The organism is Pseudomonas sp. JQ36, from assembly GCF_053851495.1.
Window position 1 is genome coordinate 3,540,680 of the sequence record NZ_CM132642.1, and the last position, 57,671, is coordinate 3,598,350.

Consider the following 57,671-nt stretch of genomic DNA (forward strand, 5'->3'; position numbering starts at 1 on the left):
GTGGTCGATCATTCCGTACTTCATCTATCTGGCGACGCTGTACGTGATGGTTGACCGCATGCGTCTGGAGGCTTCACTGGCGGTGGCGGTGGTCGCGTGGCTGATCGCGGCGACCGTGCTGGTCACGGTCTGGGTGCGCCTGCACGCCTGATCACAGCCCGCTCCCTCAAGCGAACCGCATTGCAAATGTGGGAGCGGGCTTGCTCGCGAAGAGGCCCGAATCAACACCGCCAAAACCTCAGCTATAACAGCTTGCCGCCTGCCACCGGCTCGATCTGCGCCCAGTGCGACGTGTCTTCACGATGCGCCTGCAAATACGGCAACACCGCCGCCAGCAAGGGCGCCTTGAACGCTTCCTGAAAACGATGGGCCAGCCCCGGAATCAGTTTCAACTGACTGCCGCGAATGTGCGCCGCCAGATGCACGCCGTGCATCACCGGCAACAGCGGATCGGCCGTGCCGTGCACCACCAGCGTCGGCACGCGCAATTGATTGAGCAAGGCCACCCGGCTCGGCTCGGCGAGAATCGCCATGATTTGCCGTTTCACACCTTCAGGATTGAACGCCCGGTCGTAGGCCTCCGCCGCCTGATGCAACAACGCCTGCCGGTCATCGGTCACCGCGGGGCTGCCGAGCGCGGCCAGCAGATCGGCCTGCTGCTCCAGCGCCACCTCGCGATTCGGCGCGCCACGCCGGGCCAACAATTGCACCAGTGCAGCACTGGGCGCCGGCAAACCTTCGGCGCCGGAACTGGTCATGATCAGCGTCAGGCTCTCCACCCGTTGTGGCGCCATTGCCGCCATATGCTGGGCGATCATCCCGCCCATGCTCGCGCCCAATACGTGAAACTGCTCGACGTGCAAAGCGTCCATCAAGCCCAGCGCATCGTCGGCCATGTCCGTCAGCGAATAGGGCGCCGACACCGGCAAGCCGAGTTTGTAGCGCAGCACTTCAAAGGTCAGGTTGGCCTCGGCCGGTGCCTGCCGCCAGGTCGACAGGCCGACATCGCGGTTGTCATAACGGATCACCCGAAAGCCCTGCTGACACAGCGCAACCACCACTTCGTCCGGCCAGTGGATCAACTGACCGCCCAGGCCCATGACCAGCAACAGCGCCGGATCCGAAGCACGGCCGATGCTCTGGTAGGCAATGCTCACTTGTTGCAGATCGACATGCTCGGTCGGAACATTCACGTCGCAACGCGCCGCCGCGAACGCTGACGTACCGAATAAAAACGCGGCCAAAACGGCCGCGAGCGAAAAAAATCCCTTGATCATGAAAAACACCGAAACGCAGAACCCCAGTAGAGCGCGAGTCTGATGAAGTTTGTTCAAGCGCGCTGCCACAGTTACGTGACAGTTTGATGAAGATTGCCGAGCGGTCATTTGTGCAGGCCGTTCAGCAGGCGGACACACTCTGCAAACAGACCACTGCAAAGCGATACCCGAGTACCGCACCCGCCTCCGACGGCTGACCTCTAATGGCTTGAAATCCGGCTCAGCCCGGCCTTTCAAGTCATTGGAATCCTTTCGTCATGTTCGACCTCCCCACCCCCGCCACGGTCGATTTCGGCCTGCCCCATTCGTTGCCGAAGAACCTCGATCAGAACCTCTTCCAACAGGCCAGCGCGCGTCTGCGCGATTGTCATCGGCAGTGGCTGGAATTGATGGCGCAAGCCACACGCGACGACTGGGATCAGCGCGCAACCGGCACGCCGTTTTCGTGTCGGGATCAGGCGCTGCTTATCTATCGCCAGCACTTCGAGGCGAGCTGCCTGTATGCCCATGCACAAGGAACTCTGCAGGCTGCGCCCCTGCAGAGGCTGCTGACCAGCGTTGACCCGCAGACCACACGCAGCGACGTTGCCATCCGCCAGCCACGGCTCGCACGTAGTGATGAGAGCCAGCTCACCTTGCCCGGGGCGCTGCTGATTCGTCTCGACCCGACGCAACATTTACTGTATCTGCCCTCGCACGACCCGGCACTGCAGCTGTTCAGCCAACACGCCGATCTGCAGGACTGGCTGATCAGCCATTGCCGGCAGAGCGGGCAATACTCACAGCTGGAGGCGGTGACGCTGGTCGAATCGGTGCTCGGTCAGGATCCGCTGCGCCTCAACCTGCAAATGCTGTTCACGGCTTCAGCGTCGACGAGCGATGTCCACAAGCTGATCGGCGCACCGTCCGAACATTCGATCGAGGCATTGCCTGCCTCCGACGACGTCGCGCTGTTCGGTCTGCTGAGTCCGGACATTCCTTTCAACCAGCGCAGTCGGGCGCTTGACGTTGAGCAGCGGGCCCTCGAACGCTTGCTCGGCAAAACCGCTGCGGCAGAGCTGAACAACCCGCAACGGCAACAACTGGCGCAGCATTTCGACGCGCTGAGTGAAGCCCGGCAAGCCAGCCACGCTGCGGCATCAGCACTGCTCGAAAGCCGCAATCCGCTGAAAATGCTCGAGCTGCGCCATGCCACGAACGTCCATCACCACGCCCTGCTTCAGGCCCGTGTCGCCGGGCTGCGCGCCGAGGTCGAGCTGCAAAGGGCGCTGGATCAACTGACCGTCGAGGAGCATCGGCGAATCATCGCGATGCTGGACGCACCGGGGCGCCACTTGCCGACGGCGTACGGGGTTATCGCCCGCCTATCGCTGGCGGCGGCAGACCAGAACAATACCGCCGTCGAGGAGCTGCATGGCGTACTGATCATAGCGACGACCGCCGCACTGGAGCCTGAGTCGAGCAACAGCCTGCTGGTTTACTGGCCGGGCGAGTTCGGCGGGCTGCAACGTTTTACTTCACGTACAGCGCTGGCACAGGACCTGTTCAAACATTCGCCGAACGACGGCGGGCTGACCCTCCATCTGACGCCGCTCACGGGGGAGCCTCTGGCCTGGTCTCTTGATCGACAGCTCTATCAATGCGAACAACAGGCCGCGCAGGTCCTGCGGGACAACCCGCTGCCCGGCCGTGCCGACCAACGCCGGGCCGAGATGGAAAAGCTGCGCGAACAACACCTGCCACGCCTGACCGTAGCGGTCGCACAGGCCCGTGAACGGGCATTTACCGAACGTCAGGCGCAAGACCGCAGCGCGGCGCTGGCCGGCAACCTGCCGGCATGGTTTGAAAAGCTGGACGACGCACCACGTGCACGGATCAAAACGCTGATCAGCCAGTACCTCGGCGCCATGCAACGCGCTCATGCGTTGCTCGAACGGGAATTACCGCCGCGTCAGGCCTTCGCCGAACAGCGCATCGACGCCCGCTTGCGCGCAGACTTCGCGCTCAAACAAAGCGTGAGCGTGAGCCTCGACCTGCCCGACTCGACCTTCTGGCAAAAGACCGTGATGGAAGGCGCCGCGCCTGGCACACCGCAACGCAATATCCTGACCGCGAGCGACCAGCGCGGCGAGCTCACCCTTGAACAACTGGCACAGGAAAACATCGATCAGGACATGGAGTGGCGCCTGTCCTTCATGCGGGCCAGGATCAGCGCCGAGAACGCCACTGATCGAGAGCGCCTCGAAGCCGGGATCACCCCGGTCTATTTGCGCAAACTGGTGACCGAGCTGGATCTGCCCGGACGTTACGAAGAACTGATTCGCCAGGCATTTCTCGGCGCGCCGGGAGAACCGGCGTTTCAGCAGGCCTGGCGCCGCGAGTGCCTGAGCGAACCGTGGCGGCTGATGCTTCGGTTGCAAGGTGAATTCGCCCTGCTGCAACGGCACATCGACAGTGCCGGCCATGCCGTGCTGAAGGTCGCCATCAATGCGACTACACCTCAGGCGTATGCCGTTAATGGACAACACATCGCGCTGCTGCCGGTGCACCTGACGGTCGGTGGAGAGGACACCGCGCATCAGGGTCCGAGCACGCTCGCGGGTGTCACGTTCATTGTCGAGCAAACCAGTGGCCTGACCTTGCTCTACTTGCCCGACAGCACCGACGCCATCTTCCTGCGTCAGTACGAAACACTGGAACAGGCGCGGGTGGATCTGTTCAAGCGTTGTGTGGACAGCAAAATGGTCAGCTACCTGGCCGGACGCGCGGTAAGCGGCGAGTTTGCCAGCCATGTCAGCCGGATCAACCAGGCACAACTGCGCAATTTCGATGCGCTGATCGGCGTCGGGATGGCCTGGCCGACGACCACATCGCTGGCCACTCATTTACTGAACGTGCACATGGGCCGGTTGCTGGAGGCCCATCGCAGCAGTTCACGTTCCAACGATGCGTTGTATCTCGAACGCTGTGCACTGAAGTCCGGGGCGTTGTTCAACTATCTGAAAATGGCCATCGGCATGTTGCCGTTCGTGGGCACGGCGGTGGCCCTGTATGACGCCTGGAACAGCGCCAATCTGGCCGTCGCGGCGTTCTTGCGCGGCGAACTCGGGCATGGGCTGGCGGAGGTGGAGGCGGTGCTGCTGTCGCTGATCGACGCGGCAATGGATGTGCTTCCCGGAACCGTCTCGGCCCCCGCAGCCGCACGTCTGGCCAGCCGCCAGCGGCAACGCGCGGCATTGGGCAGATCCGCCGCGATGTCGACGTCCTGGCAATGGGCACGGCAGTCGCTCGAGCGTTTCAAGGGTTACGAGTACGAATTCGACATCTCCCTCGCCGGCCTGCACCCGGCCACCCACGGTGTCTATCGCAACGTCTACCGCCACGCCGATGGTGACTTCATCGTTCGTCAGGGCCGCATCTATCGGGTTCAGCTCAGCGATGCGCCACGTGGCTGGAGGCTTTACGGCACATGGATGCGCAGCTACAAACAACCGATCGCCCTCGACGAAAACGGCCAGTGGAACACCCATTACGCGGTGTACGGCACCGTTATGGACGGCGGCGGTGCTGGCGGCGGCGCCGTGCTCGGACATCTTGCCGACGGCATGGACCCGCTCTGGCCCGCGCCAATTCGCCAGTGGTTACCGCGCTGGTGGACCGATCGGCAACTGCGCAGGCAATTGACCCTGACCAACACCGCCGACGCCTATACCCGGCGCCTTGAAACCCAGACACGTGCTACCAACCAGTTGCTGGAGAACTATCAGAAACTCGACGTTGCCCAGCGCAAGCCACTACACACAGCAGTCGACGCAGCATGCCTGAATGACATCGACCTCGCGATCGCCCAATACGACAACCTTGCCGAACTGTTGCCCCTGAGCCATGGCCGCAAGCGTCTGCAGATCGAAGACATCCGCAGCCGCTGTGCCTGGATCGTGGTCGACCGCGCCGTGCAGCGCGTCACCGTCGCCCGCGACCGCTTGCTGGAACACCTGAACCGGATCGACGCGCTGGTCGCCGAGTCCGATGCCACCCCCTTCGACAATACAGCGACCCATATAAAACTCATGGCCCGGCGCAAGCAGGTACGCAAGGATTTCCTCAAGGAGTTCGATCAACTGCACGCGATCACCGAGCAGGCCAACCTGTGGAACAACCGCATCAGCAAACAAGCGCAGAAAGTCCGGATGGCGAAAGACATGACCGCGCTCAACCGCAACCTTGGCGACAACACGCACCACTACCTGAGGACTGCGCATCTGCTGGAAATCATTACCCGCTACGACGCGGTCAGCGACCTGTCATGGGTGTATTTTCATACCCAACTCAAAGACGCCCGGGTCAAGGTCGGGCGCGCGCTCCTGACCCAGCATCACCTGCCAGAAGTCAGCGCCAGCCTGGTCGAGCGCAAACAGGTGATTGAGGATTGCCTGCAGATCTATGCCGGTTTTCGTCGTCAGCTCAACGCCTGGACGCTGGGTTATGCGCAGCATCTGGATCTGGAACAGGTCGGGCCATTCCTCGATGGCCTGACCAAGGTCGAAGCACACGCGCGGCACTCGATCAAACAGCGCCCGCCGATCAGACCGAGAGAGCCGGGCGGCAAGCAACTGTTCGAAACCGAGGACAACCAATTGCTGATCGGTACCGAAAGCATTGACCCCGGCACCCGGGAAAAACGCTTTACCGTCGAAGGCATCGACGGTTTCCGCGAAACCTGGCTGCCGCGCTCCAGCGGCAAATATCATCTGCAAGCCCGCCCCGCACCCGCCCCAACAGCGCTGCCAACCGATGTTCAACCATTGCTTGCCGAAGCGCGCAAACGTCTGGAGGCGGTTGCGGCCTACAGCGCCAAGGTGCAGGGCTACACTCGTCAGGACATGTTGCCGGTGGATCTGGAACACATGTTCAGCAGCGAAGCGACCGAGCTGAGCACCCGCGCCCAGGCCATCGAACGGCTGTCGCCGAGCGAACCGCTGGTGCTGCAATTGCACGCCATGGCCGATGAACTGCGACGTAGCGGTCGTACCCTGCGCATTGATCAGTCACTGCGCAGCAAGACACCCACCGAAGGCTATCTGGATTATTTGCTGCAACAGCAAGTGGTGGAGATTCGCAAGGAAGGATCGCTGCGGGCATTGGGCAAACGCGCTGACGGACGCAAGGATTTCCTTCAGGAATATCAGGTGCGCGACCTCACCCGCACGCCCCCGCGCACGTTGTGGTATGCGCACTTTCACTACACCTCGGACAAGGTGCCGTTCGCCGACTTTGTCAAAGCGCATCTGAAATTGCCGGAGCAACGCAATCTCGGTTTGCAATGGCAGCAGGCCCAGGCTGCCGGTGGCACACAGGTCGAGACGATTTGGCGCGGCGACATCGGCAAACCGCTGGGCATCCAGCACTTCGCTGATCTCTAGAGCAAAACCGGCGGGGCACTGACTGTGCCCCGCTGCTGTTTGAGCGGTCGACAGCGCCTTCAACATGAGACAAACTCACCGTCTTCGAATTTGTCACAAATTTTCCTCATAGGGCCAGCCGTGCTTGAAATCCGTCATCTGAAAACCCTGCACGCCCTGCGCGAGGCCGACAGTCTGGTCGATGCCGCCGACCGCCTGCACCTGACCCAATCGGCGCTGTCGCACCAGTTCAAGGAACTGGAGGAACGCCTGGGTATGCCATTGTTCGTGCGCAAGACCAAACCGGTGCGCTTCACCAGCGCCGGCCTGCGCCTGCTGCAACTGGCTGATGCGACCCTGCCACTGCTGCGCGCCGCCGAACGCGACATCAGTCGTCTGGCCGGTGGCACCGCCGGGCGCCTGCACATGGCGATCGAATGCCACAGCTGTTTCCAGTGGCTGATGCCGACCATCGACCAGTTCCGCGACGCCTGGCCGGAAGTCGAACTCGACCTCGCCTCGGGCTTCGCCTTCGCCCCGCTACCGGCGCTGGCCCGCGGCGATCTGGACCTGGTGGTGACTTCCGATCCGCTGGACATCGCCGGCATCACTTACGTGCCGCTGTTCACTTACGAAGCGATGCTCGCGGTGGCCAACCAGCACCCGCTGGCGAGCAAACCGTACATCGTCCCCGAAGACCTGCTGACGGAAACGCTGATCACCTACCCGGTGGAACGCGATCGGCTGGACATCTTCACCCGCTTCCTCGAACCGGCCGACATCGAACCGGCGCAAGTGCGCACCTCGGAGCTGTCGGTGATGATGATGCAACTGGTCGCCAGCGGCCGTGGCGTCTGCGGCATGCCGCACTGGGCGCTGCACGAATACAGCTCGCGCGGTTACGTGAAGGCCAAGCGGCTGGGAGAGAAAGGTCTGTTTGCCACGCTGTACGCGGCGATCCGCGCCGACATGCTCGATGCACCGTACATGCGCGATTTCCTGCTGACGGCCAAGGACACTTCCTTCTCGACGCTGGATGGGGTCAGCGCGGTTCGCTGAACTGCATTGTGGGAGCGGGCTTGCTCGCGAATGCGGTGTCTCAGTCACAGGGATATCAACTGACCGATTGCCTTCGCGAGCAAGCCCGCTCCCACAAGGGCTCAGTGAGAAATCAGAGTTGTCGCCACATGTGAATCTTGTCGAAGTAGTCTTCGCCGACCCGTACCGCCAGCGGCTCCAGTCCGAACTGGATGAAGCCGCAGCGCTGGTACAGCTTGAACGCGGCGTCGTTGCCAGCGGTGACGGTCAGTTGGATCAGTTTCAGTGCCGGATGGGTGTACGCTTCGGCGATGGCAGCCTGCACCAATTCATGGCCCAGACCGTGCAGGCGAAAATCAGCTGATACGTACATGCCGAACAGGGTCGACTTGTGCCGGGCCTTTTCCCGAGGTTCGAACGCCAGGCCGACGATGCCGGCCAGTGTGCCTTCCTCGAACGCGCCGAACACCACGTCGAGCTTGCTGGTCAGCCGCGCTTCCCACCAGCTCAGCGGCATCACCGCGCGCTCGCGCACGCTGGAGGTGAAGGCCTGCGGATGGCGGTCGTAGGCTTCAAGCATCAGCTCGCGGTAAGCCAGCGCATGACTGGCGTCGAGGCGCTCGATCCACATGCTCAGGCCGACCTGCGTTGTTCAAGCATCAGACGCACGGCAAGGCCGCCCAGCACAAACCCCATGAAGTAACGTTGCAGCGCCAGCCATGTCGGGTTGCGCACGAACCACGACGCGATGCCCGCCGCGAACAGCGCGATCAGCAGATTGACGCTGAAACTGACGCTGATCTGGGTCAGACCAAGAATGATGCTCTGGGTGAACACCGAGCCGTGTTCGGGGGTGATGAATTGCGGAAACACCGAGAGATAGAACACGGCGATTTTCGGGTTCAGTGCGCTGGTAAGAAAGCCCATGGTGATCAGTTTGCGTGACGAGTCCGCCGGCAGTTGCTGCGCTTCGAACGGCGAGCGCGCACCGGGTCTGACCGCTTGCCAGGCCAGCCACAGCAGGTACAGCGCACCGGCCCACTTCAGCACTTCATAAGCCATCGGCACCGCCAGAAACACCGCGGTCAAACCCGCCGCTGCTGCAAACATGTGCACGAAAAATCCCGCGACCACCCCGAGTAACGAGGTGACCCCGGCCTTGCGCCCCTGACAGATCGAACGCGAGATCAGGTAGATCATGTTCGGCCCCGGCGTCAGTACCATCAACAGCGCGGCAGCGGCGAAGATCAGCAGGTCTTGAAGCGGGATCATGGTAGGCGTCCTGTGCGTGGAGGATCAGGCGATCGCGGTCAGTGAGCTGCGATAAAACGGCAGGATCAGGTCGCGTGTCAATGGCGCCAGAATCACAGCAGGATCAGTCGCGGGATCGATCCAGATCACTTCCTCGATTTCGGCAGCGGGCATCACATCGGCGTCGATCGTCAGCTGAAAAATCTCCGCTTGCACGACAAACCCCGGCTCGTTGGCTGCCGGCGCCGAGAACTGGCCAAGGAAGCAGGCCTGCGCCGGGTCGATCCGCAGGCCCAGCTCTTCTTCCAGCTCGCGGGCCAGTGCGTGCACCGGCAACTCATGGGCTTCGATCTTGCCGCCCGGTTGCATGAACGCCGTGGTGCCGCGCTTGCGCACCAGCAGGGTCTGGCCTTCGGCATTGAGCAGCAGCGCAGCGGCAATTCGAATGAGGCCGGAAGGCTGAGTGGGAAAAGTCGACATACAAGAAAAGCCTTTGGCGCAAAAACGGCAAGCATCACATGCTTGCCGTTGCGCAGCAAAGCCACTGCCGAAGATTTTACGTGGCTTGCTGAAAATCCATCTCCGGCGGCTGACGACGAAAGCCACCGGTGAGCACCGCCAGATACACCACGCCAATCGCCAGCCAGCTCAGGCCCAGATACACCGCCAGGTGATCGAGGCTGACCATCAGCCACAAGTCCGCCACCAGCCCGATGAACGGGAAGACCAGAAACAGCACCAGCTCAAGCGGGCCCTTTTTTTCACCACCGATCCAGTAGTGAAAAATCACCGACAGGTTGACCAGACTGAACGCCAGGAACGCGCCGAAGTTGATGAACGAAGTGGACGTGGTCACGTCGAGTTTCAGCGCCAGCAACGCCACCACTGCACACAGCAGGATGCTGTTGACCGGTGTGCCGAAGCGCGCATGCAAGGCGCCGAAAAACGACTTGGGCAACACGCCGTCGCGGCCCATCGCAAACAGCAGGCGCGAACCGCTGGCCTGGGCCGACAACCCCGAGGCGAACTGGCCGACGATCAGGCCGATGAGGAAGATCGAGACGAACAGATCACCGCCAATGTTGCGCGCAATTTCATAGGCTGCCGAGTCGACGCTGTCGAACTGGAATGACGGATGGGCGATCTGCACGAAGTACGACACCCCGACGAAGATCAGTCCGCCGATCAGGGTGATCAGCATGATCGCCCGTGGAATGGTGCGGCGTGGCTCGCGGGTTTCTTCGGTCAGCGTGCTGACCGCATCGAAGCCAAGGAACGAGTAACAGGCGATGGCCGCGCCGCTCATGATCAGCGGCATCTGCATGTCGCCGTTGAAGAACGGTTTGATCGACCACAACGGCGTACGCGCATCGCCGCCAACGTAGTGCACGCACAGCGCGACGAAAGCGATCAGCACCAGAAATTGCACCAGCATCAGCAAGGCATTGATGCCGTTGGCCAGTTTCAGACCGATGATGTTGATCGCGCTGGTGATGCCGATGAACGCCAGTACCCAGATCCACTGCGGGATCGACGGGAATGCCGACGCCAGATACGCCGCGCCGACCAACCAGATCGCCATCGGCAAGAACAGATAATCGAGCAGCACCGCCCAACCGGCGATGAAGCCGAGCTTGGGGCTGATCGCCTTGCGCACGTAGCTGTAGGCGGAACCGGCGACCGGGAACGCGGCGGCCATGCGCCCGTAGCTCATGGCGGTGAAGAACATCGCCACCAGTGCCGCCAGATACGCGGCCGGGACCATGCCGGCGGTGGATTGCGCGAGGATGCCGAAAGTGCCGAGGACAATGATCGGCGTCATGTAGGCGATGCCGAACAGCACCACCGACCCTAATGACAGGGTGCGTTGCAAATGAGCCATGAGCGACTTACTCCGAATGTTATTGGATTTATGGCAGAGCCGAGTTCGGCGAATGTTTCGGGTGTGGCTTTGTTGTTTTTTGGATCAAGCAGGTGTGTTGTCTGGACTGGCCTCTTCGCGAGCAAGCCCGCTCCCACAGTGACCGCGTTCCCCTGTGGGAGCGAGCTTGCTCGCGAAGACGTCAGTGCGCTCGACACGCAATTCGGATCAACACAAAGGAATCAGCAACTCACGCAATCCAGAAGCGTGCTCCACCACCTCCCCCGGCAGTTTCAAACGCTGATCATCCAGATAGCGGTAATCCTTGCGCGCAATCGCCAACCGGTCGAAATCCAGCTCGACGCTGAACTGCCCTTCCTCACGCCCCGCTTCGAACAGCAATTCCCCCAACGGATCGACCAGCGCACTGCCACCGGCAAACATCAAACCGTCGTCCCCCGCCTCAACGCGATTGACCATCAGCGCAAACGCCTGATTCTCCTGGGCGCGGGCCATGATTGCGGTGCGGTGGGTCGGCGCATACGGATCCATGTTGCCGTTGGTCACGATCAGCAATTCGGCGCCCAATTGCGCCAATGCGCGGGCGGATTCCGGGAACTCGATGTCGTAGCAAATCAGCAGGCCGACGCGCACACCGTTCCACTCGCAAGTGGCATAGCGGTCGCCCGCTTCGAACACGCCGCGATCCGAAGCCCAGAGGTGGGTCTTGCGGTATTTGAGCGCGATGCCTTCCGGGGTGATCAGCAGGGTGGTGTTGTAGAAGCGCCCGTTGGCGCTTTCGGCCATGCCGATCACCACGGCGATGTTGCGCTCGCGGGCGGCGGCCTGCACGGCGCGGACGGTCGGGCCATCGACCGGCTCGGCGATCTGCGCCACGGTGTCGGCGGTCGGGAAGCCCATCAGGTGGGTTTCCGGGAACACAATCAATTGTGTGTCGGCGGCGCATGCGGCAATCGCCGCGAGGGCGCGTTCGAGGTTGTACGCCGTGTCTTTGTCACGGCCCGCCAGTTGGGCGAGTTCGACTTTCATCGCGAGTCCTTGTGGTCATGGCCGGGCGCTGAAAGATTGCCCGGTGGCTGTCTGTGGGCCAGTATGCGCAGCAAGCAACCGGCCAGGGAATCACGCGGCCGGGGTAACCCGATAGGGGTAGATCCATGTCCGTTTCTTTTGATGACATCACCTGGCACCGCGCCGTCGGGCAATTGATCGACGCGCTGGACAAGCCGAATTTCTGGGCGCAACTGGTGCGTCTGCTCGACCAGTACGTGGCGTTCGATAGTTGGGTGGTGCTGCTGTTCAGTGCCGATCAGCACCCGCAGGTGTTCGCCGAATGCCCCGGCGAGGACGGCAGTCCCGACCCGCTGTTTCAGGATTATCTGCGCGGGTTGTACCTGCTCGATCCGTTCTACATCGCCTGCCGTGAGCAGTCGCGCACCGGGCTTTTCCGCCTGTCGGAGGTGGCGCCGGAGCATTTCGAGCTGACCGAGTATTACCAGCGATACTTTCGTCTGAATGTGGTCGCCGACGAAATCCAGTTCAATTGCCAGCTCGAAGGCGAACGCACGTTGTGCCTGTCGCTGGGCAGTGAAAAACGTTTCACTGGCGAACAGATTGCCTTGCTGTCATTGATCCAGCCGTGGGTGCTGGGCCTGTTGCGTCAGCGCCTGCCGTACGAGATCAACCAGACCGTGGCTCTCGCTGCCGCACCTGCACCCGCTGACTGGCGGGTGCAACTGGAAGCGTCGGTGCAACAACTCAAGGGTGCACAACTGACCGCCCGGGAGCTGGATGTCGGGCGTTTGATGCTCAGCGGTTGCTCCAGTAAAGAAATCGCCCGTAAGCTGGAAATCTCCGTAGAAACCGTGAAAGTCCATAAGAAACACATGTACAGCAAGCTGGGGATCAAATCCCAGTCGGAGCTGTTTTCGATTTTTCTCCAGGCGCAGAACGCCTGATACAGCGCTGTGAGCTTTTCTGTGGGAGCGAGCTTGCTCGCGAAAGAGCCGTCATAACCGACATATGCGTTGACTGGCCCACCGCTTTCGCGAGCAAGCTCGCTCCCACAAGGATCTGCGGCGCTGAACAATCCAAGTCCGAACCAAGGAAACCGTATGAGCCTGTCACTCCTGAGCCGCTACGCCTTCTTTGCCGTCTGCGTGATTTTCACCCTCGCCAGCCTGCCCTTTCTCGAACACGACTGGCTGTGGCCGATCACCGCCGTCACCGCTGTACTGAGCCTGCTCGGTCTGTTCGACCTGCTGCAAAGCCCGCACGCGGTGCGCCGCAACTACCCGATCCTGGGCAACATCCGTTATCTGGTCGAAGGCATCCGCCCGGAGATCCGCCAGTACCTGCTGGAATCCGACAGCGACGCCCTGCCCTTCTCCCGCGCCCAGCGCTCGCTGGTGTATTCGCGGGCGAAAAATGAAAGCGCCGACAAACCCTTCGGCACGCTGATCGACGTCTATCAATCGGGCTTTGAATTCATCGGCCACTCGATGCGCCCGGCGCCGTTGAGCGACCCAAGCAGTTTCCGCGTCACCGTCGGCGGGCCGCAATGCACGCAGCCGTATTCGGCCTCGGTGTTCAACATCTCGGCGATGAGCTTTGGCTCGCTCAGCGCCAACGCCATCCGCGCGCTGAACCAGGGCGCCAAACTCGGCAACTTCGCCCACGACACCGGCGAAGGCAGCATCAGCCCGTATCACCGCGAACACGGCGGCGACCTGACCTGGGAACTGGGCAGCGGCTACTTCGGCTGCCGCACCAGCGACGGCCGTTTCGACCCGGAACGCTTCGCCACTCAGGCACAGAATCCGCAGGTGCGGATGATCGAAATCAAGATGAGTCAGGGTGCCAAACCCGGCCACGGCGGGATCCTGCCCAAGCACAAGGTCACCCAGGAAATCGCCGACACCCGCGGCATCATGATGGGCGAAGACTGCATCTCGCCGTCGCGCCACAGCGCGTTCTCCACGCCGATTGAAATGATGCATTTCATCCAGCAACTGCGTGAACTGTCCGGCGGCAAACCGGTGGGTTTCAAGTTCTGCCTCGGGCATCCGTGGGAGTTCATGGGCATCGCCAAGGCCATGCTGGAAACCGGCATCTTGCCGGACTTCATCGTGGTCGACGGCAAGGAAGGTGGCACCGGCGCCGCACCCGTGGAGTTCACCGACCACATCGGCGTGCCGATGCGCGAAGGCTTGCTGTTCGTGCATAACACCCTCGTGGGCCTGAACCTGCGCGACAAGATCAAACTCGGCGCCAGCGGCAAGATCGTCAGCGCCTTCGACATCGCCAGCGTGCTGGCCATCGGCGCCGACTGGGCCAACTCGGCACGCGGTTTCATGTTCGCCATCGGCTGCATCCAGTCGCAGAGCTGCCACACCAACAAATGCCCGACCGGCGTCGCCACCCAAGACGCTCTGCGCCAACGCGCCCTCGTTGTCCCGGACAAGGCCCAGCGCGTCTACAACTTCCACCGCAACACGCTCAAGGCGCTGGCGGAAATGCTCGCCGCCGCAGGCCTTGAGCATCCGTCGCAACTGTCGGCCAAGCACCTGGTGCGCCGCATGTCGGCGACCGAGATCAAACTGTTCTCGCAGCTGCATGTGTTTCTGAAACCGGGGGAATTGCTCACAGGTGAGGTGAATGGCGAGTTCTATTCGCGGATGTGGCAGATGGCGCGGGCGGACAGTTTCGAGCCGCAGGAAGTGGCGGCAGCATGATGATCGATGCGCCGGTCCGACCGGCAGGCTGGCGCATCAGCTCCGCTGCTGGCGAAACAACACAAAGCGGAAAAAGCCGTAGCCCAACGTCAGGTTCAGCGCGGTAAACACCGTCACCGTCAGCAAGCCATGCCAGCCACGGGTATCGGCAATCGAGCCGATGCCGAAGCTTGCTCCTCCCATCAGACACATAAACAGCAAATAACCGAATACCGACGTTTTGCTGTCGAAGGTGTAGAGCATATTCACGTAAAACGAGAACGCCGCCGCCACGCAAAACGCGGCGAAGTTACTGGCTGCCTGAGTCAACCCGACGGCGCTGCACAAAACAAAAAACATCTGCCAGTGGATAAATGCATCGGCGATTCCAATCACTGTCAGCGCTGGAAATCCTTTCATGTTCATTCCTTGCCATGGCTTCGTTCGGCTGACTTTTAAAGCTAGGGCAAGGCGCTTGAGCGGTCTACTGTCAGAAATTACAGGTACAGGGTGGATTGCGACAAACGGTCAGGTGCACCACTGCAGCAATCTGTCTTGCTGAGAGGTTGTATCACTCTTTCAGACCCGTGGTTAATGCCCCTGTAGCGTCCATGAAAAAAGCCCCGACCAATGGGCCGAGGCTTCTTTATGACCGCACTTTCAGCTTACGCAGCCGAACGCACCGCACCCTGCGTTTCGCCGGTCGGCTGCAACTTGAACACGTAGAACAACACGGTCAGCAGCACCAGGAACACCGGCCCCACATACAGCGCCACGCGAGTATCCGGGAAGTACGCCATCAGGCCGACCACCAGCACCAGGAACGCCAGCGCGAAGTACGAGCTGACCGGGTACAACCACATCTTGTATTTCAGGCCGGCACGTTCGCTGGCGCTCAGGCCTTTGCGGAATTTCAGTTGCGCCAGCAGGATCATCACCCAGGTCCAGATCGCGCCGAAGGTCGCGATCGAGGTGACCCAGACGAAGACTTTCTCCGGCACCAGGTAGTTGAGCAGCACGCCGATCAGCAGCGCGAAAATCGACAGCAGCAACGCCCGACGTGGCACGCCGTTGGAGGTCTTGGCAAACCCGGCCGGGGCCTGGCCGTTCTGCGCCAGGCTGTAGAGCATGCGCCCGGTGCTGAAGATGCCACCGTTGCACGACGACAGCGCCGCAGTAATCACCACGAAGTTGATGATGCCGGCGGCGGTCTTGATCCCCAGACGCTCGAAGGTCATCACGAACGGGCTGCCCTGAGTGCCGATTTCGTTCCACGGGTAGATCGACAGGATCACGAACAGCGCGCCGACGTAGAACAGCAGAATGCGCCAGAACACCGAGCCGATGGCATCGGGAATGGTCTTCTGCGGGTTCTTCGCTTCACCGGCGGTCAGGCCGATCATCTCGACACCGAGGTAGGCGAACATGACCATTTGCAGGGACATCAGCACACCGGTCACGCCGTTGGGCATGAAGCCGCCGTGGGCCCACAGGTTGGAAATCCCCAGCGCCACGCCGTCGTTGCCGAAACCGAAAGCGATGATGCCGACGCCGCCGATGACCATGGCGATGATGGTGACGATCTTGATCAGGGCGAACCAGAACTCGAATTCACCGAAGGCTTTTACCGCGATCAGGTTGATCGAGCCCATGCTGATCAGCGCCGCGAGGGCCCAGATCCAGCGCGGTACATCGGGGAACCAGATGCCCATGTACACGGCGACGGCGGTGATTTCCGCGACGCAGGTCACCAGCCACAGGAACCAGTAGTTCCAGCCGGTGAGAAAGCCCGCCAACGGGCCGAGGTAGTCCTGGGCGTAGCGGCTGAACGAGCCGGCCACCGGGTTGTGTACGGCCATTTCACCGAGGGCGCGCATGATCACCAGGATCGCCAGACCGCCGAGAATGTAAGACAGCATGATCGCCGGGCCAGCCATTTCAATGGCCTTGGCCGAGCCGAGGAACAGGCCGACGCCGATACAGGCACCGAGTGCCATCAGGCGAATATGCCGTTCGCCGAGTTCGCGTTTAAGCGGGCCGCCGTGAGCGGTCTCGCCATGGGGCAGGTGATTGCCGACTGGCATAGGGATACAACCTCGTCTTGTTATTGGATATGACCACCGTGTGTCGAAGCCTCGACCGATAGGCCTCAGCTTCCCGACACCGCGCCTGCTTCGTGGGCAGACGCGTCATGCAGGACCCTGCCTGCAAGATCAGCGGGGCGTGCAGTATAGAAAGCTTGATACAGGGCTTTTCACTCTATAATCAACAACATTCAGCTAGAAGTCTCGGCAAAAAGCCGCTTTGCGGAGAGATATTACCTGATATGCGTAGGAATATTCACCACAAAAAAGGCCGGGGAGTATTGCACGATGATGGTGCACCGTCATGGCCCTGCTTTGGTGGTATTGCGTGGGAAATGGCTCTAGTCCGGCTATCTACGCCAACCTGCTCAGATCAGATTCAAATTTCCTGTGTCAGAAGGACTCCCTCCCCCCTTGGAAACCGAAAACTCCTACGGCTTTTACAGATCCGGCTCAAGTAATGCGCCACTAGCCTTCAGACCTGATTACTGAACGCAGGGAGCGAACATGCCAGTCAAACCAAATACTTACCGTCTTCGATTAGGCCGACATTCCGAAACAGACCGAGCCTATTTCGTCACTTCAGTTGTGTATGACCGCCAACCCGTATTTTCCGACTGGCGCACAGGCCGTTTATTGGTTACAGAGTTCCGCCACGCCCATGAACAAGGCTTAGTGGAGTCCATCGCCTGGGTGGTCATGCCTGATCACTTTCATTGGTTGATGCAGTTGAAAAGCGACAACCTTGGCACAGTCATTGGCGCGGTAAAGGCGCGCTGCACCCAAGCCGTTAACAGGAAAACCGGTCGTCGCGGTCGATTGTGGCAAACCGGTTTCCACGACCGCGCTATCCGTGATGGTGAAGACTTGAAACCATTCGCCCGGTACATCATCGCCAATCCGCTACGGGCGGGATTGGTAGAGCGGATTGGCGACTACCCGCTTTGGGACGCCTGCTGGCTCTAGATCCATTACCGAAACTCAACATGTAAATTCATCTGTGGTCAGGAGATTTGAATGTGGTGAGGGGATTTATCTGTGGCGAGGGGATTTATCCCCGATGGACTGCGCAGCAGGCCCAGCTATTAAAATGCGTAGCCCCTTGTTCAGGGGCCGCTTCGCGCCCCATCGGGGATAAATCCCCTCACCACAGTTAACCTCCACTCAAAATAGCCAGCGACTTCAGTTTTGTTCAGATGGCTTCCCCGTACTTTTTTTCCCCCATCACCAACCACCGTCTAAGCTTCAGTCAAGTCCGATCAATCTGCGTGAATGGATCAATCGACTATGGGCGCTTTGTGGCAAACCGATTCGAGTAAAGCCGTGGTTCCGACTGAACGTGTGGATGAAGCGCCTGTTCCCCCCCAAAAACGCCGCAGCCGACATGGCTGGAAGGCGTTCTGGTTGTTGCTGCTGATTATCGCCATCGTGGTGGGTCTGGCCGCGAGCAAGGAAATGCGCACCTCGCGTTTCCAGTCCCGTGAACTCAGCCAATACGCCGCCTCGCTCAAATATCAGCTGGAACCCGGCCCCAGCGAAGCGATCCGCTATCCGGGCAATGGGCCGTTCGATTTGCGTCTGGGCTACAGCTCCCTCGACGAATTCCTGCCGCGTCTGCTCAAGCGCAATTACGTGATCACCGAGCAGTCCCGGTTTTCGCCCGCGCTGCTGAGCTACACCGACAAGGGCCTGTTCGTGCCCTATTCGGAAAAAATCCAGGCCGGGCTGTCGATTACCGATTGCCGCGCTGCGCCGTTGTATCAGTACAAGTACCCGCAGCAGCTGTATTCGAGTTTCGCGGCGATTCCGCCGGTGGTGGTCAGCAGTCTGCTGTTCATCGAAAACCGCTTTCTGCTCGACCCCAGACAACCGCTGGCCAACCCGGCGGTGGACTGGCCGCGCTTCGGCATGGCCGCCTGGTCGCAGGTGGCGAAGTTGTTGAGCCTGCCGGGGCAATCGGCGGGGGGCAGCACCCTGGCGACGCAACTGGAGAAGTACCGGCACTCGCCCGATGGCCTGACGGTGTCCGGCGCCGAGAAGATCCGTCAGATGATTTCCGCCAGCGTGCGCGCCTATCAGCCGGGGCCGGAAACCCTCGGCGCGCGGCAGAACATCATCCGCGACTACCTCAACAGCGTGCCCCTCTCCGCCGTGCCGGGGCATGGCGAAGTACACGGCATGGCCGAAGGTTTGCGGGTCTGGTACGGCAGCGATTTCAACCAGGCCAATGCACAGCTGAACAGCCCGGCCACTGATCCGCAAGCCATGGCCGACAAAGGTCTGGCCCTGCGCGAAATGCTCTCGCTGATGATCGCCCAGCGTCGCCCTTCGCATTACCTGAACAAGGGCCGTGAAGAACTCGCCAACCTCACCGACAGCCACTTGCGCCTGCTCAAGCAGAACGGCGTGATCGACGCCGCGCTGGCCGATGCCGCACTGGCGAGCAAGGTCACCTACCGCGACTGGCAGACCCAGCCGACCATCCAGCCGATCGAAACCAACAAGGGCATCAGCGTCGCCCGCAGCCGTCTGGCGAGTATGCTCAACCGTCCGCTGTATGACCTCGATCGCCTCGACCTGTCGGCCACCAGCACCTTGCAGGGCGAATTGCAGACCCAGGCCACCGACTACCTGAAAAAACTCGCCGACCCCACGTTTGCCGGGCAGACCGGTTTGATCGGCGAACGCCTGCTTACCCCCACCAGCACCACCCAGGTGCGCTACAGCTTCACCCTGTTCGAACTGACCCCGGACGGTTCGCGCGTACGCGTGCAGACCGACAGCACCGACCAGCCGTTCGACATCAATGAAGGCAGCAAACTGGAACTCGGTTCGACGGCGAAGATGCGCGTGCTCACCACTTATCTGCAGATCATCTCTGAGCTGCACGACAAGTACGGCGCCATGAGCGTGCCGGAACTGAAGAAAATCGAAGTGCCGGATCAGGATCGCTTGAGCCAATGGGTAATCGATTACCTGATCCAGAACAAGGATCACGATCTGTCGAAAATGCTCGGCGCCGCGCTCGACCGCAAGTACTCGGCCAGCCCCGGCGAGGCGTTTTTCACCGGTGGCGGCCTGCACGTGTTCAACAACTTCCGCAAGGAAGACAACGGCCGCCTGCCGACCCTGCGCGACGCCCTGCGCGAGTCGATCAACCTGCCGTTCATTCGCCTGATGCGCGATGTGGTGCGCTACGTCACCTACTCCGGCCCCAACAGCAGCGCCGAGTTGCTCAAGGACGACCGTGACCCGCGGCGTCAGGAATACCTCGCCAGTTTTGCCGATCGCGAGGGCACTTCGTTCCTGCTCAAGTTCTGGAAGAAGTACAGGAACAAGGACACCCAGGCGCGCCTCGACACCTTCCTCGACAGCATGCGCCCAACGCCGATCCGCATGGCCGCCGTGCACCGTTATCTGCTGCCCGATGCCAGTCAGGAAGATTTCAACAGCTTCGTGCGCGCGCACCTCAAAGGCGCCAAGCTCAACGAGAAACTCACTGACGACCGTCTGATCCGGCTGTACGACGCTTACGGCCCGGGTACTTACGATCTGCCGGATCAGGGCTTCATTGCCAAGGTTCACCCGCTGGACCTGTGGCTGATGGGCTACCTGCTGCACAACCCGGACGCCACCTTCAGTCAGGTGGTCAAGGCTAGCCAGTTCGAGCGTCAGGAGGTCTACAGCTGGCTGTTCAAAAGCAAACACAAGGGCGCCCGTGACAGCCGCATCCGCACCATGCTGGAGATCGAGGCGTTCCTGGAAATCCACCAGCGCTGGCAGAAAGTCGGCTATCCGTTCGACCACCTGGTACCGTCGCTGGCCACCGCCATCGGCAGTTCCGGCGACCGCCCGGCGGCACTGGCGGAGCTGATCGGCACCATCCTCAACGATGGCGTGCGCATGCCCACCCTGCGCATCGACAGCCTGCACTTTGCCGCTGGAACTCCGTATGAAACACGCCTGACCAACGACCCGCACGTGGGCAAACGGGTAATGCCATCGGAGGTCGCCACGGCATTGCGCGAAGCCCTTTCGCAAGTGGTGGACTCGGGCACAGCGAAACGCGTTTCCGGCAGTTTCAAAATCGCCGACGGCACCCCGCTGGTCATGGGCGGCAAGACCGGCACCGGCGACAACCGCATCGAAGCCATCGGCTCCGGCGGGCGCATCCTCAGTTCGAAGTCGATCAACCGTACCGCGACCTTCGTGTTCTACATCGGCAACAACCACTTCGGCACGCTCACCGCGTTCGTCCCTGGGCGCTCGGCGGAGAACTTCAAGTTCACCTCGGCGCTGCCGGTGCAAGTGCTCAAGGGCATGGCGCCGATCCTCTCGCCGTACCTGCAACCGGGTACGCACACGATGTGCCAGGCGCCGGAAGTCACCGCCGCCCGCTAAGCACGAAAGCGCTGTGACGTGGTGGTAACTGTGTATTTTTCACTCCCTGTTTTTCGAAGCCTCCATGCGCAACCCCGACGGTTTCAACCGGGTATTTGCGCTTTTTTCACCCACTGTCCTTGCCTAGGCTGATCGCTCCATTTTTGATCAAGGACGATCCAGCAATGCCCACCCTTTCCCCGCAGGGGCAACCGCCACGCACGGCGCACCTCGTCTCACCGGATGTCAGTGTTCATTATCAGACGATCGAAAAAGCCATCCCGGCCTGGCTGCGCGCAAGCTCGGCAAAGCGGGTCAATGAATTGCAGCTGCACCGACTGAAGCTGCCGGCCTGGTATCAAGAGGTATCGGACGCCGAACATCTGCGTCTGCAACAGCAGATGCAAAATGCCTGGAAAGCACAAAACGATGTGGACAAGGCCTTGAGCAGTCTGCAAGACGTCTACGCCTTCGCCAAACCGTTATTACAGCAGGCACTGCACCAGCGTTTCGGCGTCGAGGACGATGTCGAGAACACCTGGCTGCGCCTGTACGCCCCCGTCAACAGCGCGTGGTGGGCCCATGACTTTGCCGGTGCAACCACCAGCCGCACTGTCTCGCTGCTCGACGCTGCATTGCATAATTTTTCCCGTGGTGAAGCGTTCAGCCCGGCCTCGGAGTTCATTACCCGCCCCGATGCCAACGGCCACTTCACGGTCAGGCCGCTCAAGCACAAACTGAGTATCGAGCAGTTCAAGTCACTGTGCCGCGAGCTGAATATCGGCGCCCGATACGAGCAGCATCTGCACGAGTTTCTGCGCTCGGGCAACCGCGTGGCCCGCCAGGTTTTGCAGTACCGGGTCATCTTCAGTCAGAAAAGTACATTGAGCGTCTGTGCCCAGTTGGCCCTGGCGAAAAAGGACATTGACCGCGATGCCTACGAGGTCATCCAGGGCATGCTCGATGACCGGCGCAACCTGCGCTGGCGCGGGCGTGCGATCAACTACTACAACCTCACCATGATGGATACGGCGCTGACCGGTATCACCCTCATCGCCCCTGACGTGGACTCCGCCAATGCCCCGGTTCCGGTGATTGCCTATGTGCCCCATGACCCGGAGCATCCGCTCAGACAATACGCCTCGGCGCTGGACTTCATGGCTGAACTGACGCGGCAACTGCGCGACCGCGACTCCGCCGGCAGCTATCAGCGGTTTTTCAGCCAGTTCGTGAACCATCAGCAGCGCGGGCATTTTTTTGCAGGCTTGAACGCCCGCCTGAGCACCGTGAAATGGCACGCCGTACCGCCGGGAACCAACCTGCCCAGTTGGCGCGAAACGCCTGTGGATCACCCCGACCTGCGCTTTCGCCTGACGAAAATCCAGGACGACCGCGATACCCGTTACACCGGCAGTCTCTGGGCTTACTTCCATCAGCAGAAGCTCAACAAGATTTTCAATGACGCCCGGGAGATCGCCATTTCGACCGAGTATGCCGACCGCATGGCCCGTTGGGCCTGGTGGGACAACCTGGGGAAAATCCTCTCGGATATCTTCAACGTGGCGCTGCTGGTGGTGACCCCGCTGGTGCCGGGGCTCGGCGAATTGATGCTGGCCTACACCACGTATCAACTGCTCGACGGGGTCTTTGAAGGCATCGTCGACATGGCCGAAGGGCACCTGGCCGAAGCGGGTGAGCAAGCCATCGGCGTGCTGCAAAGCATCGTCCAGCTCGGTGCCTTCGCCGCAGGCGCGAGCCTGGGACGTGTCGCACGGGTCAAGCTGTCGTCGTTTGTCGAAGGCCTGAAACCGGTGCAGTTGGCCGATGGCCAGACCCGCCTGTGGAATCCGGATCTGGCGCCCTATCGTCTGCCGGAACAGACCCTGCCAAGCCCGGCCCGCCCGGATGCGCACGGCGTTCATACGCTGGGGGACAAACAGCTGCTGCGCCTGGATCAACACGTCTTCGAGGTGACCAAGGATCCGGTTTCCGGGAAACACCGCCTGCGCCATCCGCGACGTCCCCGGGCCTACGCGCCGACGCTTGCGCACAACGCCGACGGGGCCTGGGTCTGTGAAACGGAAAACCCGCGTCTGTGGGACGGGCGAAAACTGATGCGGCGCATCGGTCATCGCACCGATGGTTTCAGCGACGCGCAACTGGAGCACATGCGCCTGCTGACCGGCACCGACGAGGACATGCTGCGTCGCATGCATGTCGACAACACCCCGCCGCCACCGTTGCTCAGCGACACGCTGGATCGTCTCGGCCCGGCGCGCGCGGCGCAGCCCGACGCGCCACTGTCGCCGGCGGCCAGCCAGGTGCTGGTGGATTGTCCACAGTTGACGCCGGTTCTCGCCGAGCGGGTGGTTACCCATGCCCGGCCGATGGAGCAGCAGCAAGCCACGACGCAACGCCGTTTGCCCTTGCGTTTGCGCACGAGCGCCCGCGAGGTGCAGTTTGAATTGCAGTCCGTGCGCGCCGCCCAGGGTTTGCAGCAGGAGGCCCTGAGCAACATCGACAGCGAACGGCTGATTCTCGGCGCGCTGCGGCATTACAGCGATACCTTCGGGGCGCTGCGGATCGAAATCCGTGAAGGCACGTTCGACGGCGAGTTGCGTTGCGAGGCCGGAGCACCGGTCGCCGAGCGCGTGCGGGTGCTGGTGCGGGTCGCTGCCGATCGCTATCAAGTGCGCGATGGCGCGGATCTGCCGATCCACCCCGCCAGTGGCTTGTACGAGGCAATTCTGCAGGCGATCAATCACGATGGCCGCAGTGCCCTCGGGTATCGAACCGACGACATCGAACCGTTCAAGCAGTGGATCATTGCCAGAACCCAGGCCCCCAGCGAGCGGCGCACGCTACTCGCCAGCCCGCCGATCCGCCCGATCGCTGAATACAACACCCTGTTTCTGGTACGCGGCCCGGGCCTGAGCCGCAATGCCGCCACACTGGAGCAACGCATCCAGGATCTGCACCCGCATTTCAGCCCGAGCGAGGTCGAAGCGTTTGCCAATGCCCTGACCGAACGCGGCGAGCCGCTCAAGGCCATCGAGGCACATGAAGACGAACTCGATGAACTGCGGGTCATCGTCCATCGCTGGCGCTATCAGCAACCGGAGAGCTGGGGGCCAGGCAGTCAGGGGTTCCGTGACGGTGGCGGGCTGCATATTTACGAAAGTCTGCTGAACTGCTTCGAACGCAAGAACGCGCACCTGGGCAACCGTGCCGATCCGTCGGCCTACGCGCTGGACCTGTCGCGGGAGCTGCTCTCCACGGATCTGGAAACCTGGTGGGCGAAACATCCGCCGCTGAAGAAGTTTCTCGACAAGGTCACGCTGCTCAATCTCGACAACGCGCGGTTTTCCCCCGACGCCAACGGCCTGCTCAAAGACTTTCCGAACGTGGTCGAGCTGAGTGCCAAATACTGCGAGCTGACGCGCTTGCCGGATCGCATCGGAACCACGATGCGCCGCCTCGAACGCCTGCGCCTGAACAACAACCACATTGTGCTGGATCGCGCCGCCGTCGAACGGCTGGGCAACCTGACCTACCTCGAAGTGCTGAGAATGGACGACAACCCGCTGGGGCTGTCGCCTGATCTGTCGCGCATGCCGCGCCTCAAGGTGGTGGCGCTGAAGAACACCGGGCTGACCACCTGGCCGGACGGCATTCTGGCCAAGCCACGGCCACGCGGTTTGCTGCTCGATCTGCGCGGCAACCCGCTGACGGTAATTCCCGACGTGCCGAGTGGTTCCGATGCGCAATGGCTGGTGGCGCGCACGCGTCTGGACGTCGCCGCCCTGTCTGATCTCAACCAGTTGCGTTACCAGGACAGTCGCCGTTCGATGGCACTGCCACCGGAGCCGATCATGCCGGTCGCCATCCCGGGTACCTCGATCATCTCCAACTACGGCGCCGACTACTGGTCCGACGTGCCCGGCTGGGGCGTTGATCGCGAAACACCGTGGACAGAACTGGTGGAAGATCCCATGGCCGAACCGTTCATGGCGACGTTGCTCAGCGTGCGTGAGTTTGCCGATTTCCGCGCTGGCGGAACGGCGCGCGAGCAGTTGATGCAACGCGTCTGGCGCATGCTCGACGCCGTGCACGTCGACAGTCGCTTGCGCGAAAAACTGTTCACCATGGTGGTGGCGCCGGTGGACTGCGCCGATGCCGGTGCGCAGCTGTTCAACCACATGGGGGTAAACGTGCTGGCCTACGAGGCGCATGCCTATTCGGTCGAGCCGAAGGAACTGGAACTGAAACTGGTGACGCTGGCCAAAGGCGCGGCGCGCCTGGAACAGGTCAACGAAATCGCCCGGGCCGATGTCGCCAGCCGTGGCGGCAACCCCGACGACGTGGAGGTTTATCTGGCCTACCAGACCGGCCTGGCCAAACGTCTCGGCTTGCCCTGGCAGTCCGAGGGCATGCTGTACCGGCCGGTGTCCGGCGTCACTGACGCGATGATCGATCAGGCCTGCGACACGGTACTGGCGCTGGGAGAAGGCGATGGCCTGGTCAACCAGATGCTTGAGCTCGACTTCTGGAAAGAGTACCTGAGCGAGCGCTATCCCGTGCGCCTGGAAAGCAACAAGCGTCTGTTCCAGCACCGCTACGAAGCCCTTGAATCGCTGCGCGAAATCCAGCTCCAGTGGGTGCAATCGACTATGGCCGAGGAACGCGCAGCCTTGCGCGAACAGCTCAAGTCGTTGATGAACGATCTGCCGGCGCCGGCAACCGTGGTGTTCAATGAGGAGCCGATCAGCGACACGCTGTTCGAGCGGCTGCTGGTCGATCTGGCGGATGACGAAAAAGAGCTCGCGCGTCGCCTGACCCGTGAAGCCCTGACCCGCGCCGGGCTTTGATAACGGCGCGCCGGTCTGCCCGTTGCACATCGGGCAGGCCGGGCACCTCAGGGCGCCGCTGCATTGAAGATCAGGTGCACGTTGCCATAGTAATTCCCCGGCTTGTAGCCGCCGGCGGGTGTGATCGGCTGGATCTCCAGCGCATAACGTCCGCCGGCCCTGGCCTGCTCCGCAGAAACCACCTGACGTGGCGTCTCGTGAGTCAGCACGGTATCGGCGAAGCTGACGCGCAGATAAATGTTCTGCTCCTCGCGACCATTGGACAGAAACGCTACGTTCTCCAGGCGGGCCTCGATGGCACTGGTGTCGTGCCTGAGGTCGAAGTGTTTGCGCATTCCGCCGAGGCTCTTGGTGCTGATATTCCACGGCAGAATCTGCGCACGATGAATCCAGTCCGTTTCGGCCGGTATCACATAAAAACCCAGCGTCGGAATATCCACCGACACCTCGAACCGGTGCTCTTCGCGTGCCGCAAACGACTCTGCACTGAACAGGGTCAGAACGCCCGCGCACAGAGTCATCAACGATGGCTTGATCATTTCAGGTCACCCCGTGATGAGAGGCCGGCTACGCGCAGGGACTTCTTGCTGTCGCCCTCCACCAGATTGAAGCGGTATTCACGTCCGGCCTGCTTGTCGAACTCAAAACTGTTGCCTGCGCGGATGTGGTGTTTGGTGGTCGGCTGGCAAGCGGTTTCGTCTTTCAGCGCACAATTGCGGAACTCGTCAATCAACACCACGGTGTTGCCGTTATTGCGCACTCGATAGGTTGTCGGGGTGTCTTCGATCACGCTGTCGAAACGGCTGTCTTTCGGGCGCACAAAGAACACCGTACCGAAACCGGTCATGACGTTGACCCCGGCCGACAGCGTGGTTTTGTATTGCTCACGCTCCTCGGCGGACACGGCGAATTCGTCTTCCTTTTCCGGCACCACCGGAATGAACCGCACGCGGAAATAGCGCTCCCGGTCACGCTCGCCCATCATCAACAGACGCGTACCCTGCATGCCGTTGGCCGGCACGATCAGTCGCGCGGGGCTGGCCATCAGGCCGTCTCGACTGCTCATGTCGGCCTGGCTCTTGACCTCGATTTCCCGCGAGGTGCCGTCGGCGTCGTAGAGGATTTCGAGGATGTTGACCTTGACGAATGCGGTGCTGTCGCCGCTGTTGAATACCCGTTTCAGGTACGTGCTCTTGTCGCCGTCGAGGTAGTCGTAGACCGTCCCGACATTGATCTGCGGGCCGGCCTGCAGGGTAAAGGGCAGCCCGCTCAAAACCATTGCTAACACCAGACGCTTCATCACCTTGATTCCTTGGTCGTTGAACACAATGCCGAATCGACTCATCGCTGAATGGCCCATCAGATATCCGAATCCCAGATCACAATGACAACACCGGAATAGCTGTCGCTCACGCCGGGCTGCAGCATCTCTGCCATCGAATGCGGCCGAACTTCGAAATGCAGGGTTCCCGGGGCTCGATCCACATAAAAACCCGGTTTGAAATACAGGGCACTCCCAGCGCCGGGCTTCAACGGCATGCGTCTCACCGGTTGGCCGGCAAGATCGGTTATGCCATCGGGCATGCTGACGCTGACGTACAGCTGGACTCGACGGTAATTATTACTGTCCTGCAATCCGCACTCGGCACCTATTCCAGGGCCGCAATTGATCAGCATCTTGAAACGCGACGACGCCGAGATGTTGAAAGTCTGGTCGCGAAACAGGCTGACCGGCCGACGTCCGGCCTGTAGCCAGCTCTGCCAGCCACCATTGGGAACCAGGCGGACTTTTTCGCCACCGGGCGGAATTTCGACCTTGAGGGTGTGCTGTACATTCAGATTGAAATTCAAGGTCAGAGACGAACTAGACGGCAACATCACATCGCCAAAATCGAAATCCGCATTCGGCCCGACGCTGTAGGTCAGCGAACCGCTGTAGTCCCCCGACGACATGCCCAGCGGGTCGGGGGTGACCAGTTCATAGGCAAAATCAAGGTGCTCAAGACGCAGCCACGGCACATCGAACTTCGCCTGCTTGGTGCAGGCAGTGGCCGCTGGCGTTTTCCAGAAAAACGAGTATGAATCGGGGGAGTACCAACCCACACCGCTGTACTGACAGGGCGCCGGAGCATAGACCCAACTCAAGCCCCACAACAGGTTGTGGGCGCTGCGATCGTCTTCGGCGCCCTCCACCAGTTTCATCACATTCTCGGTCACATAGCGCGAACCGATACCGACGATCCGCACCTTGACGATTTTTGGCTCGTGGGTGGTCTCGTGATAGACCGTCAGCTCACGCCACTGCACGGGTACCTGAAACGTTGCCCCTTGCCGCGGCGAAGGGTGATTCGCCGCAATCGGCGCACGAGCGTTGAACTGAATCGGCACCTGCAAGCTGAATATTTCGTGCTGCTCGCACTGCGCCGGATCGTAGGTGCAGTAACCACTGGAGGGCGTGGTGTTCTGGAACTTGTTGCGGTGCGGATAAGACGAGTCCGGCTTGAACTCGGCGGTGATCGACACTTGTTCGGCGTGAGCCGCAGATACCGTGCCGGCGACCAGCACAACAGCGGCCAGCCCGCGACGCAGGTATGTAGCCAAGGGTGAGACGTTCATGTCTGCAAATCTCCTGAAACAGGCCGTATCAACCCGCGGTCTGGGCTTTATGGGTGACGTCGGCCAACGTGTCCGGCGAGCAGCGCAAATCGCCGATCATCAGCACGTTGTTTTCGCGGCGGTGGTTGTCGATATCGAGCCGGAACTGGCACAGCAGTTGATCGGCGTAGCGCACTTCGAGGGTCGGTGAGCCGGCGTGCATTTCCATCGAGAAAAACCCGTCGACTTCGCTGACCCCGCGACTGGCGTGATTGATCACGTGATGGCCTTTGAGCGGCTGGCCCTGCGGGTCAAGCAGGCGTCCGAGTACGGTGACAGTTTTCATCACCCGCACCTTGCGGTACTCCACACCGCCCTTGTTCAGGTGGTAGCGGGTACGGGACGGTTCGATGCTGGCGGCCGGAACGTGATTGCCTACGAAATCGAAGCCCACCGAGCTGTTGCGGTACGCCGTGAGCGGGATGAAATTGCGCCCCGGGCGCAGCGCTGAACTGCCACCGCTGAGGTCGTCGGCGCGCAGGGCGATGTCGGCGATATCCGACTCGACATCGACGATCATCCCGGCGCCACGGCCCTGATGCTGGCTGGTCATGAGCAGTTGCTGACCGCCGACGATCACGCTGCTGTCGAGGTTCACGCCACCGGTGAAGTTGCCGTTGTAGGACGAGCGCTGCACGAAGCCGTCGCCATTGACCCAGTCGGTACGGAAGTTGGCCAGGCTCGAAAGACCGACGCCGTAGGTGTCGGTCAGCGCCGTGACCGAAACGCTTTGCAGAATGTGATCCTGCAGATCCTTGCGGTAGCCGATCGAGCCATTGTTGTCGCGCCCGCCATCGCGGGCGGTGCGGCTGCCGATGCTGCCGGAAATCTGCTGGCCCGGGCCGCCCAGCGCCATGTTGATGCTCAGGTCGATCCCGCGATTACGCGCCTCGCCGCTGCTGTAACTGCCCGGCCGGTCGAACAGCGACAAGCGCCAGTTGGCATCGCTGCCAAACAGCTCGGTGCGTTGCGTCCAGCCCAGGTCCATGCCCACGCCTTCGACGTTGCCTGTGCTGTGCGAGACCCGCGCACTCAGCGAGTTCTTGCGACTGATACGGTGGTTGAGCGCCAGCGACGAGTTGCTGGTTTCGCCGGTGAACACATTGCGCTGACGCACGCGGGTACCGTCGGGCAGCGTGTCGTAAGTGTTGCGGGTGTCGAGCCAGCTGCGGTTGTGGCTGACCACCAGGCTGCCGGCGCCATAGTTGTACAGGCCCTGCACATCGGCGCCGGTGCCATGGTCTTCGGTCTGATAGAGGTTGGCGAAGAGGCTGATGCTGTCGGCCAGGCTCCAGTCGATCGACGTGCCGTACTGCAAGGTGTCGCGTACCTGACGCGCCGACAGGCCGAGGATCACCCGCGGGTGCAGCAGATAGTTGAGCGCGGCGCCGGCGGTGAGATCACCGCTTTGCTGTTCCTCCCAATTGCTCAGCAGTTTGCTTTCCTGCCCGGCGAACACGTTATAGCGCCAGCGCTGGTCGAGGTTTTGCCAGTTCACCGGTTTGTAGACCAGCTCCTGAGTGGTCGCGGTGATCTGGCCATCCTCAATCAGGCGCACTTCGACTTCGTAGATGCCACCGGGCAAGGGACGGGTATCCAGCGTCTGTAAACCGGCCGGCACGGCTTGCGTGTTGATCAACAGGCCATCGCGATAGATCTCCACCGACGCCTGGCGATTGGCCGTGACGAAAATCGGGTAGACGCTGGGTCGCGGGCTATCGACCGCCAGGCTGTCGGAGCTGCCATACATCACGCCCACCGCCGTGTCCGGGCTGGTGCCGAACGACCGGGGCTGGCGGGTCAGGCCTTCGGAATTGGGGGTGAAATAGCCAAGGCGGAAAAAGCTGCCCTGCAGTTCGCGCTGGGTGTAGAGCTCGTGTACCGCATGATAGGTCTTGGTGTCCGGCCCGCCGAGGCGCGCCAGTTGCATATTGAAAGCCTGGCTCCAGTTGCCGAGACTGGCACTGGCTTCCAGACCGAAACGTCCGCCCAGATCCTGATTCTGGCCGCCATTGAGGTTCAGTTGATTGCGCAGCATCAGACCGCTGCTGCCACCCTCGGGCTGCTCATGGAAGCGTTGCGTCTGCAGATCGCGCTCGGCATTTTCGGTGGCGATCGAGAGCAGTGAGTTTTCCAGGTTGTAATGCACCGCCAGCAGTTGCTCGGGGCATTGCCCGCTGCAGCTGCCAAGCGCTACGCCGGATTTGAGGAGACTGGCCCAGGTTTCGCGCTCGACGGCGCTGATACGGCTGTCACTGGTGTCGGTGAAGTCGAGCAAGGTAATGCGATCATCGCGCGACAATATAATCATTGCCTCGCCCAGCGGTTGTTGATCAAGTTCGACACGAACCGCCAAAGGCACATCAAAGAAATGCTCTTCAAAGTCCGCCGGAAGACCTTTCGCCTGAGCCAGCAAACTTCGCGGTGTATTATCGACTGGAGGCGGCGCCGCCAGTACGCTGCTGCTCAAAAGCAACGCAAGCGCAGCCGCGATGGGCGTCATCGGATACATGGATTAATACTCTGATTACCGGAAGTAAAAGCCCGGCCGGGCAACTTCAAAGTTGCCGGCCGGTTACGTTACTTGACAAGTAACGTCAGGTATTGCCGTTATGACTCAAACCGAAGGTTCGACGACCAGCATGACCACACCGGTGTAATCGCCAGCGGCCGGCTTGGCGCCGGTAGCGCTGATCTTGAAGGGCGCGCGATAACGCGTATTGGACTCGGTATCACCCACTACTTCCTGCGAGGTGGTGGTCAGCGTCTTGCCGTTGAGTTCGACTTTCAAATCGATGGTGTTGCTACCGCCAATCAGCTTCGGCACCCCTTCCAGACGTGCATGAACCTTGCCGGCAGTGTGCAGCACGTCGAAGTGCCCGTTGACTTCGCGCATCGAATTGGTGGCCGGGTTGTAGCTCATGTCCTGATCCTTGTTGACCAGGTCGGCATCCACCGGCACCGCATAGAAGTCGTCAGCCGGCACGTGCGCCACGAGACTGATGGAGTGCTTGGCTTCAGTGGCGGCAAACGCCATCGAGGCGCTCATGGCCAGGACAGTCAGAGGGGCGGCAAAGGCGAGTTTCTTGAGCATCATTGAATACCTGTCTTATATAAATTAGTTGAGTCGTCGAGCAGCCAAGGCGAACAGAACAGTCACGAGCAGTCAGTGCTCACCGTTAACTTTCAACGCCGAAGAATGTTCAACCAATTTATCTTTAAAGTAAGCAGGCAACGTCCTGCGACCTTGTAGCCTGGACGCCATTAGATGAGAAAGAAAAAACCGTGAAATTCAGGAAAGTTCCAGTCCAACTGTAAGATACAGACTACAGCGCGCCAGCCTAATGACTGCACGCGCCACAACTTCACAGCAACTTCCGTAAGACATGTACCACACTTTCCCGGAAATAAAGGGCGAAACGGAATATTAGAGAATCAGCACTAATCTGCGCCTTTGCCGGGGGATTTAATACTGCGTTTTCTTGATCATTTTCCGGTTTTTTCGACCGCAGATTCGATCGGTCAGGTGTGCGCCGTTGGTCAGGAGCCCTTGTCAGCGCGCAAAGATATATCTTAAGTTGTATCTAAACACGACGAGAGAGCAGGAAAATGAGAGACCATCATTCCCCCCATCATCACCGCGAACACGGCGACGGCCGTGACGGCTTCGAAAAACGCCCCGGCCGCGAACGCGGCGGACGCGGCCCACGGGTGTTCGCCCCCGGTGATCTGAAATTGTTGCTGCTGGCGCTGATCGCCGAGCAGCCGTGCCACGGCTATGACCTGATCCGCCAGATCGAAGGCATGTTCGACGGCGCCTACAGCCCAAGCCCAGGGGTGATCTACCCGACCCTGACCTTTCTTGAAGAAAGCGATTTGATCAGCGGCGACGCCGAGGCCGGCAAAAAACGCTACAGCGTGACCGACGCCGGTCGTTTGTCCCTAAGCGAGCAAGCAGTAGCGCTGGATGGCGTGCGCATGCGCATCGACGTCAGCAAACGCTCGTTGCGCGGCCATGACCGGCCGCCGGAAATCCACGAGGCGGTGCACAACCTGCGCCACGCCCTGCAACTGCACCATGGACGCTGGAGCGCGGAAGAAATCCAACGGGTTGCCACGCTGCTCAACGACACCGCCAAAGCCATCGTCGACGGCCCTGCCGTTCAAACTGCCCCGGAGAAAGCCGAATGACTGCAGTCGATACCCAAACCATTCACCGCGTGATGCACGAAATCAAACGCCGCAAACTCGAAGTCCTGCGCGTGGTCGACCTGACCCCGCGCATGCGCCGCATCACCCTCGGCGGGCCGGAGCTGGCCGGATTCATAAGCCTGGGCACTGACGATCACGTGAAATTGCTGTTCCCGCAGAACGCCGAACAGGCTGCAGCGCTGGAGACCATGGTGCTCGGCGCCGGCAAGGACAACGGCCCGCTGCCCGAGATGCGCGACTACACCCCGCGCCGCTATGACCTGGAAAAACTTGAGCTGGACATCGACTTTGTCCTGCATGGCGACGGCCCTGCCTCGACCTGGGCCGAACAAGCCACGCCGGGGCAATTCCTGCACATCGGTGGGCCACGCGGCTCGATGATCGTGCCGGACATCTTCGACAGCTACCTGCTGATCGGCGACGAAACCGCCCTCCCCGCCATCGCCCGCCGCCTCGAAGGTCTGGCGGCCAATCGCAAGGCGCTGGTGGTCATCGAAGTGGAAAACGGTGCCGAGCAACAGGTGCTGGAAAGTGCAGCGCAGGTCAATGTGATCTGGGTACTGCGCGAGGGCAGCAAGGACAACCTGCTGACCACGGTCAAACAGTTGCAGGTGCCCAAGGGCAATCTGTATGCATGGGTGGCGACCGAGACCAAGGTCTCGCGACAGATTCGCCGGGTGCTGCTGGATGAGCATGGGCTCAATGAGCAGTTCGTCAAAGCCGTCGGCTACTGGCGCGCCGAAGGTTCGGCAGAAGAGTGATTTGCCCTTGTGGGAGCGGGCTTGCTCGCGAATGCGGTCGATCATTCAACCATGATGTTGACTGACCTGACGCCTTCGCGAGCAAGCCCGCTCCCACATTGACCGTTTAACTTCGTCCTGACTGCCAGCGGTCGATCCCGATCACCAGCAAGCCAATCAGCACAAACCCCACCAATATCCCCCCGGCATTGATGAACACCTGTGCATAACCCAGCAGCGCCACATCGATGAACGGATACGCATACGCGCCAAGCAGATGCCCGCGCAGCAACGCGTAAATGAAATACACCAACGGGTAAATCAGCCACAGCGGCAGGTGCCACAGGCGCAGGGTGCCTTTGGGCACGCAGCACCACCAGTAGCCGAGAAACAGCAGCGGCATCACGTCGTGGAGTAATTCGTCGGCAACAAACTGCCAGCCCTGCGGGTGCCACAAATGCCGCAGCAAAATGCTGTAGGCCAGGCCGACCACCGCGATGCTGACCGCAATCCCGCTGCTGACCCACGGCTGGAGAAACCAGCGCTGTGCGGCGGATTCACGCCGGGTGGCAGCGCAGGTCAGCACGGTCGCCACCAGGGTGTTGGTGAGTACCGTGAAGTAACTGAAGAAACTCACCAGCCCCCCCAACAGGCTGGCATCGACACTCAGTCGCGCGAGGAAAATCAGGTACAACTGAATACTCAGCCCGACCCAGCCGAGGCTGGCGATGACAGTGATCAGGCGTCGCCGCGCAACGGCGTCCATCTCAGACCGGTCGCTTGGTGCGCATCAGTTTCACGTACAAGCGCTCGACCTTTTCCCGCGCCCACGGGGTTTTGCGCAGGAAGGTCAGGCTCGACTTGATGCTCGGATCGCTCTTGAAGCAACGGATATCGATGCGCTCGGCCAACCCCGACCACTCGTAATGCGCCACCAGCGCATTGAGGATCTGTTCGAGGGTTACGCCATGCAGCGGATCGGGAGTGTGGTCGTTCATGCCAGGCCTTTGGACGGAGTGAAAATGCACAAGCCGCGCACCTTAGCCGAGGGGCCGGTCAGGTGGAAGGCCTTCCTTCAAATGTAGGTCAAGGTCAAAAGATCGCAGCGTTCCGCAGCTCCTACATTGGAACGCGCACACCTGTAGGAGCTGCCGAAGGCTGCGATCTTTTGCCACTGTTACAGATTGCGAAATGCTGCATGTCTGCAAAAGCCCTTTGTCTTTTTGTTACAGATCATTATCCTGCCGCCCTTCAGCTGAATCGCTTCACTGCCTGCGTCAAATTGAAGCGCTCGGTTTACCCCCGGAAAACACCAAAAAAAGACTGACCCATGCCTGATTTTTCCTTCTCCAGAGACAGCGCTATCTCAGCCCTGCGCCTGCTCGGCGGCTGCACCGCGCTCGGCTTCGCCACCTACGCCCAGGCGGCTCCCGCCTTCGACAGCGACTCACCGTGGATGCTCGGTGACTGGAACGGCACGCGTACCGAACTGGCGGAAAAAGGCTACGACTTCAAACTCGATTACACCGGCGAAATGGGCAGCAATCTGCACGGCGGCTACGACCACGATCGCACTGCGCGCTACAGCGATCAGTTCGGCCTGGGCACGCACCTGGACCTGCAAAAAATCCTCGGCTGGGACGATGCCGAATTTCAACTGACCATCACCAAGCGCAGTGGCAACAACATCAGCAACGACCGGATCAACGATCCGCGCGTGGGCGGCTTCACTTCGGCCCAGGAAGTCTGGGGCCGTGGCCAGACCACGCGCCTGACGCAGATGTGGTACCAGCAAAAATTCTTCGACCAGAAGCTCGACATCAAGGTCGGCCGCTTTGGTGAAGGCGAAGACTTCAACAGCTTCCCGTGCGACTTCCAGAACCTGGCGTTCTGCGGCTCGCAGGTCGGCAACTGGGTCGGCGGCATCTGGTACAACTGGCCAGTCAGCCAATGGGCGCTGCGGGTCAAGTATCACCTGACCCCAGAGCTGTACGCGCAGGTCGGCGCCTACGAGCAAAACCCGTCGAACCTCGATCGCGGTAACGGCTTCAAACTCAGCGGCAGCGGCACCCAGGGCGCCGTGCTGCCGGTGGAGCTGGTGTGGACGCCGAAGCTCAATGGCCTGCCGGGCGAATACCGTGCCGGTTACTACTACAGCAGCGCCAAGGCCTCTGACGTCTATAAAGACCAGAACGGCCAGCCTGCCGCGCTGAGCGGTGAAGCCTACCGCAGCGCGTCGAGCAAACACGGCGTGTGGTTCGGTGCCCAGCAGCAAGTCACCAGCATCGCCAGCGACCATTCGCGCGGCTTGAGCGTGTTCGCCAACGCGACGATGCACGACAAGAAAACCAACGCGATCGACAACTACGTACAGGCCGGCGTCGTCTACAAAGGCCCGTTCGATGCCCGCGCCAAAGATGACATCGGTTTCGCCCTGGCCCGCGTGCACGTCAACCCGGCGTTCCGCAAAAACGCCGAAGCGAGCAATCAAGCGCACGCCGTTTACGACTACGACGATCCGTCCTTCCTGCCACCGCAGGACACTGAATACAGCGCCGAGCTCTATTACGGCGTGCACCTCGCCAACTGGCTGACCGTGCGCCCGAACCTGCAATACATCCGCCATCCGGGCGGCGTGGATCAGGTTGATGACGCACTGATCGCGGGGATCAAGATCCAGTCGTCGTTCTAAACGACTGACGCAAATCCATTGTAGGAGTGAGCCTGCTCGCGATAACGGTGTTTCAGGCGAGATTACCAGTGACTGACACACCGCTATCGCGAGCAGGCTCACTCCTACAGAAGAAATTCGTTAGCTAGACAAGTTTTTATCTGAACCATACCTGTGCCCAATCGTCATCTAAAGTGACTACAGCGCGGGACTACATAAACGTCACGGAGAATCACACTATGAGCACCGAAAGTGCTTCGAGTCGGGGCCGTCTGCTACCGAGCCTGCTCGGCATTCTGCTTCTACTGATGGGCCTGGCCATGCTGGCCGGGGGAGTCAAACTGAGCATGCTCGGCGGCTCGCTGTACTACCTGCTGGCCGGTATCGGCATTGCGCTGAGCGGCATTCTGTTGCTGCTGCGTCGTCGTGCAGCGCTGGGCCTGTACGCCATCGTGCTGTTCGCCAGCACGGTCTGGGCCCTGTGGGAAGTCGGTCTGGACTGGTGGCAACTGGTACCGCGTCTGGCGCTGTGGTTCGTTCTCGGCCTCGTGATGTTGCTGCCGTGGTTCCGTCGTCCGCTGCTGCTCAATGGCCCTGCGCCGATGGGCACGGGTGGCCTGACCGTGGCCGTGGTGCTGGCCGGTGTGACTGCCCTGGCCAGCCTGTTCACCCACCCGGGCGAAACCTTTGGCGAACTGGGCCGCGACACCGCGGACATGACCAGTACCGCACCGCAAATGCCTGAAGGCGACTGGCAGGCCTATGGCCGCACCGAATTCGGTGACCGCTACTCGCCGCTGAAGCAGATCACTCCGGCCAACGTCGGCAAGCTGCAAGAAGCCTGGCGCATCCAGACCGGCGACCTGCCAACCGCAGATGATCCGGTCGAGCTGACCAACGAAAACACCCCGCTCAAAGCCAACGGCATGCTCTATGCCTGCACCGCGCACAGCAAAGTGCTGGCGCTGGATCCGGACACCGGCAAGGAACTGTGGCGCTTCGACCCGCAGATCAAGAGCCCGGTGGGCTTCAAGGGCTTCGCCCACATGACCTGCCGTGGCGTGTCGTACTACGACGAAGCCGCTTACGCCAAGTCTGAGAACGCTGCCTCGGCCGTTATCTCCGAAGCTGGCAAAGCCGTTGCTCAGGCTTGTCCGCGTCGCCTGTACCTGCCAACCGCTGATGCGCGCCTGATCGCCCTGAACGCCGACACCGGCAAGATCTGCGAAGGCTTCGGCAAAAACGGCGTGGTCGACCTGACCCAAGGCATCGGCCCGTTCACCGCCGGTGGCTACTACTCCACCTCGCCAGCGGCGATTACCCGTGATCTGGTGATCATGGGCGGTCACGTCACCGACAACGAGTCGACCAACGAGCCATCGGGCGTGATCCGCGCCTTCGACGTGCGCGACGGTCACCTGGTGTGGAACTGGGACAGCGACAAGCCGGATGCCACCGAGCCATTGGCGCCGGGCGAAACCTACAGCCGCAACTCGGCCAACATGTGGTCGCTGGCCAGCGTCGACGAAAAACTCGGCATGGTTTACCTGCCACTGGGCAACCAGACGCCAGACCAGTGGGGCGCCGACCGCACTCCAGGCGCCGAGAAGTTCAGCGCCGGTATCGTCGCCCTCGACCTGGCCACCGGTAAAGTGCGCTGGAACTACCAGTTCACCCACCACGACCTGTGGGACATGGACGTTGGCAGCCAGCCAACCCTGCTCGACATGAAAACCGCCGACGGCGTGAAACCGGCGCTGATCGCCCCGACCAAACAGGGCAGCCTGTACGTCCTCGACCGTCGTGACGGCACGCCGATCATCCCGATCAAGGAAATCCCGGTTCCGCAAGGTGCCGTGAAAGGCGACCACACCGCACCAACCCAGGCCCGTTCGGACCTCAACCTGCTGGCCCCGGAACTGACCGAAAAAGCCATGTGGGGCGCCAGCCCGTTCGACCAGATGCTGTGCCGCATCCAGTTCAAGGAACTGCGCTACGAAGGCCAATACACGCCTCCGTCGGAACAGGGCAGCCTGATCTATCCGGGTAACGTCGGCGTGTTCAACTGGGGCGGCGTCTCGGTCGACCCGGTTCGCCAGATGCTGTTCACCAGCCCGAACTACATGGCCTTCGTTTCGAAAATGGTGCCACGCGAGAAAGTCGCCGCCGGCAGCAAACGCGAGAGCGAAACCGCTGGCGTGCAGCCAAACACCGGCGCGCCATACGCGGTGATCATGCACCCGTTCATGTCGCCACTGGGCGTTCCGTGCCAGGCCCCGGCCTGGGGCTACGTCGCCGGTATCGACCTGACCACTGGCAAAGTCGTGTGGAAACGCAAAAACGGCACCAGCCGCGACAGCTCGCCAATCCCGATCGGCTTCACCCTCGGCGTACCAAGCATGGGCGGTTCGATGGTCACTGCCGGCGGCGTCGGCTTCCTCAGCGGCACCCTCGACCAGTACCTGCGCGCCTACGACGTGAACACCGGTGAAGAACTGTGGAAATCGCGTCTGCCTGCAGGCGGCCAAGCGACCCCGATGACCTACACCGGCAAGGACGGCAAGCAATACGTGCTGCTGGTTGTTGGCGGTCACGGCTCGCTGGGCACCAAGATGGGTGACTACGTGATTGCGTACAAACTGCCGGAATAAGTTTTAGCGGCGGTAAAGGAAAGGCGATGCTCCGTGAAGGGCATCGCCTTTTTTGTGCCCACCATTTCTGATTCCACCGGAGAAACCTGTGGGAGCGGGCTTGCTCGCGAAGGCGGTGTATCAGCCAATTAATTTGCCGGCTGACACACCGCCTTCGCGAGCAAGCCCGCTCCCACAATGGACGGTGTCCGTCCTACAGAAGCGCGTTATACGCGGGAGATTTCCGACAAGTCGCGTCGGTTGTGCCTCGGAAGTCGGGTGGATAGGCTTTGGTGGTCGCTGGAAATTCAGCGGCCGGGAGTCGCGGCCCGTAGTCCATTCGATTTGATGCATAATCGCCAACCCAAACGGGAGCGCTCAGGTGCTCTGTGTTTGGTTTGATGGTGGCTGTGCGCGGGATACCTTCGGGTATGCCGAGATTGCCGAATGGCTCGGTCCGCGAACCCGCGTACAGCTGCCACCCTCAGTCGCGTCGCGGCGATCGAGAGTGACAGCCCCACTTCTCATTCGGAGCTTCACCATGATCAAACCCACACCCAATCCCCCCGAAACCTCGCCTTACGAATCCCTCGATTCCAGAAAACTCCACGACGCCGCCGAGCGTGCGCTGGATCACTACCTGAAACCCTCCGCGGCCACGGTGAGATTCCACAAACCCAGCAGCATGTTCCAGGTCGCCCCGGACATGGACAACGAAAGCCTGCTGGTCCACGCCTGCGAATCGCTGGCCCAAGCCAGCCTCATGACCAGCGACATCGCCGCGTACATCGACATCCCGCAGCGCCGGACGATACTGGCCATTCAGCAAATCATCATGCTCGCCGAACTGGCGGTGAATCGGGTGCTGGATAATGTGGAAATCACCCAATCTGCGGCACACAGCTGAGCCATAGTGGGAGCGGGCGCGAAAGCGTCAGCACATCCAACACTTGCGGTGACTGACACACCGCTTTCGCGAGCAAGCCCGCTCCCACAGTGGAATTGGGTGAGTCAGGTGGAGATTGGTCGGCTCGTAGTCCGCCATCGCGAGCAGGCTCACTCCTACAGTTTGAACCCGGTGCATTCAGGTAGAGATTGGCCGGCTGTCAGGCCGCCATCGCCGGCAAGCCAGCTCCCACAGCTTTGATTTGTGCATGCCCCATGCGGCGCAGCCGCCCCACTCAAAACAATGAGCGCAAGCTCGAGTACCGCTCTTGATCTTGATCCACGGGCGACGTCGGAAGGCTTCGTTCCGGGATTGATCCGGGGGGTGGGAGCGCAGCGACCGTTTGGCGCAGCCAAACACAGCGAGAGGAGGTGCAGCGAAGCAAACCGGAGGCGCTGCCCCACGGATCAGTCCCGGAGCGAAGGAACCCCGAGCCCCAGCGAGCGGGCCGAACGCAGGAGCAAGCCTTTTCGGTTACCTTTTCGGCGTCTGGAAAAGGTGACTCGCCGTAAGGGCGAAACCGCCAGCCGCAACACCCAAAAGAACGGATATACACCCAAAACCCATGAACCTGGTCGGCCCAAAGGCCGCCAAGCCCAAAGCGTGACGCCTGTCAAAACCCTGAACACCCAAGCAGAAACACCGCCCCCCATTGAAACCACCCAAAGCCTGCCCCATCTAAGACCCATACCCCATTGCGCAGGTGCCCCATGAGCGACCAGCAAGAATTCCCGGACAACCCAGACGACTACACCGAAGCAGAACACATCGAACACACCTCCTCCGGCAAAGGCCTGGCCCTGCCCGGCCAGAACCTGCCGGACAAGGTCTACGTCATCCCGATCCACAACCGCCCGTTCTTCCCGGCCCAAGTGCTGCCGGTCATCGTCAACGAAGAACCCTGGGCCGAAACCCTCGATCTGGTGAGCAAATCCGATCACCACTCCCTGGCCCTGTTCTTCATGGACACGCCCCAGGAAGACCCGCGCCACTTCAACACCGGCGCCCTCCCCGAATACGGCACCCTGGTCAAAGTCCATCACGCCAGCCGCGAAAACGGCAAACTGCAGTTCGTCGCCCAGGGCCTGAGCCGCGTACGCATCAAGACCTGGCTCAAACACCACCGCCCACCGTACCTGGTCGAAGTCGAATACCCGCACCAGCCGACCGAGCCGACCGACGAGGTCAAGGCCTACGGCATGGCGCTGATCAACGCGATCAAGGAACTGCTGCCGCTCAATCCGCTGTACAGCGAAGAGCTGAAGAACTACCTCAACCGCTTCAGCCCCAACGATCCATCGCCACTCACCGACTTCGCCGCCGCCCTCACTTCGGCGACAGGTAATGAGCTGCAAGAAGTGCTCGACTGCGTGCCAATGCTCAAGCGCATGGAAAAAGTCCTGCCGATGCTGCGCAAGGAAGTCGAAGTCGCGCGCCTGCAAAAAGAAATCTCCGCCGAGGTCAACCGCAAGATCGGCGAGCATCAGCGCGAGTTCTTCCTGAAAGAACAACTCAAGGTGATCCAGCAGGAGCTCGGCCTGACCAAGGACGACCGCAGCGCCGACCTTGAACAGTTCGAACAACGCCTGGAAGGCAAAGTCCTGCCGGCACAGGTGCAGAAACGCCTCGAAGAGGAAATGAACAAACTGTCGATCCTCGAAACCGGCTCGCCAGAGTACGCGGTCACCCGCAACTACCTCGACTGGGCGACCTCGGTGCCGTGGGGCGTGTACGGCGAGGACAAACTCGACCTCAAGTACGCGCGCAAGGTACTCGACAAACACCACGCCGGCCTCGACGACATCAAGGACCGCATCCTCGAATTCCTCGCGGTCGGTGCCTACAAAGGCGAAATCAGCGGTTCGATCGTGCTGCTGGTCGGCCCGCCGGGTGTGGGTAAAACCAGCGTCGGCAAATCCATCGCCGAATCCCTCGGCCGCCCGTTTTACCGCTTCAGCCTCGGCGGCATGCGTGACGAGGCCGAGATCAAGGGCCACCGCCGCACCTACATTGGCGCGCAGCCGGGCAAACTCGTCCAGGCGTTGAAAGACGTCGAAGTGATGAATCCGGTGATCATGCTCGACGAGATCGACAAGATGGGCCAGAGCTACCAGGGCGACCCGGCGTCGGCGCTGCTGGAAACCCTCGATCCGGAACAGAACGTCGAATTCCTCGATCACTATCTCGACCTGCGCATGGACCTGTCGAAAGTCCTGTTCGTGTGCACCGCCAATACCTTGGATTCGATTCCCGGGCCGTTGCTGGACCGCATGGAAGTGATTCGCCTGTCGGGCTACATCACCGAAGAAAAAGTCGCTATCGCCAAGCGCCACCTGTGGCCGAAGCTGCTGGAAAAGGCCGGCGTGTCCAAGGGCAGCCTGAGCATCAGCGACAGCGCGCTCAAGGCCTTGATCGACGGTTACGCCCGTGAAGCCGGGGTGCGCCAGTTGGAAAAACAGATGGGCAAACTGGTGCGCAAAGCGGTGATGAAACTCATCGAAGACCCGAAAGCGGTGATCAAGCTCGGCCCGAAAGACCTCGAAGCCTCGCTGGGTCATCCGGTGTTCCGCAATGAACAAGTGCTGTCCGGCACCGGCGTCATTACCGGTCTGGCGTGGACCAGCATGGGCGGCGCGACCCTGCCGATCGAAGCTACGCGGATCCATACGCTCAATCGCGGCTTCAAACTCACCGGACAACTGGGCGACGTGATGAAAGAGTCGGCGGAGATCGCCTACAGCTACGTCAGCTCGCACCTGAAACAGTTTGGCGGCGATGCGAAATTCTTCGATGAAGCCTTCGTCCACCTGCATGTGCCGGAAGGCGCCACACCGAAAGACGGCCCGAGCGCCGGTGTGACCATGGCCAGCGCCCTGCTCTCGCTTGCCCGCAATCAGCCGCCGAAAAAAGGCGTTGCCATGACCGGCGAATTGACCCTGACCGGGCATGTGCTGCCGATTGGTGGGGTACGCGAGAAGGTGATTGCGGCGCGGCGGCAGAAGATCTTCGAACTGATCCTGCCGGAGCCGAATCGGGGTAACTTCGAAGAGTTGCCGGATTATCTGAAGGAAGGCATTACCGTGCACTTCGCCAAGCGCTTTGCGGATGTAGCGAAAGTGTTGTTCTGATTCAGACATTGGTCGTTATCAATCAAACAACGATAACGACCAATACTTCTTCGCATAGCCGAGCACTTCTTAATTGCCAAGCGATATAAAAAACTGACATTTCTGACAGTTCCGAAGTTTTCTATCTTGAATAAGCTCTACCTTGTTTCTCCCCCCAAGTTAGACACAGGAGCTTCAAGATGAGTAATTCAAAAGATGCAAGGACGTCTGCTGTCGGTATTTTGGCAGCCTACATTCCAGAGGACGTCAGCTTCTCGACCGATAAACTAATCATAAGTATTCATGAAGAAACCCTGGCCCTGGAAGGAATCTACCTCCGTCCTGAGCAACCGAACTTTTCAAGAAACGTCAGGGTTTTCCTGACAAAAGATGACCAGAAGTATCCACGCAATGGCTGGCATAAATTTCCTGCAGAAAACATCAGAGTCGAATATGACGGAAATTTTAACGCCGATTTTTTTAGGACCATTCCGGGAGAAGGCGTTATTTTTCTCAACCTTGACCCTGCCACCCATTGCTACTCCTATGCTATGGATATAAGTTTCACAAAAGAGGGCAGTAACGAAAGTTTTCATGTTATCTGCTCATCTACAATGATCCATCAATAATCTGCTGCTGATCAAAATCAGCATTTTTGCATCGGCCGGCGCTACGTTGCCGGGCTATCTGAAGGAAGGCATTACCGTGCACTTCGCCAAGCGCTTTGCGGATATGGCGAAAGTGTTGTTCTGACAGTTATTCAGAGCCTGACACGCCGCCTTCGCGAGCAAGCCCGCTCCCACAGTGGTTGTGTGGTGACCACAATTGCTGTGCTCACTACAGAACCCTGTGGGAGCGGGCTTGCTCGCGAAGGCGTCTGTGGCAACACCACAGAACCGCCTGACTGTCACACTTTGTCTCATTCTCAGTTATGCTCGCCGTTCGTCGTCAACGCCGGAGCCACTGAGCCTATGTCCGCCACTCGCCTGTTTGTCCCTTTCGTCCTCTCTTTGCTGGCCGCCTGCGCCACGCAGCCAAAACAGAACGTGACCGTGGAAAACCAGAGCGAATGCCCCGTGCAGTTGACCAATGGACAAAACCTGATTGTGATGCTGCCGAGCAACCCGACCACGGGCTATCGCTGGGCAATTCAGGATTCCGCCGGCGGCGTGCTGCATGCCCTCAGCCCTGAGGTCTACAGCAGCCCGAAAGACTCGGGCATGGTCGGTGCGGGCGGTTTCTCCACCTGGCGCTTTCAGGCCTTCGCCACCGGCACCGGCCGCCTGCGCCTGACTTCGCAGCAGCCCTGGGAACCGGAAGTCGAGCCGGCAGAAACCTTCGACTGCGCCATCTCGGTGAATTGATCGTGGGCTGGCTGATTCTGGCACTGATGGGTGCGGTGACCTTTCTCTACGGCGTCAGCACCCATGCGGCATTGCTGTGCCTGTTGGTCAAACCGTTGCCGGTGCTGGCGTTGCTCGGCTGGCTGCACGATGCGCCACCCAGCGACTATCGGCGCTGGATCAGTCTGGGACTGATTTTCTCTGTGCTCGGTGACGTGCTGCTGGCGTGGCCGGGGGATTTGTTTGTGTTTGGTCTGGGTGCGTTTCTGGTTGCGCATCTGGCGTACCTCAAGGCTTACCTCAGCGATTGCAAACGTCTGGCGCTCTTGCCGCTGGTGCTCGCGCTCGGCGTCGGCGCGGTGCTGCTGGGGATTTTGATTTCCAGTGGCCTCGGGCCGTTGCTGGTGCCAGTGGTCATCTATGGCACCGCGATCAGCGCCATGCTCTGGCGCGCCCTCGCCCGCCTCGGCACCGACGTGCCCAAGCGTTCAGCGCTGCTGGCGGCGGCGGGTGCGCTGGCCTTCGTGTTCTCCGACAGTGTGATTGGCATCGACCGCTTTGTGGCGCCGTTTCACGCCGCGCCGTACGTGATCATCCTCAGTTACTGGCTGGGGCAGTGGGGGATTACGGCCTCCGCTTTCTCCCAAAAAACCCACTAACCCCTGTGGCGAGGGAGCTTGCTCCCGCTAGGTTGCGAAGTGACTCCAAACTCGGTGCACGCGACTGCAGGTATATCTCGTAATCAGGTTTTGCGACTGCTGCGCAGCCGAGCGGGAGCAAGCTCCCTCGCCACAGGTGTGTGCTTAAGGCTTGCTTGCGGCGCTTTATCCGACAACCCAAGCAACCCCGCGCCAACTTGGCTAAAATGCCGGCCTTTTCCACCGACACCGCCGGAACCGCCGTGAGCAAAGAACCCGATCGCATTTTCGCCCAGCCGATGGCCCAGGTGCCTGACTTCGCCTTCAACGAGGACGTGGTGCGGGTGTTCCCGGACATGATCAAGCGCTCGGTGCCGGGTTACCCGACCATTGTCGAAAACCTCGGCGTACTCGCGGCGCAATTCGCCCAACCGAACAGCGTGCTGTACGACCTCGGTGCTTCGCTCGGCGCCGTGACTCAGGCCCTGCGCCGTCACGTGCGCACCGACGGTTGCCGGGTGATCGCGGTGGATAACTCGGCGGCGATGGTCGAACGCTGCCGTGAATACCTCAACGGTCAGGATTCGATGTTCCAGGAGCTGCTCCCGGTCGAAGTGATCGAAGGCGACATTCTCGCGCTCGAATTCAAACCGGCCTCGGTGGTAGCGCTGAACTTCACCCTGCAATTCATCGCCCCCGAGCAGCGCACCGCGTTGCTCTCGCGTATCCGCCAGTCGCTGCTGCCCGGCGGCGCGCTGATTCTGTCGGAGAAACTGCGCTTCAACGATGCGCAAGAGCACGCGCTGCTCACCGATCTGCACGTCGCGTTCAAACGCGCCAACGGCTACAGCGAACTGGAAATTGCCCAGAAGCGCAGCGCCATCGAAAACGTCATGAAGCCCGACAGCCTCGAAGAACACCGCGAACGCCTGTTGGCCGCCGGGTTCTCGAAAGTCGTGCCGTGGTTCCAGTGTCTTAACTTTGCCTCGTTGATTGCCTTGCCATGATTGATCTGTCCCCCCTCGCCCGCCGTCTGGCCGGCACCCCGCTGGCCGACTGGGCCAACACCTTGCAAGTGCAACTCGACAGGAAAATGGAGAAAGGTCACGGCGATCTGGAGCGCTGGCAGAGCGCGCTGGACGCATTGCCGAAACTCCAGCCGACTGAAGTCGATCTGCTCAACGGCCTGAAACTCGACACCGACTGCGACGACGAAACCCGCGCGCAGATGCGCACCGCGCTGATGGGCCTGTCGCCGTGGCGCAAGGGGCCGTTCGACCTGTTCGGCGTACACGTCGACACCGAATGGCGCTCGGACTGGAAGTGGTCGCGGGTCGCTCCGCATCTGAACTTGAAGGGCAAACGCATCCTCGACGTCGGTTGCGGCAACGGTTACTACATGTGGCGCATGCTCGGCGCCGGTGCTGACAGCGTGATCGGCGTTGATCCGAACTGGCTGTTTTTCTGCCAGTTTCAGGCCGTGCAGCGTTACCTGTCCGAGCCGAATGCCTGGCACCTGCCGTTCCCGTTCGAAGACCTGCCGCCGAACCTCGAAGGCTTCGACACAGTGTTCTCGATGGGCGTGTTCTACCACCGCCGTTCGCCGATCGAGCATTTGCTGGCGCTGAAGGATTGCCTGGTCAAGGGCGGCGAACTCGTGCTGGAAACGCTGGTGGTCGAAGGCGACAAGCATCAGGTGCTGGTGCCGGAAGATCGCTACGCACAGATGCGCAACGTGTGGTTCCTGCCATCGGTACCGGCGCTGGAATTGTGGCTGCGTCGGGCAGGTTTCACCGATGTGAAATGCGTAGACGTCAGCACCACCACCGTTGAAGAACAGCGCGGTACCGAGTGGATGAAGTACCAGTCGTTGAGCGACTTCCTTGATCCCGAGGATCACAGCAAGACCATCGAGGGGCTGCCGGCGCCGATGCGCGCGGTGATTGTGGCCCGCAAGTAACCCTCTCAAACACCGCATAACCTTGTAGGAGTGAGCCTGCTCGCGATAGCGGTCTGACAGTCAAAGCAATGTTGAATGTCAGACCGCTATCGCGAGCAGGCTCACTCCTACAGTTGGGGGTTGTGTTTATTCAGATGGTTTTGCGCGACGGGCTCTGAAGAATTCGGTCAGCACTGCTCCACATTCTTCGGCCAGCACCCCACCTTCATACAACACCCGGTGATTCAAAAAGCCCTGGGTAAAGAACTGCCCCTGACTCTGCACAATCCCGGCCTTCGGCTCCAGCGCGCCATACACCACCCGCGCAATGCGTGAATGCACGATCAGCCCGGCGCACATGCTGCACGGCTCCAGCGTCACGTAGAGGGTGCTGCCCGGCAGGCGATAGTTATTCACAGCTTGCGCAGCGGCGCGGATCGCGACCATTTCCGCGTGGGCACTCGGGTCGCTGGTGGTGATCGGGCAGTTGTAGCCACGCCCGATGATTTCGCCGTTCTGCACCAGCACCGCGCCCACCGGCACTTCGCCGAGGGCTGCGCCTTGGGCGGCGAGGTCCAGGGCTTCGCGCATGAAATCGCGGTCACGGCTGCGGTCGATGATCGCGGCGGGGCGAATCTGGCGCATCACTTCACCTCGATGGCGGCCATCAGGCCGGTTTCCATGTGGTCGATGACATGGCAGTGGAACATCCACACCCCCGGGTTATCCGCCACCAGCGCCACTTGCGCACGCTCGTTCTTGCCCAGCAGATAGGTGTCGGTGAAGTACGGAGTGATCTTGTGCCGGTTCGACGCAATCACCTTGAAGCTCATGCCGTGCAGGTGAATCGGGTGCTGGTACTGGGTCATGTTCTTCAGTTCGAAGATGTAGCTCTGGCCCAGTTTCAGGCTGGCAATCGGCCGATCGGCGCAGGTCTTGTCAGTGATGTCCCAAGCCTTGCCGTTGATCTGCCACAGGCTCGGTGGCTTGCCGTTGTCGACATTCACCGACACCGAACCGACCCATTCGAAATTGAAGTTGAGTTTCTCGGCATTCGCCAGATCCGGCTCGGCCACCGGGTTGGCGGGCAAGGCTTTCGGCCACTCGGTCGGCGCATCGTTATTGGCCACCGAACGCAAGGTTCCCAGTCGCACCGGGCCGTTACGCAGCGACAACTCTTCACCGGCCGGCGGCGCCTTGATCGCCAGGCAAATGCGCATGCCGGGGCCGAGCCAGTATTCCTTGCCCAGCGGCCGCGGCTCGATCGGGTTGCCGTCCAGCGCATAGATCTGCGCCTCAACGCCGGGGATGTTGATGCGATACGTCAGGGTGTTGTCGAGGTTGAGCAAACGCACCCGGGTGATCTGCCCCGCCGGCAACTCGATCACCGGCGTTGGCACGCCGTTGATGGTCGACAAGCGCCCCGCCGTACCGCCACGGGCCGCTTCACGGGGGATGCTGAATTCGACGAAATTGCCTTGCTCGTCAATGTGCCAATTCTTCAGGCTCAGGGTTTTTTCGTACTTGAAACCGGTCGGCTCGCGCTCTTCGACAATCAACGGCCCGACCAACCCGCGCCCCAGCTCTTCGCTGCTGCTGACGTGCGGGTGATACCAGTAGCTGCCGGCGTCCGGCACGCGGAATTTGTAATCGAAGTATTCACCGGGCAGCACCGGCAATTGCGAGACGTAAGGCACGCCGTCCATCTCCAGCGGCAGACGAATGCCGTGCCAGTGAATGGTGGTCGCCACCGGCAGGTGGTTGATGAAGCGCACCCGCAACCACTCGCCCTGACGCACACGCAATTCAGTGCCCGGCGCCGATGGGCCGAACGCCCAGGCTTCGGTCTTGTGCCCCGGCACCAGCTCAACGTCCAGTGGCGCCGCGATCAGCTCGTAGTCGTGGCCCGCGTCAGCATCGGCCATCTTGCCCAGCCAGTAGCGCGACGCACCTCCCGCCCCGACACCAACGACAACAAGACCGGCCAGGCCACCGAGGATTTGGCGACGGGTAAAGGACATGAACTCAACTACCTCACGTATCTGCGTCGGGCACCGGGCCCGCAAAAGGCAAATACGATACACCTGCAATTGCGAAACAGTAAGGGCAGCGCGGCGGATGGACGCAGTTGCGCCTCGCGCGTACATCATTTCGATCGCTCAGGTGACATAACTATGTAGTGCACATGCAGCGAACAGCCGGGCCATCCTGTGCCACCCGTTTCTCAAGGACAGAGAGCCCGATCACATGACCAACCCGATGCCCAACGCCGCCGACAAGGCCGCGCTCAAGGCGATTGCCGCCACCGTCATCCAGACCTGCCCGAGCCTGCAGGACGCCGCTCGACAGGTCGCCAGCGACCTGCTGAACAAATACCAGGTTCACGGCCTGGATCCGGATCAAGTGTATTTCCACCGCTTCAACGCCTCGCAAAGCAGTTCGAAAGCCTTCACCGGCTGGGAACATGTGCACGCCACGCCCACTTCAAGCATGACCCTGACCCAGTTGGTGATTCACCGTTTCCGCGTCGCCGATCAGGACAACGCCGACCTGCTCGATGTGTACGGTGGTTTCTACACTGCCGGCCCCGATGCCCGCACCTTCGATGACAGCAATGAAGTACGCCTGCACGGTAACGACGTACTCAGGGACTTCTGGAGCATCGACTTCAGCGCGCTGTACGACGCTCAACTGAACGCATTCTGGAACACCAGCGGCAGCGACTTTCGTACCCTGGCCAAGTGTAATTTCCTGATCAAAGCACTGCAGGCGCGGGACAAACGCCAGTTGAGTGACGAGGATTTCCAGTTTGTCACGCAAGCGGCGATCGGCCCGCTGACGTGGCCGGTCAGCCTGCCAATGCTGCAGACCAGCCACCCTTGCCCGAACAGTGTGCGCACGCTGGATCTGACCGGTTACGCCGCTATCAACGTCCTGCGTTTCGTCGCGCCCCAGGGGCGGCAGATCCTCTACCTGCCCGGCGACAGCGATGCCTTCCATGTACGGGAAAGCGCCACCGACCTGCACTTCTGGATCCTGCAGCGGATGAACACACCTGCCGCGCGCGAGACATTCCTTGCGCATTTCTCGCTGGCCGACCGGCAGCAGATCAACGCCAATCTTGGTGACCTGATGAATCGCCTGGTGGCCACGTGGGGCCGCTACGATCACTCGATGATCAATCAGGACAACCGCGCGGTCAGCGGCGACGCCTTCACCTGGCTGAGTGACTCGACCCGTACGGCGATGTTTGCCGAAGCCAGCCTGTCCCTGACCTCCAACGGTGACCTGCGCAAGAAGCTGTGGATCGGCTACCTCAGCGCCGGAGTCAAGGTGTTCGGGCCGATGGCCGTGGTCGGCTGGCCAGTCGCATTGCCGGTGATCGGCGCCAGCATTGCCAACATGGGGCTGAACATCGATCAGGCGGTCAATGGCAAAACCGCCGCCGAGCGCAAGGCCGGGATTGTCGGGGCGGTGCTCAGCGGCATCGACATGCTGTTCAACCTGCTGGCACTCAAGGGTCCGGGATCGCTAGACGAGGTCGGCCCCGAAGTGGATGCCGCCGAAGCGGCGGAGATGGCTGACCTGACCGATAAAGGCGGGACGCCGATGGGTGGGCCTCAGCCGATTGCCACAACGCTGATTGAAGACACCCCGCGACCGGTCGTTCCGCCGAACTGGCAAGCCAATGAGTTGCTCGACGGCATTACGCCGGTGAGCGAGCCCGGAAAATTCCAGGGCATTTATCTGCTCGATTCAAACCCGTCGACCGCCATCTTGATGGATGACACCGCCTATTACGTACGCTACGAAGCCGATATCAACGGCAGCGGACACTGGGCGGTCATTGATCCCGAGCATCCCCACGGCTTTACTCGTTCGATCCCGGTACGCCTGAACCCTGAGGGTGAATGGGAAACTATGCCGCGCGCGGGACTCAGCGGCGGCGGCAAGCCTTCGGGTCTGGCCGGATCGAGCAGTCGCAGCCCGGTGGTCGCCCTGCCCGCCTCGCAATACGACGTACCTGCACCGCTCAAGGCGCATCTGGAGGAAGGCGCGGCCGGGCTGAATGACGAGGCCTTGCGCGATTTCTACGACAGCCTGAACGAGTTCGATGCATTCAGGGATTTCAAGGTCATCCGCAAACGCCTGTATCACGATGCACTGGATTTTTTCAGCACGCTGCGCCTGCCCGATCGTCCTCCGGTGCCCGCCCTGGCGGCAGATGCGACCGCCGAAGAAATCATCGAAAAAATCCTCGAACATGCCCGGGGCCTGGTCATCGGCGAGAGCCACACGGCCATCGGCAGCAAGCAATGGCTGATCGAGAACATGCAATTGCTCGCCAGCAAACAGGTGAAGAGCCTGTACATGGAGCACCTGCTGACCGACTTCCATCAAGCCGCGCTGGATGAGTTCTTCCGCACGGGCAACATGCCGCAAAAACTGGAGGCCTATCTCAAGGCACTCGACGTCGGCAACATGACCGATCCGCTCGAGCGCTACACGTTCCTGGAATTGGTCAAGGAAGCCAGAAAGAAGGGGATCCATGTACAAGCCATCGATTGCATGGCGAGTTACCGACTCAACGGCATGGATCTGCCGACCGGCAATAACACCGCGCGGCAGAAAATGATGAATTACTTCGCCCGCCTGATGATCCGTGCTGACCAATCCGCACGTGGCGCGCACAAATGGGTGGCGCTGATGGGCAACTCTCACTCCAACACTTTTGATGGGGTTGCCGGCGTCAGCGAACTGGAAGAGGCGATCGGCATTCGCGTCGAGGATGTTGCCGAAGGGACTTCACGGGGCATTGAAGTGGATCCCGGGAGAATCCTGCCGTTGGGCGGTACGGCGCATGATCGTTCCGCGTTGGTCAGAGGCGACTTGCGCCTGCAAATCGAAACTCCCTGGACCGCGCAAACCATGACCGAATTCGAAACTCTGCTGCCTCGCCATGGCATGTACTCCCTGAAGCAACAACCCAACCTGACGTTCATCGTGCATCGCAGCCGCACGCGAGAACTGGTACGGACCGTCATCGACACAGACGGCAAGCAATTCTACATCGAACGCCCCGGCTGGCCTTCGGTGAGCGGTAAACGCTATCCGAGCATGAAAGCGCTGCTGCAAGCTCTGGATGACATGGGCATGCAACTGGGTGGCTGGTCAAAACCGCTATAACGCCAAAACAGAAAAGCCGTGTGAAACGAATTTCACACGGCTTTTCGGTTGCAGCGATCAAGCCTTTACGGCTTGCTCGGCATTATTCCCACTCAATGGTCGCCGGCGGCTTGCTCGACACGTCATAAGTAACGCGCGAAATGCCTTCGATTTCATTGATGATGCGGCCGGAAACGGTTTCCAGCAGTTCGTAAGGCAGGTGTGCCCAACGTGCGGTCATGAAGTCGATGGTTTCCACGGCACGCAGGGCCACGACCCAGGCGTAACGACGGCCATCGCCGACCACGCCAACCGATTTCACTGGCTGGAACACCACGAAGGCCTGGCTGACTTTGTGGTACCAGTCGGCTTTGCGCAGTTCTTCGATGAAGATATGGTCGGCGCGACGCAGCAGGTCGGCGTATTCCTTCTTCACTTCACCGAGGATGCGCACGCCCAGACCCGGGCCCGGGAACGGGTGACGGTAGACCATGTCGTACGGCAGGCCCAGTTCCAGACCCAGACGACGGACTTCGTCCTTGAACAGTTCGCGCAGGGGCTCGACCAGTTTCAGGTTCATCTCTTCCGGCAGGCCACCCACGTTGTGGTGCGACTTGATCACGTGCGCCTTGCCGCTTTTCGCGCCAGCCGACTCGATCACGTCCGGGTAGATGGTGCCTTGCGCCAGGTACTTGATGTTGTCCAGCTTGCAGGATTCGGCATCGAACACGTCGATGAAGGTACGGCCGATGATCTTGCGCTTCTTCTCTGGATCGGCTTCGCCGGCCAGGTTGTTCAGGAACTGCTCTTCAGCGTTGGCGCGGATCACCTTGACGCCCATGTTCTCGGCGAACATGGCCATCACTTGCTCGCCTTCGTGCAGACGCAGCAGGCCGTTGTCGACGAACACGCAGGTCAACTGGTCGCCGATGGCCTTGTGCAGCAGCGCCGCAACCACCGAGGAGTCAACGCCGCCGGACAGACCCAGCAGCACGTTGTCGGTGCCGACCTGTGCGCGGATGTTGGCAATGGCGTCTTCCGCGATCTTCGACGGAGTCCACAGGGCTTCACAGCCGCAGATGTCGAGCACGAAGCGCGAGAGGATGCGACCGCCCTGCTTGGTGTGGGTCACTTCCGGGTGGAACTGCACGCCGTAGTAAGCGCGCTCGTCGTTGAACATGCCGGCGATCGGGCAGCTTGGGGTGCTGGCCAGGATGTGGAAGTCTTCCGGCATCCTGGTGACCTTGTCACCGTGGCTCATCCACACGTCGAGACCGAACAGGCCATCGGCGTCGATGTGGTCCTCGATGCCGTCGAGCAGGCGGCTCTTGCCGACTACGTCAACGCGGGCATAACCGAACTCACGCAGTTCGGAACCTTCAACCTTGCCGCCCAGTTGCTCGGCCATGGTCTGCATGCCGTAGCAGATACCGAAGACCGGCACGCCCAAGTCAAACACCGCTTGCGGGCAGCGCGGGCTGTTGGCTTCGTGCACGGACTCGGGGCCGCCGGCGAGGATGACGCCTTTAGGTGCGAATTCGCGGATCGCCTCTTCGTCCATGTCGAACGGGTGCAGCTCGCAGTACACACCGATCTCGCGCACGCGGCGGGCAATCAGTTGGGTGTATTGCGAACCGAAGTCGAGGATCAGGATGCGGTGAGCGTGAATGTCGAGGGCCATGATTCAGTCTCGTCTAAGTAATTCAGAAACAGTCGTGATTCAGAAACAACTCGGGGCTGAATAAAACAGCCCCGGTTGCTTAACGATTTGCTTGAAGCATCAACCTACGCGGTAGTTTGGCGCTTCTTTGGTGATCTGCACGTCGTGAACGTGGGATTCGGCCATACCGGCACCGGTGATCCGCACGAACTCAGGCTTGGTGCGCATTTCTTCGATGTTGGCGCTGCCGGTGTAACCCATCGAGGAACGCAGACCGCCCATCAACTGGTGGATGATCGCAGTCAGGGTGCCTTTGTACGGCACACGGCCTTCGATCCCTTCCGGAACCAGTTTCTCGGCGCCTGCCGAGGAGTCCTGGAAGTAACGGTCGGAAGAACCTTGCGCCTGAGACATGGCGCCCAGCGAACCCATGCCGCGATAAGCCTTGTACGAACGGCCCTGGAACAGCTCGATCTCGCCCGGGGCTTCTTCAGTACCGGCGAACATCGAACCCATCATCACGCAGGACGCACCGGCTACGATGGCCTTGGACAGGTCACCGGAGAAACGAATGCCGCCGTCGGCGATCAACGGCACGCCAGTGCCTTCAAGGGCAGCGGCGACGTTGGCGATGGCACTGATTTGCGGCACGCCGACACCGGCGACGATACGGGTGGTGCAGATCGAGCCTGGGCCGATACCGACCTTGACCGCATCGGCGCCAGCTTCGGCCAGGGCCTTGGCGGCTGCGCCGGTGGCGATGTTGCCGCCGATCACCTGCACTTCAGGGAAATTCTCTTTGACCCAGCGAACGCGGTCGATCACGCCTTTGGAGTGACCGTGTGCGGTGTCGACCACCACCACGTCCACACCGGCGTTGACCAGCGCGGCAACGCGGTCACCGGTGTCTTTACCGGTACCGACGGCAGCGCCAACACGCAGACGACCTTGATCGTCCTTACTGGCCAGCGGGTAGGCTTTGGCTTTTTCGATGTCTTTGACGGTCATCATGCCTTTGAGGGCAAACTTGTCGTCGACGATCAGGACTTTTTCCAGGCGGTGCTTGTGCAGCAACTCGCGGACTTCGTTCTTGTCGGCGCCTTCACGCACGGTGACCAGACGCTCTTTAGGCGTCATCACTTCACGTACGGTGGCTTCCAGACGGGTTTCGAAGCGCACGTCACGGGAGGTGACGATGCCGACCAGGTCGCCATCGTGCAGCACCGGAACGCCGGAAATGTTGTGCATGCGGGTCAGTTCGAACAGGTCACGCACCGTGGCATCAGCCTCGATGGTGATCGGATCCTTGACGACGCCGGCTTCGAACTTCTTGACCTTACGCACTTCGGCAGCTTGCTGCTCGATGGTCATGTTCTTGTGGATGATACCGATACCACCTTCCTGAGCCATGGCGATTGCCAGACGGGCTTCAGTGACGGTGTCCATGGCGGCAGAAACCAGAGGAATATTCAGCTCGATGCCACGGGTAAGGCGGGTCTTGAGACTGACTTCGTTAGGAAGCACCTCGGAATAACCAGGCACTAGGAGAATGTCGTCGAATGTCAGAGCTTCTTGGCTGATACGCAGCATCGCGGGGGCTCCCGAGCGGGAAAATGGAAGCGCGCCATTATAGTCAGACACCCCCTGCTGTTCAATGTAAAACTCAACCTGATATCAATGTTACTGATATACGGAAAACCCTGCTTTTTGTAGGAGCTGCCGAAGGCTGCGATCTTTTGCTCTGGATTCTCGAAAACAAAAGCAAAAGATCGCAGCCTTCGGCAGCTCCTACAGGGACAAATTCAGGGTCAGAGTTCGACTTTTACCCAGCTGACAGGCTGGTCGAGCCAATCGGCGAACTCATCGATAAAGCTCTGCTTGAACCCTGCTTCCAGCCAGTTGTTGAAGATGAAACCCAAGTTGGAAAATGCACATTCCTGCAAGTACAGAAAGCCGTTGATATCGTCTTCATGCCCGCATTCCGGGCAGGTGAAGTTGTCGGTGCGGCCTGGAAACCAGTCTTCGAGGCTTTCGAACAGCGCTTCGCCGACTTCGCGGCGGCATTCGGCGCACCCGGCTTCTTCGAGAAAACCCTTGGCCGGGGTGTAGATGCAGCGCTTGACGATGATCTCCAACCCATTGATCGGCTCACCGAAGGGTAGCGCTTCGGGGTGCAGCACCACCGCACGCGCGCCGTCGGCAATCGCATGGGCCATGCGGTTGCCGGTGCGGCCGCAAGTGGTCAGCTGTTCTTCGATGATGTTCTTGCGCACCAGCCAGCGCACGATCGCCCGCGCCCGGGGCTCGTGGACCGGCAGGGTGGAGATTTTCGGGACGATGATGCTTTGCGAATTCATGGTGCAAGCCTGCTGCAAATACCGAGATTTACCCCTGTAGGAGTGAGCCTGCTCGCGATAGCGGTGGGTCAGACACATCAAGATCAACTGATACACCGCTATCGCGAGCAGGCTCACTCCTACAAAGGAATTGCGGCCGGCAGCTTAATCCCTGAAGAAATCCGGTCAAGTACTCACGCCATACTAATAATGTAGCGCCCGATCAACGCAATCCCGCTCGCCAGCACCAGCCAGGTCACCAATCGCACAAACGCCTCGCGCGACAAGCGCATCGTCAACCGCCGCCCGATCCACAAGCCCAGCGCCATGGCCGGCAACAGACACAGCGCCAACATCAACAAGGGTAGCTCGGCATACACCCCGGCGATGGCGAACAGGCTCAAACGCACCACCGTACTGCAACTGATCAGCGCACTTTGTGTGGCCCGCGCCGGGTCCTTGGGCAGGCGGCTGTTGAGATAGATCGCATATAAAAAGCCGCCGCTGCCAAACAGCGCGCCAAACAGCCCGCCCACCGTGCCCATCGGCAATGCCCATGCAGCAGACAACTGCGTCGGCCGGGTTTTCACCCACAGGCTGTAAACCGCATAGGCACTGATGAACAGCCCCATCAATAGCAGCAACAGATCGGATTTGAGGTTGAGCAGGAAAATCACCCCCAACGTGCACCCCACCGCCATGCACGGCAGCAGCCGCAACAACTCGGATTTCGCCACGTCCCGGCGCGAGGGCAGCAGATTACCGAACGCCGCGACGAAATCCAGCAACACCAGCAGCGGCACGATTTTCGACAACGGCATGAACAGAATCAGAATCGGTCCCGCGACCAACGCCGTGCCGAATCCGGCAATCCCGAACACGATATAGGCCAATCCGATTCCCAAGCCGATCACCACCCAGCCGCCCGCGCCCCACGCCCATTCACTCAACAACCCCGCCACGCTCATCGATCCGCTTCCTTTATAAGCCTGTGATGACTTTAGCCAGCGCCAAGCGTTGCGACTAATATGATCAAAGTCGCTCACTCATCTCGAAAAGGCATACCTGGTGCTTTCAACCCGTCAATTGCGCTACTTCGTGGAAATCGCCGAATGCGGCAGTTTCAGCGCCGCCGCTGAACGCCTGTTCATCGCGCAGTCAGCGCTGAGCCGGCAGATCAAGGACATGGAAAACCGCCTGCAAACCCCGCTGTTCGAACGCACCGCGCGCCAGCCCCGGCTCACGGCGGCGGGTGAGGCGTTTTTGCCGCGGGCCAGAAACCTGCTCAATGAACTGAGCAAAGCCTGCGCGATGGCCACTGAGGTCGGCAATGGTCAGCTCGGCACCTTGCGCCTGAGTCATTCCAGCACCGTGTCGATCAGTGGGCAGTTATTACGTCGGATCAGCACTTATCTCGATCAGCAGCGAGGCGTGTCGCTGGACATCGGCAAGTTGTCCTCCGAAGCGCAGCTTGAGGAGCTGGCCGAAGGTCGCCTCGACATTGGCCTGTTGCGCCTGCCAGTGTTGCGTCAGCGCGAAGGCATTCAGGTTGTACCGTTGTTCACCGAACGCCTGCTGCTGGCGGTGCCGAACGATCATCACCTGGCCGATTCAGCCGCTGTCGAATTGGCGCAACTGAAGGACGAGCCGTTTATCTCGATCCCGCATCCGCAGCGTGGCGGGCTCAGCTATTTGTGTGCCGACCTGTGTATGCGTCAGGGCTTTTTTCCCAAAGC

At 60.7% G+C, this 57,671-nt stretch carries 42 protein-coding genes (2 of these 42 running past the window's edge); 21 read left to right on the forward strand and 21 right to left on the reverse strand.

What is annotated here, in order from left to right; translation table 11 throughout:
- Positions 1 to 151: the 3' end of a GlpM family protein gene (locus ACS4NR_RS15865; protein ID WP_443532756.1), read on the forward strand. 179 nt of this gene lie to the left of the window's left edge; the window shows 151 of its 330 coding nt (coding positions 180-330); its start codon lies off the left edge, out of view; it ends in the stop codon at positions 149 to 151.
- A gap of 91 nt (positions 152 to 242) precedes the next feature.
- Here ACS4NR_RS15865 and ACS4NR_RS15870 read toward each other — a convergent pair whose 3' ends face one another.
- Entirely contained in the window at positions 243 to 1,277 is a 1,035-nt protein-coding gene (locus tag ACS4NR_RS15870) for an alpha/beta fold hydrolase (protein ID WP_456017846.1), read from the reverse strand.
- 257 nt (positions 1,278 to 1,534) lie between these two features.
- Between ACS4NR_RS15870 and ACS4NR_RS15875 the strand changes: the two genes are divergently transcribed.
- Both ACS4NR_RS15875 and metR read left to right on the forward strand, forming a co-directional pair.
- Complete coding sequence (locus ACS4NR_RS15875; protein WP_456017847.1) at positions 1,535 to 6,700, forward strand: dermonecrotic toxin domain-containing protein; 5,166 nt, start codon at positions 1,535 to 1,537, stop codon at positions 6,698 to 6,700.
- A gap of 120 nt (positions 6,701 to 6,820) precedes the next feature.
- Complete coding sequence (gene metR, locus ACS4NR_RS15880; protein ID WP_007968856.1) at positions 6,821 to 7,738, forward strand: transcriptional regulator MetR; 918 nt, start codon at positions 6,821 to 6,823, stop codon at positions 7,736 to 7,738.
- A gap of 112 nt (positions 7,739 to 7,850) precedes the next feature.
- On the opposite strand, the gene ACS4NR_RS15885 is transcribed toward metR, so the two are convergent.
- The 5 genes from ACS4NR_RS15885 to ACS4NR_RS15905 form a co-directional block, all read right to left on the reverse strand.
- A complete protein-coding gene (locus tag ACS4NR_RS15885; RefSeq protein WP_456017848.1) occupies positions 7,851 to 8,348 on the reverse strand; it encodes an N-acetyltransferase family protein in 498 nt (165 codons plus the stop codon).
- A gap of 2 nt (positions 8,349 to 8,350) precedes the next feature.
- A complete protein-coding gene (locus ACS4NR_RS15890; RefSeq protein ID WP_095136935.1) occupies positions 8,351 to 8,989 on the reverse strand; it encodes a LysE family translocator in 639 nt (212 codons plus the stop codon).
- Between the two features lie 24 nt (positions 8,990 to 9,013).
- Positions 9,014 to 9,448 carry an NUDIX hydrolase gene (locus ACS4NR_RS15895; protein ID WP_456017849.1) on the reverse strand — a complete coding sequence of 145 codons (435 nt, stop codon included), beginning with the start codon at positions 9,446 to 9,448 and terminating at the stop codon, positions 9,014 to 9,016.
- A 76-nt stretch (positions 9,449 to 9,524) separates the two neighbouring features.
- Complete coding sequence (locus ACS4NR_RS15900) at positions 9,525 to 10,850, reverse strand: APC family permease (RefSeq protein WP_456017850.1); 1,326 nt, start codon at positions 10,848 to 10,850, stop codon at positions 9,525 to 9,527.
- A gap of 207 nt (positions 10,851 to 11,057) precedes the next feature.
- A complete protein-coding gene (locus ACS4NR_RS15905; RefSeq protein WP_456017851.1) occupies positions 11,058 to 11,879 on the reverse strand; it encodes a carbon-nitrogen hydrolase family protein in 822 nt (273 codons plus the stop codon).
- Between the two features lie 125 nt (positions 11,880 to 12,004).
- Here ACS4NR_RS15905 and ACS4NR_RS15910 point away from each other — a divergent pair, with 125 nt between their 5' ends.
- Both ACS4NR_RS15910 and ACS4NR_RS15915 read left to right on the forward strand, forming a co-directional pair.
- Positions 12,005 to 12,805, forward strand: a complete 801-nt coding sequence (locus tag ACS4NR_RS15910; protein ID WP_166497554.1) for a helix-turn-helix transcriptional regulator — start codon at positions 12,005 to 12,007, stop codon at positions 12,803 to 12,805.
- 156 nt (positions 12,806 to 12,961) lie between these two features.
- Positions 12,962 to 14,581 (forward strand): FMN-binding glutamate synthase family protein, encoded by a 1,620-nt coding sequence (locus tag ACS4NR_RS15915; RefSeq protein ID WP_456017852.1) that lies wholly within the window; start codon positions 12,962 to 12,964, stop codon positions 14,579 to 14,581.
- Positions 14,582 to 14,617: 36 nt separating this feature from the next.
- Here ACS4NR_RS15915 and ACS4NR_RS15920 read toward each other — a convergent pair whose 3' ends face one another.
- Complete coding sequence (locus ACS4NR_RS15920) at positions 14,618 to 14,980, reverse strand: GtrA family protein (RefSeq protein ID WP_115984359.1); 363 nt, start codon at positions 14,978 to 14,980, stop codon at positions 14,618 to 14,620.
- Between the two features lie 245 nt (positions 14,981 to 15,225).
- Complete coding sequence (locus ACS4NR_RS15925; protein ID WP_456017853.1) at positions 15,226 to 16,644, reverse strand: amino acid permease; 1,419 nt, start codon at positions 16,642 to 16,644, stop codon at positions 15,226 to 15,228.
- A gap of 507 nt (positions 16,645 to 17,151) precedes the next feature.
- Between ACS4NR_RS15925 and ACS4NR_RS15930 the strand changes: the two genes are divergently transcribed.
- The 3 genes from ACS4NR_RS15930 to ACS4NR_RS15940 all read left to right on the forward strand — a co-directional run bounded on the left by ACS4NR_RS15930 (position 17,152) and on the right by ACS4NR_RS15940 (position 25,892).
- A complete protein-coding gene (locus ACS4NR_RS15930; RefSeq protein WP_098965430.1) occupies positions 17,152 to 17,610 on the forward strand; it encodes an REP-associated tyrosine transposase in 459 nt (152 codons plus the stop codon).
- 321 nt (positions 17,611 to 17,931) lie between these two features.
- The gene (locus ACS4NR_RS15935) at positions 17,932 to 21,045 is read left to right on the forward strand and encodes a transglycosylase domain-containing protein (RefSeq protein ID WP_456017854.1); all 3,114 of its coding nucleotides are present in this window, start codon (positions 17,932 to 17,934) and stop codon (positions 21,043 to 21,045) included.
- Positions 21,046 to 21,209: 164 nt separating this feature from the next.
- A complete protein-coding gene (locus ACS4NR_RS15940) occupies positions 21,210 to 25,892 on the forward strand; it encodes an NEL-type E3 ubiquitin ligase domain-containing protein (RefSeq protein ID WP_456017855.1) in 4,683 nt (1,560 codons plus the stop codon).
- Positions 25,893 to 25,939: 47 nt separating this feature from the next.
- Here the strand turns inward: ACS4NR_RS15940 and ACS4NR_RS15945 are convergent, their stop codons facing one another.
- From ACS4NR_RS15945 to ACS4NR_RS15965, 5 genes are all read right to left on the reverse strand, one after another.
- Positions 25,940 to 26,431 (reverse strand): CS1 type fimbrial major subunit, encoded by a 492-nt coding sequence (locus tag ACS4NR_RS15945; RefSeq protein WP_150368538.1) that lies wholly within the window; start codon positions 26,429 to 26,431, stop codon positions 25,940 to 25,942.
- On the reverse strand, positions 26,428 to 27,192 hold the full coding sequence (locus ACS4NR_RS15950) for a molecular chaperone (RefSeq protein WP_456017856.1): 765 nt from the start codon (positions 27,190 to 27,192) through the stop codon (positions 26,428 to 26,430). Before ACS4NR_RS15950 ends, ACS4NR_RS15945 begins: the two co-directional genes overlap by 4 nt.
- Before the next feature lie 59 nt (positions 27,193 to 27,251).
- Positions 27,252 to 28,508 carry a hypothetical protein gene (locus ACS4NR_RS15955; RefSeq protein WP_456017857.1) on the reverse strand — a complete coding sequence of 419 codons (1,257 nt, stop codon included), beginning with the start codon at positions 28,506 to 28,508 and terminating at the stop codon, positions 27,252 to 27,254.
- Positions 28,509 to 28,536: 28 nt separating this feature from the next.
- Positions 28,537 to 31,059, reverse strand: coding sequence for a CS1-pili formation C-terminal domain-containing protein (locus ACS4NR_RS15960; RefSeq protein ID WP_456017858.1), 2,523 nt, complete (start codon positions 31,057 to 31,059; stop codon positions 28,537 to 28,539).
- 105 nt (positions 31,060 to 31,164) lie between these two features.
- Complete coding sequence (locus ACS4NR_RS15965; RefSeq protein WP_027612105.1) at positions 31,165 to 31,641, reverse strand: CS1 type fimbrial major subunit; 477 nt, start codon at positions 31,639 to 31,641, stop codon at positions 31,165 to 31,167.
- A gap of 515 nt (positions 31,642 to 32,156) precedes the next feature.
- Here ACS4NR_RS15965 and ACS4NR_RS15970 point away from each other — a divergent pair.
- Together ACS4NR_RS15970 and ACS4NR_RS15975 are read left to right on the forward strand one after the other, a co-directional pair.
- A complete protein-coding gene (locus tag ACS4NR_RS15970; RefSeq protein WP_047599328.1) occupies positions 32,157 to 32,738 on the forward strand; it encodes a PadR family transcriptional regulator in 582 nt (193 codons plus the stop codon).
- Positions 32,735 to 33,520, forward strand: a complete 786-nt coding sequence (locus tag ACS4NR_RS15975) for a siderophore-interacting protein (RefSeq protein ID WP_443532687.1) — start codon at positions 32,735 to 32,737, stop codon at positions 33,518 to 33,520. Before ACS4NR_RS15970 ends, ACS4NR_RS15975 begins: the two co-directional genes overlap by 4 nt.
- Before the next feature lie 106 nt (positions 33,521 to 33,626).
- Here the strand turns inward: ACS4NR_RS15975 and ACS4NR_RS15980 are convergent, their stop codons facing one another.
- Together ACS4NR_RS15980 and ACS4NR_RS15985 are read right to left on the reverse strand one after the other, a co-directional pair.
- Positions 33,627 to 34,265, reverse strand: a complete 639-nt coding sequence (locus ACS4NR_RS15980) for a Pr6Pr family membrane protein (RefSeq protein WP_456017859.1) — start codon at positions 34,263 to 34,265, stop codon at positions 33,627 to 33,629.
- Between the two features lies 1 nt (position 34,266).
- Complete coding sequence (locus ACS4NR_RS15985; protein ID WP_027612109.1) at positions 34,267 to 34,497, reverse strand: VF530 family protein; 231 nt, start codon at positions 34,495 to 34,497, stop codon at positions 34,267 to 34,269.
- Positions 34,498 to 34,829: 332 nt separating this feature from the next.
- On the opposite strand from ACS4NR_RS15985, the gene ACS4NR_RS15990 reads away from it, so the two are divergent.
- From ACS4NR_RS15990 to cmoB, 9 genes are all read left to right on the forward strand, one after another.
- Complete coding sequence (locus tag ACS4NR_RS15990) at positions 34,830 to 36,191, forward strand: carbohydrate porin (RefSeq protein WP_456017860.1); 1,362 nt, start codon at positions 34,830 to 34,832, stop codon at positions 36,189 to 36,191.
- A gap of 218 nt (positions 36,192 to 36,409) precedes the next feature.
- The gene (locus ACS4NR_RS15995; protein WP_443532681.1) at positions 36,410 to 38,821 is read left to right on the forward strand and encodes a glucose/quinate/shikimate family membrane-bound PQQ-dependent dehydrogenase; all 2,412 of its coding nucleotides are present in this window, start codon (positions 36,410 to 36,412) and stop codon (positions 38,819 to 38,821) included.
- A 520-nt stretch (positions 38,822 to 39,341) separates the two neighbouring features.
- On the forward strand, positions 39,342 to 39,707 hold the full coding sequence (locus tag ACS4NR_RS16000) for a DUF6124 family protein (RefSeq protein ID WP_095136919.1): 366 nt from the start codon (positions 39,342 to 39,344) through the stop codon (positions 39,705 to 39,707).
- Between the two features lie 749 nt (positions 39,708 to 40,456).
- Positions 40,457 to 42,874: an endopeptidase La gene (gene lon / locus ACS4NR_RS16005; RefSeq protein WP_095136918.1), complete on the forward strand. Its 2,418-nt coding sequence runs from the start codon at positions 40,457 to 40,459 to the stop codon at positions 42,872 to 42,874.
- A 179-nt stretch (positions 42,875 to 43,053) separates the two neighbouring features.
- Complete coding sequence (locus ACS4NR_RS16010) at positions 43,054 to 43,482, forward strand: hypothetical protein (protein WP_456017861.1); 429 nt, start codon at positions 43,054 to 43,056, stop codon at positions 43,480 to 43,482.
- A 342-nt stretch (positions 43,483 to 43,824) separates the two neighbouring features.
- Complete coding sequence (locus ACS4NR_RS16015; RefSeq protein WP_456017862.1) at positions 43,825 to 44,217, forward strand: protease inhibitor I42 family protein; 393 nt, start codon at positions 43,825 to 43,827, stop codon at positions 44,215 to 44,217.
- Between the two features lie 2 nt (positions 44,218 to 44,219).
- Positions 44,220 to 44,855 (forward strand): lysoplasmalogenase, encoded by a 636-nt coding sequence (locus ACS4NR_RS16020; protein WP_456017863.1) that lies wholly within the window; start codon positions 44,220 to 44,222, stop codon positions 44,853 to 44,855.
- A 206-nt stretch (positions 44,856 to 45,061) separates the two neighbouring features.
- Entirely contained in the window at positions 45,062 to 45,841 is a 780-nt protein-coding gene (gene cmoA / locus ACS4NR_RS16025; protein ID WP_003227846.1) for a carboxy-S-adenosyl-L-methionine synthase CmoA, read from the forward strand.
- A complete protein-coding gene (cmoB, locus tag ACS4NR_RS16030) occupies positions 45,838 to 46,794 on the forward strand; it encodes a tRNA 5-methoxyuridine(34)/uridine 5-oxyacetic acid(34) synthase CmoB (RefSeq protein ID WP_456017864.1) in 957 nt (318 codons plus the stop codon). The genes cmoA and cmoB overlap by 4 nt, the downstream gene beginning before the upstream one ends.
- A 126-nt stretch (positions 46,795 to 46,920) precedes the next feature.
- On the opposite strand, the gene tadA is transcribed toward cmoB, so the two are convergent.
- Both tadA and ACS4NR_RS16040 read right to left on the reverse strand, forming a co-directional pair.
- Positions 46,921 to 47,418 carry a tRNA adenosine(34) deaminase TadA gene (gene tadA, locus ACS4NR_RS16035; RefSeq protein WP_115984382.1) on the reverse strand — a complete coding sequence of 166 codons (498 nt, stop codon included), beginning with the start codon at positions 47,416 to 47,418 and terminating at the stop codon, positions 46,921 to 46,923.
- Positions 47,418 to 48,794: a multicopper oxidase family protein gene (locus ACS4NR_RS16040; protein WP_095136913.1), complete on the reverse strand. Its 1,377-nt coding sequence runs from the start codon at positions 48,792 to 48,794 to the stop codon at positions 47,418 to 47,420. Before ACS4NR_RS16040 ends, tadA begins: the two co-directional genes overlap by 1 nt.
- Positions 48,795 to 49,020: 226 nt before the next feature.
- Between ACS4NR_RS16040 and ACS4NR_RS16045 the strand changes: the two genes are divergently transcribed.
- Complete coding sequence (locus ACS4NR_RS16045; RefSeq protein ID WP_456017865.1) at positions 49,021 to 51,960, forward strand: dermonecrotic toxin domain-containing protein; 2,940 nt, start codon at positions 49,021 to 49,023, stop codon at positions 51,958 to 51,960.
- An 82-nt stretch (positions 51,961 to 52,042) separates the two neighbouring features.
- Here ACS4NR_RS16045 and guaA read toward each other — a convergent pair whose 3' ends face one another.
- From guaA to ACS4NR_RS16065, 4 genes are all read right to left on the reverse strand, one after another.
- Complete coding sequence (gene guaA, locus ACS4NR_RS16050) at positions 52,043 to 53,620, reverse strand: glutamine-hydrolyzing GMP synthase (RefSeq protein ID WP_456017866.1); 1,578 nt, start codon at positions 53,618 to 53,620, stop codon at positions 52,043 to 52,045.
- Positions 53,621 to 53,719: 99 nt separating this feature from the next.
- Entirely contained in the window at positions 53,720 to 55,189 is a 1,470-nt protein-coding gene (gene guaB, locus ACS4NR_RS16055) for an IMP dehydrogenase (protein ID WP_027612123.1), read from the reverse strand.
- 218 nt (positions 55,190 to 55,407) lie between these two features.
- Positions 55,408 to 55,956 (reverse strand): sugar ABC transporter ATPase, encoded by a 549-nt coding sequence (locus tag ACS4NR_RS16060; RefSeq protein ID WP_083368004.1) that lies wholly within the window; start codon positions 55,954 to 55,956, stop codon positions 55,408 to 55,410.
- Positions 55,957 to 56,129: 173 nt separating this feature from the next.
- The gene (locus tag ACS4NR_RS16065; protein WP_456017867.1) at positions 56,130 to 56,903 is read right to left on the reverse strand and encodes a sulfite exporter TauE/SafE family protein; all 774 of its coding nucleotides are present in this window, start codon (positions 56,901 to 56,903) and stop codon (positions 56,130 to 56,132) included.
- 100 nt (positions 56,904 to 57,003) lie between these two features.
- On the opposite strand from ACS4NR_RS16065, the gene ACS4NR_RS16070 reads away from it, so the two are divergent.
- Positions 57,004 to 57,671 carry the 5' portion of a LysR family transcriptional regulator gene (locus tag ACS4NR_RS16070; RefSeq protein ID WP_456017868.1) on the forward strand. It continues 247 nt past the right edge of the window, so the window shows 668 of its 915 coding nt (coding positions 1-668); it begins with the start codon at positions 57,004 to 57,006; the stop codon falls past the right edge of the window.

Bases quoted from the DNA above. Each gene is read 5' to 3' on its own strand.
- guaA (WP_456017866.1), bottom strand. From the start codon at position 53,620: ATGGCCCTCGACATTCACGCTCACCGCATCCTGATCCTCGACTTCGGT.
- ACS4NR_RS15875 (WP_456017847.1), top strand. From the start codon at position 1,535: ATGTTCGACCTCCCCACCCCCGCCACGGTCGATTTCGGCCTGCCCCAT.
- ACS4NR_RS15945 (WP_150368538.1), bottom strand. From the start codon at position 26,431: ATGATCAAGCCATCGTTGATGACTCTGTGCGCGGGCGTTCTGACCCTG.
- ACS4NR_RS16045 (WP_456017865.1), top strand. From the start codon at position 49,021: ATGACCAACCCGATGCCCAACGCCGCCGACAAGGCCGCGCTCAAGGCG.
- guaB (WP_027612123.1), bottom strand. From the start codon at position 55,189: ATGCTGCGTATCAGCCAAGAAGCTCTGACATTCGACGACATTCTCCTA.
- ACS4NR_RS15890 (WP_095136935.1), bottom strand. From the start codon at position 8,989: ATGATCCCGCTTCAAGACCTGCTGATCTTCGCCGCTGCCGCGCTGTTG.
- ACS4NR_RS15960 (WP_456017858.1), bottom strand. From the start codon at position 31,059: ATGTATCCGATGACGCCCATCGCGGCTGCGCTTGCGTTGCTTTTGAGC.
- ACS4NR_RS16040 (WP_095136913.1), bottom strand. From the start codon at position 48,794: ATGTCCTTTACCCGTCGCCAAATCCTCGGTGGCCTGGCCGGTCTTGTT.
- ACS4NR_RS15915 (WP_456017852.1), top strand. From the start codon at position 12,962: ATGAGCCTGTCACTCCTGAGCCGCTACGCCTTCTTTGCCGTCTGCGTG.
- ACS4NR_RS16060 (WP_083368004.1), bottom strand. From the start codon at position 55,956: ATGAATTCGCAAAGCATCATCGTCCCGAAAATCTCCACCCTGCCGGTC.
- ACS4NR_RS16065 (WP_456017867.1), bottom strand. From the start codon at position 56,903: ATGAGCGTGGCGGGGTTGTTGAGTGAATGGGCGTGGGGCGCGGGCGGC.
- ACS4NR_RS15895 (WP_456017849.1), bottom strand. From the start codon at position 9,448: ATGTCGACTTTTCCCACTCAGCCTTCCGGCCTCATTCGAATTGCCGCT.
- ACS4NR_RS16010 (WP_456017861.1), top strand. From the start codon at position 43,054: ATGAGTAATTCAAAAGATGCAAGGACGTCTGCTGTCGGTATTTTGGCA.
- cmoB (WP_456017864.1), top strand. From the start codon at position 45,838: ATGATTGATCTGTCCCCCCTCGCCCGCCGTCTGGCCGGCACCCCGCTG.
- ACS4NR_RS15910 (WP_166497554.1), top strand. From the start codon at position 12,005: ATGTCCGTTTCTTTTGATGACATCACCTGGCACCGCGCCGTCGGGCAA.
- ACS4NR_RS16000 (WP_095136919.1), top strand. From the start codon at position 39,342: ATGATCAAACCCACACCCAATCCCCCCGAAACCTCGCCTTACGAATCC.
- ACS4NR_RS15870 (WP_456017846.1), bottom strand. From the start codon at position 1,277: ATGATCAAGGGATTTTTTTCGCTCGCGGCCGTTTTGGCCGCGTTTTTA.
- ACS4NR_RS15885 (WP_456017848.1), bottom strand. From the start codon at position 8,348: ATGTGGATCGAGCGCCTCGACGCCAGTCATGCGCTGGCTTACCGCGAG.
- ACS4NR_RS15925 (WP_456017853.1), bottom strand. From the start codon at position 16,644: ATGCCAGTCGGCAATCACCTGCCCCATGGCGAGACCGCTCACGGCGGC.
- ACS4NR_RS15975 (WP_443532687.1), top strand. From the start codon at position 32,735: ATGACTGCAGTCGATACCCAAACCATTCACCGCGTGATGCACGAAATC.
- ACS4NR_RS15905 (WP_456017851.1), bottom strand. From the start codon at position 11,879: ATGAAAGTCGAACTCGCCCAACTGGCGGGCCGTGACAAAGACACGGCG.
- tadA (WP_115984382.1), bottom strand. From the start codon at position 47,418: ATGCGCCAGATTCGCCCCGCCGCGATCATCGACCGCAGCCGTGACCGC.
- ACS4NR_RS15995 (WP_443532681.1), top strand. From the start codon at position 36,410: ATGAGCACCGAAAGTGCTTCGAGTCGGGGCCGTCTGCTACCGAGCCTG.
- cmoA (WP_003227846.1), top strand. From the start codon at position 45,062: ATGCCGGCCTTTTCCACCGACACCGCCGGAACCGCCGTGAGCAAAGAA.
- ACS4NR_RS15970 (WP_047599328.1), top strand. From the start codon at position 32,157: ATGAGAGACCATCATTCCCCCCATCATCACCGCGAACACGGCGACGGC.
- ACS4NR_RS15990 (WP_456017860.1), top strand. From the start codon at position 34,830: ATGCCTGATTTTTCCTTCTCCAGAGACAGCGCTATCTCAGCCCTGCGC.
- lon (WP_095136918.1), top strand. From the start codon at position 40,457: ATGAGCGACCAGCAAGAATTCCCGGACAACCCAGACGACTACACCGAA.
- ACS4NR_RS15965 (WP_027612105.1), bottom strand. From the start codon at position 31,641: ATGCTCAAGAAACTCGCCTTTGCCGCCCCTCTGACTGTCCTGGCCATG.
- ACS4NR_RS15930 (WP_098965430.1), top strand. From the start codon at position 17,152: ATGCCAGTCAAACCAAATACTTACCGTCTTCGATTAGGCCGACATTCC.
- ACS4NR_RS16015 (WP_456017862.1), top strand. From the start codon at position 43,825: ATGTCCGCCACTCGCCTGTTTGTCCCTTTCGTCCTCTCTTTGCTGGCC.
- ACS4NR_RS15940 (WP_456017855.1), top strand. From the start codon at position 21,210: ATGCCCACCCTTTCCCCGCAGGGGCAACCGCCACGCACGGCGCACCTC.
- ACS4NR_RS15900 (WP_456017850.1), bottom strand. From the start codon at position 10,850: ATGGCTCATTTGCAACGCACCCTGTCATTAGGGTCGGTGGTGCTGTTC.
- ACS4NR_RS15980 (WP_456017859.1), bottom strand. From the start codon at position 34,265: ATGGACGCCGTTGCGCGGCGACGCCTGATCACTGTCATCGCCAGCCTC.
- ACS4NR_RS15985 (WP_027612109.1), bottom strand. From the start codon at position 34,497: ATGAACGACCACACTCCCGATCCGCTGCATGGCGTAACCCTCGAACAG.
- ACS4NR_RS15920 (WP_115984359.1), bottom strand. From the start codon at position 14,980: ATGAAAGGATTTCCAGCGCTGACAGTGATTGGAATCGCCGATGCATTT.
- ACS4NR_RS15935 (WP_456017854.1), top strand. From the start codon at position 17,932: ATGGGCGCTTTGTGGCAAACCGATTCGAGTAAAGCCGTGGTTCCGACT.
- ACS4NR_RS15950 (WP_456017856.1), bottom strand. From the start codon at position 27,192: ATGAAGCGTCTGGTGTTAGCAATGGTTTTGAGCGGGCTGCCCTTTACC.
- ACS4NR_RS15955 (WP_456017857.1), bottom strand. From the start codon at position 28,508: ATGAACGTCTCACCCTTGGCTACATACCTGCGTCGCGGGCTGGCCGCT.